This window comes from Glutamicibacter arilaitensis, assembly GCF_044793945.1.
In the GTDB taxonomy this organism is placed as follows: Bacteria; Actinomycetota; Actinomycetes; order Actinomycetales; family Micrococcaceae; genus Glutamicibacter; species Glutamicibacter arilaitensis_B.
Map to the genome: position 1 here is coordinate 2,353,332 of NZ_CP084994.1, position 57,671 is coordinate 2,411,002.

Annotated in this window: 49 protein-coding genes (2 of these 49 cut by a window edge); 11 read left to right on the forward strand and 38 right to left on the reverse strand. The window is 56.1% G+C overall.

Features of this window, described 5'->3' with window-relative positions:
• Nucleotides 1-461: the 5' portion of a serine/threonine protein kinase gene (locus LG294_RS11085; RefSeq protein WP_404285673.1), read on the reverse strand. 1,054 nt of this gene lie to the left of the window's left edge; 461 of the gene's 1,515 nt are visible here — the first part of the coding sequence; its start codon is at nucleotides 459-461; the stop codon falls past the left edge of the window.
• A 105-nt stretch (nucleotides 462-566) separates the two neighbouring features.
• On the opposite strand from LG294_RS11085, the gene lipB reads away from it, so the two are divergent.
• The 3 genes from lipB to LG294_RS11100 all read left to right on the forward strand — a co-directional run bounded on the left by lipB (nucleotide 567) and on the right by LG294_RS11100 (nucleotide 3,149).
• Nucleotides 567-1,214, forward strand: coding sequence for a lipoyl(octanoyl) transferase LipB (gene lipB / locus LG294_RS11090; RefSeq protein WP_404291730.1), 648 nt, complete (start codon nucleotides 567-569; stop codon nucleotides 1,212-1,214).
• A 31-nt stretch (nucleotides 1,215-1,245) separates the two neighbouring features.
• The gene (gene lipA / locus LG294_RS11095; RefSeq protein WP_404285675.1) at nucleotides 1,246-2,247 is read left to right on the forward strand and encodes a lipoyl synthase; all 1,002 of its coding nucleotides are present in this window, start codon (nucleotides 1,246-1,248) and stop codon (nucleotides 2,245-2,247) included.
• A gap of 158 nt (nucleotides 2,248-2,405) precedes the next feature.
• The gene (locus LG294_RS11100; RefSeq protein WP_404285677.1) at nucleotides 2,406-3,149 is read left to right on the forward strand and encodes a DUF4191 domain-containing protein; all 744 of its coding nucleotides are present in this window, start codon (nucleotides 2,406-2,408) and stop codon (nucleotides 3,147-3,149) included.
• Nucleotides 3,150-3,213: 64 nt separating this feature from the next.
• Here LG294_RS11100 and LG294_RS11105 read toward each other — a convergent pair whose 3' ends face one another.
• Nucleotides 3,214-3,651, reverse strand: a complete 438-nt coding sequence (locus LG294_RS11105) for an RDD family protein (protein WP_404285679.1) — start codon at nucleotides 3,649-3,651, stop codon at nucleotides 3,214-3,216.
• Between the two features lie 240 nt (nucleotides 3,652-3,891).
• On the opposite strand from LG294_RS11105, the gene glnA (LG294_RS11110) reads away from it, so the two are divergent.
• A complete protein-coding gene (glnA, locus tag LG294_RS11110; RefSeq protein ID WP_404285681.1) occupies nucleotides 3,892-5,316 on the forward strand; it encodes a type I glutamate--ammonia ligase in 1,425 nt (474 codons plus the stop codon).
• Between the two features lie 140 nt (nucleotides 5,317-5,456).
• Complete coding sequence (locus LG294_RS11115) at nucleotides 5,457-5,825, forward strand: hypothetical protein (RefSeq protein ID WP_404285683.1); 369 nt, start codon at nucleotides 5,457-5,459, stop codon at nucleotides 5,823-5,825.
• Here LG294_RS11115 and LG294_RS11120 read toward each other — a convergent pair.
• The 4 genes from LG294_RS11120 to glnA (LG294_RS11135) all read right to left on the reverse strand — a co-directional run bounded on the left by LG294_RS11120 (nucleotide 5,822) and on the right by glnA (LG294_RS11135) (nucleotide 11,356).
• Complete coding sequence (locus tag LG294_RS11120; protein WP_404285685.1) at nucleotides 5,822-6,289, reverse strand: nucleoside deaminase; 468 nt, start codon at nucleotides 6,287-6,289, stop codon at nucleotides 5,822-5,824. The genes LG294_RS11115 and LG294_RS11120 overlap by 4 nt on opposite strands.
• Before the next feature lie 85 nt (nucleotides 6,290-6,374).
• Nucleotides 6,375-6,938: a DUF1990 family protein gene (locus LG294_RS11125; protein ID WP_404285687.1), complete on the reverse strand. Its 564-nt coding sequence runs from the start codon at nucleotides 6,936-6,938 to the stop codon at nucleotides 6,375-6,377.
• Complete coding sequence (locus tag LG294_RS11130) at nucleotides 6,938-9,964, reverse strand: bifunctional [glutamine synthetase] adenylyltransferase/[glutamine synthetase]-adenylyl-L-tyrosine phosphorylase (protein ID WP_404285689.1); 3,027 nt, start codon at nucleotides 9,962-9,964, stop codon at nucleotides 6,938-6,940. Before LG294_RS11130 ends, LG294_RS11125 begins: the two co-directional genes overlap by 1 nt.
• A 51-nt stretch (nucleotides 9,965-10,015) precedes the next feature.
• Complete coding sequence (gene glnA / locus LG294_RS11135; RefSeq protein ID WP_404285691.1) at nucleotides 10,016-11,356, reverse strand: type I glutamate--ammonia ligase; 1,341 nt, start codon at nucleotides 11,354-11,356, stop codon at nucleotides 10,016-10,018.
• Between the two features lie 133 nt (nucleotides 11,357-11,489).
• On the opposite strand from glnA (LG294_RS11135), the gene panB reads away from it, so the two are divergent.
• The gene (panB, locus tag LG294_RS11140; RefSeq protein ID WP_404285693.1) at nucleotides 11,490-12,326 is read left to right on the forward strand and encodes a 3-methyl-2-oxobutanoate hydroxymethyltransferase; all 837 of its coding nucleotides are present in this window, start codon (nucleotides 11,490-11,492) and stop codon (nucleotides 12,324-12,326) included.
• 68 nt (nucleotides 12,327-12,394) lie between these two features.
• On the opposite strand, the gene LG294_RS11145 is transcribed toward panB, so the two are convergent.
• On the reverse strand, nucleotides 12,395-12,589 hold the full coding sequence (locus LG294_RS11145; RefSeq protein ID WP_404285695.1) for an SPOR domain-containing protein: 195 nt from the start codon (nucleotides 12,587-12,589) through the stop codon (nucleotides 12,395-12,397).
• Between the two features lie 112 nt (nucleotides 12,590-12,701).
• On the opposite strand from LG294_RS11145, the gene map reads away from it, so the two are divergent.
• Complete coding sequence (gene map, locus LG294_RS11150; protein WP_404285697.1) at nucleotides 12,702-13,577, forward strand: type I methionyl aminopeptidase; 876 nt, start codon at nucleotides 12,702-12,704, stop codon at nucleotides 13,575-13,577.
• 103 nt (nucleotides 13,578-13,680) lie between these two features.
• On the opposite strand, the gene nrdR is transcribed toward map, so the two are convergent.
• The 24 genes from nrdR to dinB form a co-directional block, all read right to left on the reverse strand.
• Complete coding sequence (gene nrdR, locus LG294_RS11155; protein WP_404285699.1) at nucleotides 13,681-14,169, reverse strand: transcriptional regulator NrdR; 489 nt, start codon at nucleotides 14,167-14,169, stop codon at nucleotides 13,681-13,683.
• A gap of 85 nt (nucleotides 14,170-14,254) precedes the next feature.
• Complete coding sequence (gene hisD, locus LG294_RS11160) at nucleotides 14,255-15,607, reverse strand: histidinol dehydrogenase (RefSeq protein WP_404285701.1); 1,353 nt, start codon at nucleotides 15,605-15,607, stop codon at nucleotides 14,255-14,257.
• 73 nt (nucleotides 15,608-15,680) lie between these two features.
• On the reverse strand, nucleotides 15,681-19,190 hold the full coding sequence (gene dnaE / locus LG294_RS11165; protein WP_404291732.1) for a DNA polymerase III subunit alpha: 3,510 nt from the start codon (nucleotides 19,188-19,190) through the stop codon (nucleotides 15,681-15,683).
• A gap of 137 nt (nucleotides 19,191-19,327) precedes the next feature.
• A complete protein-coding gene (locus LG294_RS11170; RefSeq protein ID WP_404285703.1) occupies nucleotides 19,328-20,275 on the reverse strand; it encodes an RluA family pseudouridine synthase in 948 nt (315 codons plus the stop codon).
• A complete protein-coding gene (gene lspA / locus LG294_RS11175; protein WP_404285705.1) occupies nucleotides 20,272-20,844 on the reverse strand; it encodes a signal peptidase II in 573 nt (190 codons plus the stop codon). Before lspA ends, LG294_RS11170 begins: the two co-directional genes overlap by 4 nt.
• 107 nt (nucleotides 20,845-20,951) lie before the next feature.
• Nucleotides 20,952-21,689: a DivIVA domain-containing protein gene (locus tag LG294_RS11180; protein WP_404285707.1), complete on the reverse strand. Its 738-nt coding sequence runs from the start codon at nucleotides 21,687-21,689 to the stop codon at nucleotides 20,952-20,954.
• Nucleotides 21,690-21,914: 225 nt separating this feature from the next.
• The gene (locus tag LG294_RS11185) at nucleotides 21,915-22,211 is read right to left on the reverse strand and encodes a YggT family protein (protein WP_404285709.1); all 297 of its coding nucleotides are present in this window, start codon (nucleotides 22,209-22,211) and stop codon (nucleotides 21,915-21,917) included.
• A gap of 24 nt (nucleotides 22,212-22,235) precedes the next feature.
• Nucleotides 22,236-22,787 (reverse strand): cell division protein SepF, encoded by a 552-nt coding sequence (locus LG294_RS11190; RefSeq protein WP_404285711.1) that lies wholly within the window; start codon nucleotides 22,785-22,787, stop codon nucleotides 22,236-22,238.
• 126 nt (nucleotides 22,788-22,913) lie between these two features.
• The gene (locus LG294_RS11195; RefSeq protein WP_404285712.1) at nucleotides 22,914-23,636 is read right to left on the reverse strand and encodes a polyphenol oxidase family protein; all 723 of its coding nucleotides are present in this window, start codon (nucleotides 23,634-23,636) and stop codon (nucleotides 22,914-22,916) included.
• A 20-nt stretch (nucleotides 23,637-23,656) separates the two neighbouring features.
• Nucleotides 23,657-24,847: a cell division protein FtsZ gene (ftsZ, locus tag LG294_RS11200; RefSeq protein ID WP_404285714.1), complete on the reverse strand. Its 1,191-nt coding sequence runs from the start codon at nucleotides 24,845-24,847 to the stop codon at nucleotides 23,657-23,659.
• Nucleotides 24,848-25,065: 218 nt separating this feature from the next.
• On the reverse strand, nucleotides 25,066-25,713 hold the full coding sequence (locus tag LG294_RS11205) for a cell division protein FtsQ/DivIB (protein ID WP_404285716.1): 648 nt from the start codon (nucleotides 25,711-25,713) through the stop codon (nucleotides 25,066-25,068).
• 101 nt (nucleotides 25,714-25,814) lie between these two features.
• Nucleotides 25,815-27,218, reverse strand: coding sequence for a UDP-N-acetylmuramate--L-alanine ligase (gene murC / locus LG294_RS11210; protein ID WP_404285718.1), 1,404 nt, complete (start codon nucleotides 27,216-27,218; stop codon nucleotides 25,815-25,817).
• Between the two features lie 2 nt (nucleotides 27,219-27,220).
• Complete coding sequence (murG, locus tag LG294_RS11215; protein WP_404285720.1) at nucleotides 27,221-28,345, reverse strand: undecaprenyldiphospho-muramoylpentapeptide beta-N-acetylglucosaminyltransferase; 1,125 nt, start codon at nucleotides 28,343-28,345, stop codon at nucleotides 27,221-27,223.
• 56 nt (nucleotides 28,346-28,401) lie between these two features.
• Nucleotides 28,402-29,643: an FtsW/RodA/SpoVE family cell cycle protein gene (locus LG294_RS11220; protein WP_404285722.1), complete on the reverse strand. Its 1,242-nt coding sequence runs from the start codon at nucleotides 29,641-29,643 to the stop codon at nucleotides 28,402-28,404.
• Nucleotides 29,644-29,669: 26 nt separating this feature from the next.
• Nucleotides 29,670-31,205: a UDP-N-acetylmuramoyl-L-alanine--D-glutamate ligase gene (gene murD, locus LG294_RS11225; RefSeq protein WP_404285724.1), complete on the reverse strand. Its 1,536-nt coding sequence runs from the start codon at nucleotides 31,203-31,205 to the stop codon at nucleotides 29,670-29,672.
• Nucleotides 31,187-32,290, reverse strand: coding sequence for a phospho-N-acetylmuramoyl-pentapeptide-transferase (gene mraY / locus LG294_RS11230; RefSeq protein WP_404285726.1), 1,104 nt, complete (start codon nucleotides 32,288-32,290; stop codon nucleotides 31,187-31,189). Before mraY ends, murD begins: the two co-directional genes overlap by 19 nt.
• Nucleotides 32,287-33,744 carry a UDP-N-acetylmuramoyl-tripeptide--D-alanyl-D-alanine ligase gene (murF, locus tag LG294_RS11235; RefSeq protein WP_404285728.1) on the reverse strand — a complete coding sequence of 486 codons (1,458 nt, stop codon included), beginning with the start codon at nucleotides 33,742-33,744 and terminating at the stop codon, nucleotides 32,287-32,289. Before murF ends, mraY begins: the two co-directional genes overlap by 4 nt.
• A 50-nt stretch (nucleotides 33,745-33,794) precedes the next feature.
• Nucleotides 33,795-35,387 carry a UDP-N-acetylmuramoyl-L-alanyl-D-glutamate--2,6-diaminopimelate ligase gene (locus tag LG294_RS11240; RefSeq protein WP_404285730.1) on the reverse strand — a complete coding sequence of 531 codons (1,593 nt, stop codon included), beginning with the start codon at nucleotides 35,385-35,387 and terminating at the stop codon, nucleotides 33,795-33,797.
• Nucleotides 35,381-37,195, reverse strand: a complete 1,815-nt coding sequence (locus tag LG294_RS11245; protein ID WP_404285732.1) for a peptidoglycan D,D-transpeptidase FtsI family protein — start codon at nucleotides 37,193-37,195, stop codon at nucleotides 35,381-35,383. The genes LG294_RS11240 and LG294_RS11245 overlap by 7 nt, the downstream gene beginning before the upstream one ends.
• 76 nt (nucleotides 37,196-37,271) lie before the next feature.
• Nucleotides 37,272-38,048 carry a hypothetical protein gene (locus tag LG294_RS11250; RefSeq protein ID WP_404285734.1) on the reverse strand — a complete coding sequence of 259 codons (777 nt, stop codon included), beginning with the start codon at nucleotides 38,046-38,048 and terminating at the stop codon, nucleotides 37,272-37,274.
• A gap of 2 nt (nucleotides 38,049-38,050) precedes the next feature.
• Entirely contained in the window at nucleotides 38,051-39,043 is a 993-nt protein-coding gene (rsmH, locus tag LG294_RS11255; protein ID WP_404285736.1) for a 16S rRNA (cytosine(1402)-N(4))-methyltransferase RsmH, read from the reverse strand.
• Between the two features lie 179 nt (nucleotides 39,044-39,222).
• Complete coding sequence (gene mraZ, locus LG294_RS11260) at nucleotides 39,223-39,636, reverse strand: division/cell wall cluster transcriptional repressor MraZ (protein WP_404285738.1); 414 nt, start codon at nucleotides 39,634-39,636, stop codon at nucleotides 39,223-39,225.
• Between the two features lie 422 nt (nucleotides 39,637-40,058).
• Nucleotides 40,059-40,484 (reverse strand): DUF3040 domain-containing protein, encoded by a 426-nt coding sequence (locus LG294_RS11265; RefSeq protein WP_404285740.1) that lies wholly within the window; start codon nucleotides 40,482-40,484, stop codon nucleotides 40,059-40,061.
• Nucleotides 40,485-40,626: 142 nt separating this feature from the next.
• Nucleotides 40,627-41,805, reverse strand: coding sequence for a DNA polymerase IV (gene dinB, locus LG294_RS11270; RefSeq protein ID WP_404285742.1), 1,179 nt, complete (start codon nucleotides 41,803-41,805; stop codon nucleotides 40,627-40,629).
• A gap of 197 nt (nucleotides 41,806-42,002) precedes the next feature.
• Between dinB and LG294_RS11275 the strand changes: the two genes are divergently transcribed.
• Nucleotides 42,003-43,061, forward strand: coding sequence for a polyprenyl synthetase family protein (locus LG294_RS11275; RefSeq protein WP_404285744.1), 1,059 nt, complete (start codon nucleotides 42,003-42,005; stop codon nucleotides 43,059-43,061).
• A 232-nt stretch (nucleotides 43,062-43,293) separates the two neighbouring features.
• Here LG294_RS11275 and LG294_RS11280 read toward each other — a convergent pair whose 3' ends face one another.
• Nucleotides 43,294-43,647: an Rv2175c family DNA-binding protein gene (locus tag LG294_RS11280; protein WP_404285746.1), complete on the reverse strand. Its 354-nt coding sequence runs from the start codon at nucleotides 43,645-43,647 to the stop codon at nucleotides 43,294-43,296.
• 202 nt (nucleotides 43,648-43,849) lie between these two features.
• On the opposite strand from LG294_RS11280, the gene LG294_RS11285 reads away from it, so the two are divergent.
• Nucleotides 43,850-45,568 (forward strand): LysM peptidoglycan-binding domain-containing protein, encoded by a 1,719-nt coding sequence (locus tag LG294_RS11285; protein WP_404285748.1) that lies wholly within the window; start codon nucleotides 43,850-43,852, stop codon nucleotides 45,566-45,568.
• A gap of 68 nt (nucleotides 45,569-45,636) precedes the next feature.
• Here LG294_RS11285 and LG294_RS11290 read toward each other — a convergent pair whose 3' ends face one another.
• From LG294_RS11290 to LG294_RS11310, 5 genes are all read right to left on the reverse strand, one after another.
• Entirely contained in the window at nucleotides 45,637-47,133 is a 1,497-nt protein-coding gene (locus tag LG294_RS11290) for a sensor histidine kinase (protein ID WP_404285750.1), read from the reverse strand.
• 9 nt (nucleotides 47,134-47,142) lie between these two features.
• Nucleotides 47,143-51,948 (reverse strand): NAD-glutamate dehydrogenase, encoded by a 4,806-nt coding sequence (locus LG294_RS11295; RefSeq protein WP_404285752.1) that lies wholly within the window; start codon nucleotides 51,946-51,948, stop codon nucleotides 47,143-47,145.
• 120 nt (nucleotides 51,949-52,068) lie between these two features.
• Nucleotides 52,069-53,307 carry a CpaE family protein gene (locus LG294_RS11300; RefSeq protein ID WP_404285754.1) on the reverse strand — a complete coding sequence of 413 codons (1,239 nt, stop codon included), beginning with the start codon at nucleotides 53,305-53,307 and terminating at the stop codon, nucleotides 52,069-52,071.
• Nucleotides 53,304-53,969: a hypothetical protein gene (locus tag LG294_RS11305; RefSeq protein ID WP_404285756.1), complete on the reverse strand. Its 666-nt coding sequence runs from the start codon at nucleotides 53,967-53,969 to the stop codon at nucleotides 53,304-53,306. The genes LG294_RS11300 and LG294_RS11305 overlap by 4 nt, the downstream gene beginning before the upstream one ends.
• 88 nt (nucleotides 53,970-54,057) lie before the next feature.
• Nucleotides 54,058-54,609 carry a hypothetical protein gene (locus LG294_RS11310; protein ID WP_404285758.1) on the reverse strand — a complete coding sequence of 184 codons (552 nt, stop codon included), beginning with the start codon at nucleotides 54,607-54,609 and terminating at the stop codon, nucleotides 54,058-54,060.
• A 122-nt stretch (nucleotides 54,610-54,731) separates the two neighbouring features.
• Between LG294_RS11310 and LG294_RS11315 the strand changes: the two genes are divergently transcribed.
• Both LG294_RS11315 and LG294_RS11320 read left to right on the forward strand, forming a co-directional pair.
• Nucleotides 54,732-55,460, forward strand: a complete 729-nt coding sequence (locus LG294_RS11315) for a hypothetical protein (RefSeq protein ID WP_404285760.1) — start codon at nucleotides 54,732-54,734, stop codon at nucleotides 55,458-55,460.
• A gap of 13 nt (nucleotides 55,461-55,473) precedes the next feature.
• The gene (locus tag LG294_RS11320) at nucleotides 55,474-55,989 is read left to right on the forward strand and encodes an Rv3235 family protein (RefSeq protein ID WP_404285762.1); all 516 of its coding nucleotides are present in this window, start codon (nucleotides 55,474-55,476) and stop codon (nucleotides 55,987-55,989) included.
• On the opposite strand, the gene secA is transcribed toward LG294_RS11320, so the two are convergent.
• Nucleotides 55,986-57,671, reverse strand: the 3' portion of a protein-coding gene (gene secA / locus LG294_RS11325) for a preprotein translocase subunit SecA (RefSeq protein WP_404285764.1). It continues 978 nt past the right edge of the window; the window shows 1,686 of its 2,664 coding nt (coding positions 979-2,664); its start codon lies beyond the right edge, outside the window — the gene reads right to left on this strand; it ends in the stop codon at nucleotides 55,986-55,988. The genes LG294_RS11320 and secA overlap by 4 nt on opposite strands.

Sequence of the window (57,671 nt, forward strand, 5' to 3'; positions counted from 1 at the left end):
CGGGCCTCTTGAAAATCCCCTAGTTTCGGCATGCCATCGGCTGTCAACAGTACATTGCTGGCGGAGACATCACCGTGAATTTGCCCGCTGGAGTGAAGGACCGCCAACGTTTGAGCTATCGGTGCCAAGGCCGTGATGCATTCGCCGAGTGAAAATGCAGATCGTTCTTCGAGAAGTTGAGCCAAGCTACCGCCGGGACAGTACTCCATCAGGATCCCCTCGCCCAACTGTGTCGAGAGTGTGCCGTAAAAATCGATGACATATTTCCTTGCAGATTCGACCTGTTTCTGACGTAGCGAACAGATACTTTCGGCATTCGAGGAAAGCTTCAGCACCATGTAACTCTGATCTGAGTCACGACGCATTAACCAAACTTTGCGTGGTGACTTGGCCGTTAATGGACGAACCGTCACATACCCGGTGCAAGTTGGCCAGGCCAACAAATTGTTTGAATCACTCATGTTTCAGTTCTAACGCAAAGAACAGTTTCTTGCCGCCGTTATCCACAGCTCAGCGCATTTCAGCCAATTAGCGGCGCTTGTCGCAAAAGGCGTATGGTAACCACTATGGCGATCGAATTCGAACGAGTCGGACTCGGCACGGAGCTAATTCCATATATGCAAGCGTGGGATTACCAGCAAATTTTGCACGATGCTGTAGCGGCCGATGAACAAACCCCACGAGTCCTATTTCTTGAACATGAAGCGGTTTATACCGCCGGCAAGAGGACCGAACCTGAAGACTTACCCCTAGATGGAACCCCCGTTGTTGACGTTGACCGTGGAGGGAAGCTGACCTGGCACGGACCCGGACAGCTCATCGGCTATCCAATCGTGAAGCTGAAGAAGATCAGTGCGATCCGTTTATACGTGGAGACCCTCGAAGAAGCGTTGATTAACGTGATCGATGAAATGGGCATCCCCACCGTTCAGGTGAAGGGACGTTCAGGCGTTTGGGTCCCCGGTAAAGACGGTGAAGAAGATCGAAAGATCGCGGCTATTGGCATTCGCATTAACCGTGGCGTCACCATGCACGGCTTTGCACTCAATTGCTCAAACGACCTTTCCGCATACGATCAGATCATCCCCTGCGGAATCACCGATGCCGGCGTAACCACGATCACCCAAGAACTAGGCCAGACGATCTCCCCCAACGATGTCGTTGAGCGGGTGCAAGAGGAACTTGATCGTCTCCTCTCGCCGCAAGTCGTCTAAGCAAAAAATTACTAACGTAGAAGGACCTCAAATGAGCGTTGAACCTGAAGGCCGTCGAATGCTGCGCGTCGAAAAGCGCAACTCCCAGACCCCAGTTGAGCGAAAGCCCGAATGGATACGAGCCGAACTCAAGATCGGTCCCGAATATGTGGGTCTGAAAAACTTGGTGCAGTCCGAAGGGCTCCACACGGTATGTGAAGAAGCTGGCTGCCCAAATATTTTCGAATGCTGGGAAGATCGCGAAGCATCTTTCCTAATCGGCGGTTCCGAATGCACCCGTCGTTGCGACTTCTGCCAGATTGACACCGGAAAGCCTGCTGCGCTGGATCGCTCAGAGCCGTTCAAGGTAGCCATGAGCGTGAAGAAGATGGATTTGCGTTACGCAACCGTCACCGGCGTGGCCCGCGATGACCTCGAGGATGAAGGTGTCTGGCTCTACGCAGAGACGGTACGCCAGATCCATAAAATGAACCCGACCACCGGTGTCGAGTTGCTCATCCCTGACTTCTCCGGAAAGCCCGATAACCTCGACGCCATTTGCGATTCGAACCCTGAGGTCTACGCGCACAATGTGGAAACCGTCCCACGCATTTTCAAGCGCATCCGTCCGGCTTTCCGCTACGAACGCTCCATGGATGTCATCACCCACGGTCGCAACCGTGGCCTAATCACCAAGTCGAACCTGATCTTGGGAATGGGCGAAACTCGTGAGGAAATTTCCGAAGCCATGCGTGACCTACATGAGGCCGGCTGCGATCTGCTGACGATCACTCAGTACCTGCGTCCAACCGAACGTCACCTTCCGGTTGATCGCTGGGTGAAGCCACAGGAATTCTTGGAACTGCAGCAAGAAGCCGAGGAGCTAGGTTTCGCCGGTGTCATGTCCGGCCCATTGGTACGTTCCTCGTACCGAGCAGGACGGCTCTGGGCTGGTGCGATGCGCAAAAAGGGACGCGAGATCCCGGAGCCCCTCTCCCACATCGAATCCTCGGGTACCACCCGTCAGGAAGCTGCTTCGCTGCTAAACCGCTAAGCCCAACGATATATACAAGCGTTCGGATCCAATAGCCGTAAAATACGGTGGTTGGATCCGAATTCTTGTTGTGCGGCGCTCCGTGTGAAACGTTAGGTTTCGCCCGGAATTCCTCCGAAGATAAATTAGCCAGTCAGATCGCGTAGAATTGAAGCACTATGGCCAAAAACTCCGATAACGATGCGGCCGCGCAACAGAAGCGTGGCCTGTTTTCGCGTAAACCAAAAGCTGAAAAACAAAACAAAGAGCCCGGGCGCCTAAAACAAATGGTGCAGGTCTTCCAGATGACCCGCCGCAACGATCCTATGGTCGTTTGGTGGATGATCTTGGCATTCCTGGGCGTCGTCGCCGTTGGACTGATCATCGGTATCCTGATCCAGAACTGGATCACGCTGCTGATTATCGCGATCCCGCTTGGCTTGCTTGCTGCCCTGTTCATCATGTCCCGTCGAGCCGAGAAAGCTGCGTTCGCGCAGCTTGAGGGCCGACCAGGCGCAGCGGGCGCGGCGATGAGCGTGCTGCGTCGCGGCTGGATTTTGAAAGATGAGCCAGTTGCGTTCAACCGCCACCAGGATCTGGTGTTCTTGGCGGTTGGCCGTCCAGGCGTTGTTCTGGTCACCGAAGGCCCAACAAGCCGCGTGCGTGATCTGGTGGCGTCCGAGCGCAAGCGTATTGCTCGCGTTCTGCCGAACGTTCCGATCCACGTGATCAACGCCGGCCAGGACGAGGACCAGACCGATCTGGTAGATGTCAGTAAGAAGATGAAGAAGCTTCCGAAGGCGATCACCAAGCTGGAGATCAGCGCAGTGGACAAGCGACTAACCACGCTTACCGCAAACCGCCTGCCGATTCCCAAGGGCATCGATCCAAATCGAGCACGCCCTAACCGCCGGGCTCGCTAAGAGGCTAGAAAACCGCACTAGTTCGCTAGTGCGGTTTTTTTATACCTAAATTCTCGAACGCTTGCTACCTGATGTTCACCAACACGCTTTTTCCTGCCCGGTCATGGAAGCCACGCTGGTCGGCATCCGAGAACAGAACGGGAATCACCAAGCACAGCAGCACCGAACGGATGACACCGGTGAGCGGCTTGATCGCAGTTCCATCCATGGATTGAACTTGCAGCCCAAAGGTCCGATGCCCGATGCTGTGACCGGTGAAGCCAACTGCAATCATTTGGCCGACACAGAACAACGCAAGAGTGGCTAGGTCATTCAGATTAAACAGCCACCAACTCAGCAGCATGGATAGTGCCCAGTCCACGCATAGGGCGCCGAGCCGGCGCGGGAACCGGGCGATCGAACCTGGCCCTTTTTCCGGGCGCCCCAAGCGCTGGCCCGGCCATTCTTGCGAGTTTAATTGCGGGGGGCCTTCAAGCCACGAGCTAAAGTCTTTACGTTCCACATAACCAGTGTATCGGGGCGATCTGTGTGAATCTCATCAGTTTGTTACGCATCACAATGACCCCTCTGACCCGGCACGACGCGCCCGAACTTCCGCTTTGTAACGTAGTCGAAACAATCGAGACACCATTCAGAAACGGATTCTAGGTAGGATTACTTGGTAAGCAAGAGAACTGATCAGATCAATTCGTATGATCGTTCCGTTTACCAAACCAATAACTCAACAGGGAGTCACCTGCACATGTTTACCAGCCCAGAAGAAGTCTTGGCATATATTGCCGAAGAGGACATCAAATTCGTTGACATCCGCTTCACCGATCTACCAGGCGTCCAGCAGCACTTCAACGTTCCGGCGAAGTCCGTGGATGCAGACTTCTTCGTCAACGGCCAGCTCTTCGATGGTTCATCCATTCGCGGTTTCGCTGGCATCTCTGATTCCGACATGCAACTGATCCCTGATGTCACCACCGGTTTCGTCGATCCTTTCCGTATCGAAAAGACACTGGCGTTCAACTTCTCGATCATCAACCCACGCACCGGTGAGCCTTACCACCGCGATCCGCGTGGCGTAGCCGAGCGTGCCGAAGCTTACCTGGAGTCAACCGGCATCGCCGACACTGCATTCTTCGCCCCAGAAGCGGAATTCTTCATCTTCGAAGACGTCCGCTACGAGTCCACCCCACAGGGTGCCTTCTACAAGGTCGACTCGGACGAAGCGCCTTGGAACACCGGCCGTAAGGAAGAGGGCGGCAATCAGGGTTACAAGACCCCTTACAAGGGTGGCTACTTCCCAGTGTCGCCTACCGACAAGCAAGCCGACCTGCGTGACGCCATCTGCGTCGAACTGGACAACGTCGGCCTTGAAGTTGAACGCAGCCACCACGAGGTGGGCGCCGCCGGACAGGCCGAAATCAACTACAAGTTCAACACCATGGTTCACGCAGCCGACGAACTGATGCTCTTCAAGTACGTCGTGAAGAACGTTGCCGATGCTTGGGGCAAATCCGCTACCTTCATGCCAAAGCCGGTCTTTGGCGATAACGGCTCGGGTATGCACGTGCACCAGTCGCTGTGGGCCAACGGCGATCCGCTGTTCTACGATGAAAAGGGCTACGCCGGCTTGTCGGATACCGCTCGTTGGTACATCGGTGGTCTGCTGAAGCACGCTTCTGCCGTATTGGCGTTCACCAACCCGACCGTCAATTCCTACCGTCGCCTGGTCAAGGGCTATGAAGCACCGGTCAACATGGTTTACTCGCAGGGCAACCGCTCCGCAGGTATCCGTATCCCAATCACCGGCTCGAATCCCAAGGCAAAGCGCATCGAGTTCCGTGCACCGGATGCTTCCTCGAACCCTTACCTGGCCTTCGCGGCTCAGCTGATGGCTGGCCTGGATGGCATCAAGAACCGTATCGAGCCTACGGACCCAATCGACAAGGACCTCTACGAGCTTCCTGCCGAGGAAGCCAAGGACATCCAGCGCGCTCCAGAAAGCCTAGAAGAGGCTCTGAAGGCATTGGAAGCCGACTACGAGTTCTTGCTCGAAGGTGGAGTGTTCACCGAGGACCTGATCCGCACCTGGGTCGAGTACAAGCGTGAATACGAAATCAAGCCTCTAAGCCTGCGCCCGAACCCATATGAGTTCGAGCTCTACTACGGCTGCTAATTCCGTAACGGTTCTACGGAACTGCTAAGAATTCGAAACCTGTCTCGCGGACCTTTTGGCCCGCGGGACAGGTTTTTTCGTTTCGTCATTGCCATAACATTTCAATAGCGGAGAGCGCAGATTGGGACTAGCCTTGGCTCATGGACATTTCGACTTGGCTCCCCGTCAAACGCGCCGATGGAGAAACCGTAGGATACCTAGAACCGCTTGTTCCGTCCTACGATCGGGTCTGCCCGAGAACCGTTTTGGGCCACCCTGTGCTGGATTCGTGCGACTTTTTCCAAGGCGAAGAGTTGCTAGCGGCACGTGGCCTTAGCGAACTCATGAACCCATGGATGCTTCGCGATGCCCCACCAGATAAACACAGCCCGCTGTCTATCCTTGAAGTCTCACCACAAGGCATCGTCCTGGCCGACGCGCTGCTGACCAAGGCGCTTGCCCCCACCGAACGAATTCACCTGGCGTGGCCCGATATCGATGCCAGTCTGGTGCCCTACGTTCTGCACTAGTAACGAGTCTTATCTTCTTTGGCAGCCCAATCGGCGAAGACCGATGCTGCCTCATCCGAGGGAACATGAGTGAACGGGATCAATCTCTGACCCATTGGTTTATCCAGCTCCGTGTAAATGAGCTCGTCATCAAATCCGATACGAGCGGCATCCTGACGGGTGTTCGCGTAGTACACATGTTTAAACCGTGACCAGTAAATGGCCCCAAGACACATGGGGCAGGGTTCGCAACTGGTGTAGAGCTCACAGGCCGACAGATCGAAGCTGCCAAGCTTCGTCCCGGCATTGCGGATGGCAATCACTTCGGCATGCGCCGTCGGATCGTTCGACCCGAGCACCATATTATTGCCCGTTGCAATCACCTCACCGTTGAGAACGACCACCGCTCCAAAAGGTCCCCCTTGGTTAGCCTGCATGCCATGACGTGACATGGCGATAGCCTCGTCGAAAAATCGCTTTTCCATAGCTGCACCGCTTCCTGCTCACCTTAAATGCGTCATTTGTTGGATGCTGCATCCAACGGCGATCCAAATGCCAGTCTAAGGAGGTTCACTGGCTATTGGTAGAGCTGGAATATCTATTGCCGCCAACCCGAGAGATGCCGGGTTTGACGAGCGCTTTGAAGTATCGGCGACGAGCGAACACTTGAACAACTCTGAGCAGGGGAAACAACACCCGCCAGGGCTGAATGTCGGAGGGTTTAGTCAATGACCTGATCGTGAGGAAGTTGCCGCCGGCACGTTGCTCGATGACAAAGCACTCTTCACCACTGACCGGGTGCCCCGCTAAGGTCCGATAAGCGAAGCCCACGCGATCAGGTGCCACAACAACGAAGATCACTTCCACGGGTTCAAGGATCTTGATCCCTGGGACTTTGACCTTTATGATCGGGCGCTGTCCGACGGCGACCGGCGCCGCCGGGATTACGCTAAAACCGCTGCGGGTTTTGATCCCCCAGCGCAGCACCTGCTCGGAGGCCCAACGCCAATGCCGCTCCCCCGAACCGATCCGCACCGTCTTCTCCCAGCGTCGATAGCCAAAACCACTGGCTTCCCAGATCTGGTTTCCTGGAGTCGTTAAGGATGTGGGAATGGGCACGTTTTCACGCACCATTAGTCTTCGAAACCGTAGAAGAGCTGTTCAAAGATTGCGCGTGAATGCCGGGTGGCACGTAGGTAGTCTTCTTCCAACGCCGGGCCTTGATTGGCCTCGTAGCCACACCAGCGCGCCACAGCCTCCATATCCCTGGCCGAGCGTGGTAGCACATCGCTAGAACGGCCGGAGGTAATGATTTCCGCGCTTCGAATCCGCGTAGCCAAGGACCAGGTGAAGTCCAAGAGCTCGGCTTCTTCTTCGCTAATGAGCTCCAATCCGGCCATGGCATCCAAGGCCTTGCGCGTGGCAGGTGTACGCAACGACGGATGTTTCCACGCATAGCGCAGCTGGTAAAACTGTACTAGCCATTCAATGTCGGATAAGGAGCCCCTGCCAAGTTTCAGATGACGGTTTGGATCGGCGCCTCGTGGCAGTCGTTCGGACTCTACACGAGCCTTGATCTTGCGAATATCCTTCATCTCGGCCTCGTCGAGGCCCTTGCCGTAACGTACGGGTTCGATCAGCTGGATGAAGTCCGCCGCCAGTTGCGTGTCGCCAGCAAATGGGCGAGCACGTTGCAGGGCTTGGCGTTCCCAGACTTCCACCCAACGCTCGTAATACTGGGCATAGGCGTCAAGCGAGCGAACCAGCATCCCGGCGCGCCCTTCAGGGCGAAGATCGGAATCAACCTTTAGTTTCACTTCGGCCGGAATGGCGGGCTTCAGCGGCTTATTGCTCCAAGAAATCAACTCGGTCACCACGCGCAGGGCCTGTTCTTGAGATTGCTGGGCAGTGGCGCCTTCAACGGGACGCTGCACGAAGAGCACGTCGGCATCCGAGCCGTAGCCGATCTCCTCTCCACCCTGCCTTCCCATGGCGATGACGGTGATGATCGCATGCCGTCCATGCTTCAGCTGATCTGCAGTGAGCAGAATCTTCAAAATCCCATCGACCATGTTGCCATCGATATTCGACAACGCCTCGCCGACCTGCGAGACATTTAATAGGCCTGCCCCATCCGCCAGAGCAACACGCAAGAACTCCCGACGACGCACCAAACGGATTTGCCGGATTGCTGCCTCTGGTTGTTTGGTTCGTTGGATGATGGAGGCGTTCTGCTGCTGCAAGCTCTGGTAGGTCTGCGGTACCAGCGCCGTGTTGGAACCCAGCCATGCGGCTGCTGCTGGCTCATTGGCCAGCAAATCGGTCAAGAACCGGGTGTTCGACAGCAGGTGGCTCAACCGCTCGGCCGCGGCATTGGTATCTCGCAACATGCCCAAGAACCAAGGAGACTTCCCTAAGGCCTCGCTGAGCCTGCGGAATCCCAGCAGACCGGCATCTGGGTCCACCCCTCGCGCGAACCAGTCCAAAAGCACCGGCAGTAGTTGCCGCTGCAATGAGGAACGGCGCGAGACTCCCCCGGTCAGCGCTTCGATGTGGCGCATAGCAGCCTTTGGATCCAGATAACCCAGTGCGCGCAAACGAGCCTGAGCCGACTCTGGGGTCAAACGCACCTGGTCCGCGGAGAGATTCGAGCTGGTGACCAGCAGCGGCCGATAGAAGATGCGTTCGTGCAGTGACCGCACCAGCCGTTTGGTCTCATTCCACCGGCGCAACAGCTTTTCTGGGTTCGCGACCTGCAGGTCGCCGGCTCCACGCACCGCCCGGGCCAGTACTCGTTGTGCACCCTCAACCCGTGGCATCAGGTGCGTGCGGCGCAACTGGCTAAGCTGGATTCGGTGTTCCAGCAGGCGCAGATAACGGTAGGACTCGTCAAAGTTTCTCGCGTCTTCGCGGCTAATGTACCCGATTTCGCTCATCGCCCGGATCGCCAGCGTAGTAGTTGGCACCTGAATCTCGGGATCCACTCGACCATGGACCAATTGCAAAAGCTGCACGGTGAATTCCACATCACGCAGCCCGCCGGGTCCCAGCTTGATTTGCCAAGGAACTTCTTCTTTAGCGATATGGTCACTCACCCGCCGGCGCATGGCCTGAACGGATTCAACGAAACCTTCGCGCTCCGAGCTGGACCAGATCATCGGGGAGATCATCCGCTCATAGGAATGTCCGAGGTCCGAGTCACCTGCAATGGCTCGTGCCTTGAGCAACGCTTGGAATTCCCAAGAATGTGCCCACCGGTTGTAATAGGCCTCGTGCGAGGACAAAGTCCGAGTCAGGGCACCGTCTTTGCCTTCGGGACGTAAATTCGCGTCGACTTCCCAGAGCATCGGTTCGGGGCCGGGGACCATAATTGCACGAGCGGTATTGCCACATAGAACGGTGGCAATTGCCGATGCGAGGTCTTCATCCAGGTTCGGAGTGCTGCCGTGCACATAAATCACGTCTACGTCTGAAATGTAGTTCAATTCCCGAGCACCGCATTTACCCATGCCAATGATGGAAAGCTTGACGCTATCCACGTCCTCTGGGGTGTATTGCTCGGAGGCTTCGGCGCGCGCGATGGCCAGCGCGCCTTCGAGCACCGCACCTGCCATGTCTGCAAGTTCCGCGGCAACGAACGGAAGAATTTCCTGCGGGTCCGCGGCTCCAAGGTCCCGATGCGCCAAGGACAACAGGGCTTTGCGGTAACTAGCACGTAATTTCTGGCGCGCTTCGGCCCCAGTGCACGAAGAAATCCAGTGCTCGTTGGAAGTAAGCGTTGCCCCGACCGAATCCAGCATAGCGCCACGCAGGGTTTCGAGACCGACCTGCTGAAAGCTTTTGCTCGGTGCCTGGCTGACCACGGCTAAAGCCTCAGGACAGCGGATCAGGAACTCTCCCAAGGCCGAGGAGCCGCCGAGTAGTCGCACCAAAGCCAAGCAGGAATCCGGCTCCCGAAAAATCTTCGCAGCCTCGGGATGACGATCCACAAGCCTAAGAGCCAGCAGGAGCGCTTGGTCAGGATCTGGCGCGTGCGCCATCATCCTCACGATGAGACCCGAATCAATATCCGCCAGTTCGTCTGCTTCAAGGAACTTCTTGGCGCGTTCGGTATCACTGAAGCCAGCGTTGATTAATGCCCGTGAGGATACTTCTGCCATATTCTTCGTGTGTCTCCCACTTGCCACCACGTCGTGGACGTGGCGTACTCCTTAGAGGATTCCCAGATATTTGTTGAGCTCATATGGGGTGATGACCTGACGGTACTCTTCCCATTCGGCACGCTTATTTGCCAGGAAGGAGTTGAATACCTGCTCACCAAGAACCTCTGCCATGAACTCGGATTCTTCCATTGCCTTCAGCGCGTCATGCAACGTGCCAGGCAGCGGAACATGGCCCGAGGCGCGTCGTTCTGCCGTGGACAATGCCCACACATCATCCTCAGTTGGCTCTTCGAGCTCGTATCCTTCACGGATGCCCTTCAGCCCGGCCCCAAGCAGGGTTGCATAGGCCAGATAAGGGTTCGCGGCAGAATCGATGCCACGGTATTCCACGCGGGCGCTTTGGCCCTTGCCTGGCTTGTACAGCGGCACACGGACCAATGCAGAACGGTTGTTGTGTCCCCACGAGCGGTAGCTTGGAGCTTCACCACCACCCCAGAGACGCTTGTAGGAGTTCACGTACTGGTTGGTGATCGCGGTCATCTCGGGGGCATGGTGCAAAACACCGGCAATGAAGGAACGAGCCACGTCAGAGAGCTGGTACTCGCGGCCAGCCTCGAAAAATGCGTTGGCGTCGCCCTCGAACAACGAGAAGTGAGTGTGCATCCCGCTACCCGGCTGGTCAGCAAATGGCTTGGGCATGAAGGTGGCATGAATGCCCTTCTGCATGGCCATTTCCTTGATGACCGTACGGAAGGTCATGATGTTGTCAGCGGTCTGCAGTGCATCTGCATAGCGAAGATCGATTTCGTTCTGCCCTGGCCCGGTCTCGTGGTGCGAGAATTCGACCGAAATTCCCAATGCTTCCAAGGTGGTCACCGAGGCACGACGGAAATCCTGGCCCACGCCGTCGGGCACGTGGTCGAAGTAGCCGCCGTTGTCTATTGGCTGCGGGCGACCTTGCGCATCGAGCTTGCTGTTCTCCAGCAGATAGAACTCGATTTCCGGGTGCGTGTAGCAGGTGAATCCCATGTCGGCCGCTTCGGTCAGCTGACGCTTAAGCACCTGTCGGGGGTCCGCGTTCGAAGGCTGGCCTTCGGGGGTGAGGATGTCGCAGAACATGCGGCTGGTGGGTTCGACTTCACCGCGCCACGGCAAAATCTGGAAGGTCGCCGGATCTGGCTGTAGGAGCATATCCGATTCGGAAATGCGCGACAGTCCGTCGATCGACGAGCCGTCAAAGCCTAGGCCCTCTTCGAAGGCGTCTTCAACTTCGGCCGGGGCCAATGCAACAGACTTCAAGGAACCGACCACGTCGGTAAACCACATACGCACGAACCGAACGTCACGTTCTTCAATGGTGCGCAGCACGAATTCCTGCTGACGATCCATAATTCACCGCCTCAAAATCTTTGAATCCCGCACTGATCACAGCCGGGAGTTAAACAACCTGATGCAAGACTATACGTTTTGGGTCTCATTCTCGCCCACGCACCGCTGGGCCCAAGTGCGATAAGGTTTTTCTATGCCGCAACCTTATCTTTCTGACCCTGACAAAGGCCCTTCCCGCATTCGGGTTCACCATTTACAGCAGGCAAAAGAGCGTGGCGAAAAATTTGCCATGTTAACCGCATATGACGTCATGATGGCTGAAATCTTCGACCAAGCAGGCATCGAGCTGCTTCTCGTAGGTGACTCAGCGGCCAACACCGTCATTGGCTACGACTCGACCTTGCCTATTACCGTGGACGAAATGATCGTCTTCATCAAGGCTGTTGCCAATGGAACCAAGCGCGCTCTAGTCGTAGCCGATCTGCCTTTTGGTTCCTACGAGCAATCCCCTCAGCAAGCGGTAGCCACCGCGGTTCGGCTCATGAAGGAGGGTGGCGCTCAAGCAGTGAAGATCGAAGGTGGCCATCAGTTCGCCGAACATGTGCAAGCCATGGTTCTCGCCGGCGTTCCTGTCATCGGGCATATCGGTTTCACCCCGCAATCCGAACATGCTTTGGGAGGCTATCGAGTCCAGGGACGCGGAGACGCTGCCGAGGAGATGATCGCGGACGCCCAAGCGCTGGAGCGCGCCGGGGCCTTTACGATCCTCATGGAAATGGTGCCAAGCCCCGTCGCGGCCAAGGTCGACGCGGCGTTGCGGGTGCCTACCATTGGCATCGGCGCAGGAAATGCTACTACCGGTCAGGTTCTGGTCTGGCAGGACCTCCTCGGATTGGGCGCTCACCGCACGCCGCGATTCGTGAGAAAATACGCGGATCTGCGTTCGGTGATTTCCGCGGCAGTGAGCGAATACCATCAGGATGTCGTAAGCGGTGCATTCCCCTCGGCCGAGTACGAATTCAAGGAATAGCAAACTCCACAGCTTTAAAATGAACCTGAGTGCAAGGAATCAAATTCCTTGCACCCAGGTTCATTTCGTTATTCCTCTTCTTCGTCTTCAGCATCCCAGGCCTCATTGCGGGCCTGCACCTTGGACATCGCATTGCGTGCCTCGTCCTCGGTATCGTAGGGGCCGAGAAGTTGAGTCCAGTCGGACTGTGGTCCCTTCTCAATGCCGCCCGTCGATACGTTGTACCAATATTTACCTTCACCGGGTGTGGCAGTCTCGCTCACGGTCAGCTCCTTGGTTCGTTTGGTGTTGATGATTCCACGCTAGCTCAATCTCACGCATATCGGTGGCTTCAGAAAGACGATGTTGACCTTGCCCCGTAGTTAGAATGTTTATATGGCTACTGTTGCAACTGCTCCACTTGGAACCCTGACACCTGGCACGATCTCACCGGAGCTCTTCGTCCCAGCTCATATTGAGCGACCCGAATATGTGGGCAAGAAAGCTCCGGCAAAAAGCACTGCCTCGGAAGTTAAAAGTCCCGAAGTTATCGAACGAATCCGCATTGCCTCGCGTATCGCGGCCCAAGCGCTGGCCGAAGTGGGCAAAGCCTGCCAGCCAGGCGTGACTACCGATGCCCTTGATCGTCTGGGACACGAGTTCTTGATGGATCACAACGCATACCCATCCACTCTTGGCTATCGGGAATTTCCGAAGTCGCTGTGCTCTTCGCTCAACGAAGTCATCTGCCACGGCATCCCGGACAGCACTGTGCTTCAAGATGGCGACATCATCAATATCGACATCACCGCGTACATCGGCGGGGTGCACGGAGATAACAACGCAACGTTCCTCGTGGGCGACGTTGATGAAGAATCTCGGCTCTTGGTGGAACGCACCGAAATGTCGTTGAAGCGTGCGATCAAGGCAGTGATGCCAGGGCGCGAGATCAACGTCATCGGGCGAATTATTGAAAGCTACGCCAAGCGTTTTGGTTATGGCGTGGTCCGCGATTTCACCGGCCACGGCGTAGGCGAAGCTTTTCATACCGGACTGATCATTCCGCACTACGATGCGGCGCCGGCTTACGATACCTTGATCGAGCCGGGCATGGTCTTCACCATTGAGCCCATGCTTACCTTGGGCACCATTGAGTGGGACATGTGGGCCGATGACTGGACAGTGACTACCCGCGACAAGAAGCGCACGGCACAGTTCGAGCACACCCTGCTGGTCACCAACGATGGCGCCGAGATCCTCACCCTCCCGTAGCAGACCCAATACTCGGTTTTCGGCAAGCAAAAAGGCCGGGATTCGGACCACTGGTTCGAAGCCCGGCCTCAATAATATCTGCCTACCGCGCAAGCACCGACTGCTACTCAGCGGTCAGCGGACGCTGCTTGCCCTGCGGGGTCTTGTCGCGACGATCTCGCAGCTTCGCGATTGCGGTTTCGAAATCCGTGAGCGACTGGAAATTGTGATAAACGCTAGCGAAACGCAAGTAAGCGACTTCGTCCAAGCGCGATAGCGGCTCGAGAATGGCCAGGCCAACCTGGTGGGCAGGGATTTCTGCAGCACCTGAAGTTCGCACCGCTTCCTCAACCTCTTGAGCCAAGATGGCCAGATCGTGATCGGTCACCGGGCGGCCCTGGCATGCCTTGCGGACACCGTTGATGACCTTGTGACGCGAGAATGGCTCCACTGCACCTGACTGCTTCAAAACACTCAACGAAGCGGTTTCTGTGGTGGTAAAGCGGCGCGAGCACTCGGTGCACTGACGACGGCGTCGAATGGACACGCCATCATCGGCGACTCGACTATCGACCACACGCGAATCTGCGTTGCGACAATAAGGGCAATTCATGGCACCTCCAACTTTTTGCGACCGTGGTGTCTACCGAGGCCTACGGCGTACGGAAATCCACACACGTCACCTAATAGTTTAGCTTCTAATGCGCCTGTCGTACCGCGACTGCATCACCGTGTGCTGGTAGGTCCTCTGCGTTGGCAAGATTGATTACATGAGACGCCACCTCACCGAGCGCGCTCTTGTCGTAATTGATTACCTGAATGGCCTTCAAGAAGGTATTCACATTCAGGCCCGAGGCGTGCAGTGCGGTGCCGCTGGTCGGGAGCACGTGGTTTGATCCCGCGCAGTAATCTCCCAAGGACACCGGAGCGTATTCACCCACGAAGATCGCCCCGGCGGCGTTTATCCGCGAGGCAACCTCGACTGCGTCTTGCGTCAGCACCTCGAGGTGTTCGGCGGCATACGCATTGCATACTTCGATCCCCTGCGCTAAGTCGTCGACCAGGATGATGGCCGATTGCGTGCCTGACAGTGCTTCGCGTACGCGGTCGGTGTGTTTTGTCGCGGCCACCTGCGTGGCAAGTTCCGCGCGCACGGCGAGGGCCAACGCAGGAGAATCGGTGACCAGCACTGCCGCCGCATTCGCGTCGTGCTCTGCCTGAGAAATCATGTCCGCGGCGATAAAGGCCGCGTTGGCCCCTTGATCGGCGAGGATCGCAATCTCGGTCGGACCGGCTTCCGCATCGATTCCCACCACGCCCTTGACCAGACGCTTAGCGGTCGCGACGAAGACATTGCCTGGACCCGAAATGACATCGACCGGTTCGATATCTCCGCGCTGGTCTCCGGGAACTTCTACTCCGTAGGCGAAGGCAGCGACGGCTTGTGCGCCACCCATGGCGTGTACCTCGGTAATGCCCAACAGCTTCGCAGCGGCAAGGATGGTCGGGTGCGGCAGTCCACCGAAGTCGCGCTGCGGGGGGCTGGCCAATGCCAGGGAGGAGACTCCTGCCGCCTGCGCTGGAACGGTGTTCATAATGACCGAGGACGGGTAGACGGCTAGTCCTCCGGGAACATAGAGTCCAACGCGACGGACCGGAACCCAGCGCTGGGTAACGGTCCCGCCGTGGCCATAAACCACACTCGCATCCTGCGGCACCTGAGCCTGAGCGAAGACACGCGCGCGGCTGATCGATTCTTCCAGGGCCAGACGGACCTGAGGATCTAGCTCTTCCAGGGCACGATCAAGTTCGCCCTGAGGCACCCGGGTATGCTCCAGATCAACCTTGTCGAATCGCTTCGCGAGGTCCTTCAACGTCTCCATGCCATGTTCACGCACGTCGTCAATGATCTGCTGGACCACCTCGGCCGCGGTCTGCGAGTTCATTTCAGGTCGTGGCAATTTGGCCTTGAGCTGAGCACGGTTGAGTTTCTCTCCACGCCAATCGATGGTCGCGAGTTCGGAAAAGGTTGTATCTAGGTTTGAAGTCACAACCCTAGTTTAACGCGTATGACCGGATTAGGTTCCCTTTGATTACCCAACCCGGTCATACGCCCACAAGTTCCTACACGTCTAAACAGGCAGGGCCGAGCAGCACCTTGAGATCTCCGAACAGCGCAGGGTTCGGATTAACCCTGAAATTCATCCCAAGTCGCATCAGCGAGGTCCCGCGGCTACCGCTGAGCTTAACCCTTACCTCGGTATTGCCGTTGTGGGTCCGCAGTACGTCACCCAGCTGTTGGATTAGAGTCTCGGTGGCCTTATGAGTCGGAATTCCAATGACCACCGGTCCTGTTCCGGAGGTGTCCGAGAGTTCCGGGATCATCATTTCTTGGGCATTGAGCGTAATTGAACCATCGTCGCGGCGCTGCACGCGTCCCTTGATTACCACAATCAGGTCATCTGCCAGGATCTCGGCGATCGGCTGATAGGCCTGACCGAAGAACATGACTTCCATGGAGCCTGAGAGATCCTCGATCTCGCACCGGGCGTAAGGGTTGCCGGATTTCTTGGCAATGCGCCGCTGCAGAGCGCTGATCATGCCAGCAATCGAAATGACGTGCCCATCGGAGGGGCCTTCGTCAGAAAGCACGCTGGTGACCGGCATATCCGCGTATTGATCAAGAGCGGAGCCCAGTCCCTGCAGCGGGTGATCCGAGACATAGAGGCCGAGCATATCTCGCTCGTAAGCCAGCTTTTCCTTCTTTTCCCAGTCTGGAAGGTCAGGAACGGCCACCGTCATCGCGTCGGAGACCTCGGAGGTGTCCAGCGCGCTGAACAGGTCGAACTGGTTTGCGGCCTCGTTGCGTTTAAGCTGAATGACCGAGTCCACGGCTTCTTCATGGATAGCCACCAGCGCACGTCGCGGGTGCTTCATTGAGTCGAAGGCACCGGCCTTGATCAACGATTCAATGGTGCGCTTGTTGCACACCACTGCCGGAACCTTACTCAGGAAATCGCTGAAGTCCCGGTAGGCTCCCTTCTCGGTACGTGCTTCGACCATTCCTGCCACGGCGTTGGCACCGACGTTTCGGATGGCTCCCATACCGAAGCGAATGTCCTTGCCCACAGGGGTAAAGTTCAAGGCTGATTCGTTGACATCTGGTGGCAGCACGGTGATGCCGATGTGGCGGCATTCGTTCAGGTAGAGCGCCAGCTTGTCCTTGTCGTCGCCGACGCTGGTGAGCAGAGCCGCCATGTATTCGGCCGGGTAGTGTGCTTTGAGGTAGGCGGTCCAGTAGGAGACCACACCGTATGCGGCGGAATGCGCCTTGTTAAACGCATAGTCGGAGAACGGCAACAGAATATCCCACAGGGTCTTCACCGCTGCATCGGAGTAGCCATTGTCATTCATGCCTTGCTTGAAGCCGGCGAACTGCTTATCCAGTTCCGACTTCTTCTTCTTGCCCATGGCACGACGCAGAATATCGGCTTGCCCCAGTGAATAGCCGGCAAGTTTCTGCGCGATGGCCATAACCTGCTCCTGATACACGATCAGGCCGTAGGTGCCGCCGAGGATATCGGCTAGTGGTTCCGCAAGCTCCGGGTGGATCGGGGTGACGTCCTGCAGCCCGGTTTTACGCAACGCATAGTTGGTGTGCGAGTTGGCACCCATGGGACCTGGACGGTACAGGGCGATCACGGCGGAAATATCTTCGAAGTTATCCGGGCGCATCATCTTCAGCAGCGAGCGCATCGGCCCGCCGTCGAGCTGGAACACGCCTAGGGTGTCGCCACGGGCGAGCAGGTTATAGGCCTCGGGGTCTTCTAGCGTCAGTACTTCCAGGTCGATCTCGTCGCCGGTGTTGTACGTGATGTTTTCCAGCGCATCGGAAATGATGGTGAGGTTGCGCAACCCCAAGAAGTCCATCTTGATCAGACCCAAACCTTCGCAAGTCGGGTAATCAAACTGCGTGATGACCTGACCGTCTTGGATACGACGCATGATCGGGATCACGTCAATAATCGGATCCGAGCTCATAATGACGCCGGCGGCATGGACGCCCCACTGGCGCTTCAGCCCCTCAATGCCCTTGGCGGTTTCAAAAACCCGTGCCGCTTCGGGGTCGTTGGCCACCAGGTTGCGGAAGTCTCCGGCTTCGGAATATCGCTTTGAGTCAGGATTATCAATGTCGTTCAACGGAATGTCCTTGGCCATTACCGCCGGCGGTAGTGCCTTGGTCAATGTTTCGCCCATGCTGAATGGGTATCCCAGCACGCGTGAGGAGTCTTTCAACGCCTGCTTGGTCTTGATCGAACCATAGGTCACGATCATGGAGACACGTTCATCGCCATACTTCTCGGTCACGTATTTAATGACCTCCGAGCGGCGGCGATCATCGAAGTCGACGTCGAAGTCGGGCATGGACACACGTTCCGGGTTCAAGAAGCGTTCGAAGATCAGTCCGTGCACCAGTGGGTCGAGGTCGGTGATGCGCATCGCGTAGGCGACCATGGAACCGGCACCGGAGCCACGCCCCGGACCGACGCGGATGCCGTTGTTCTTGGACCAGTTAATAAAGTCGGCGACGACTAGGAAGTAGCCGGGGAAACCCATCTTGATGATGACGTCCAGCTCATAGTCTGCCTGTTTGCGCGAAGCTTCCGGAACACCGTTGGGATACCGGTAGTGCATCCCCTTGTCGACTTCCTTGATCAGCCAGCTGGTCTCGTCCTCGCCCGGCGGGCAAGGGAACTTGGGCATGTAGTTGGCATTGGTGTCGAAGGAAACTTCCACGCGGTCCGCGATGGCCAGGGTGTTGTCGCAGGCTTCTGGATGTTCTTTGAACAGCTCGCGCATTTCGCGTGCGCTCTTCAGATAATAGCCAGAGCCCGAGAATGCGAAGCGGCTACCGCCCTGGTCATAGGTCGGTTCATCCAACGTGGAGCCCGAGTTGATGGCAAGTAGCGCCTCGTGCGCCTTCGAGTCGGCTTCATGGGTGTAGTGCAGGTCGTTGGTGGCCACCAACGGGATATTCAGCTCTCCGGCCAGGCGTAAGAGGTCCTTGGTGATCCTGCGTTCGATCTCAAGACCGTGGTCCATGATCTCGCAGTAATAATTCTCCTTGCCGAACAGGTCTTGGAGCTCCGCTGCGGCAGCCTTGGCCGCGTCGTACTGGCCGAGGCGCAGCTTGGTCTGCACCTCTCCTGATGGGCAACCGGTGGTCGCGATCAGGCCCTCGGAATGCTCGTTGAGCAGTTCCCGGTCCCAGCGCGGGTATTTGCCGAACACCGAGTCCAAGGAGGCTCGGGAGGAGCCCTTGAACAGGTTGTCCATGCCCTTGTTGTTATAGGACAGCAAGGTCATGTGGTTGTACAGGCCACCGCCGGAAACGTCATCGCCTTTTTGCGATTCATCGGTACGCCACTTCACACGGGTCTTGTCATTACGAGCCGTGCCCGGGGTGACATAGGCTTCAACTCCGATGATCGGCTTGACGCCAGCGTCGGTTGCCCGCTTCCAGAAATCAAAGGCACCGAAGAGGTATCCATGGTCGGTAATGGCCATGGCTTCCATGCCTTGCCGGTTAGCTTCTTCAAAAAGCTCACCTAGCCTGGCTGCTCCGTCCAGCATGGAGTATTCGGTATGGGTATGCAGATGGACAAATCCGTCACGTGTCGCGCTCACTGAACCAGTCTAGCGATTCACGCAACGAATTTCGTCCACTGCCCCACCCGCTGTGGGAGCTCTCATAGCAAGTGCCGAGGGAACTAGTATGTTCCTTCGCGCAGCAGTTCCAACGCACCTGCCAGATCGTGCGGATATTCGCTTTCGTACTCGACCCATTGATCAGTGACAGGATGGTTGAATCCCAGACGCTTGGCATGCAGCCATTGACGGGTCAGCCCCAGTGCGGCGCTGAGCTTCGGGTCGGCACCATAGGTTTGGTCCCCGACGCAGGCATGGCCGAAGGCGGAGAAGTGCACACGAATTTGGTGGGTCCGGCCGGTTTCCAATTGGATTTCGACCAGGCTCGCCCGGCCGAAGGCTTCGAGCATTTCGTAGTGGGTGACCGAATCGCGTCCACCTTCAAGAACCGCGAACTTCCAGTCGTGCCCTGGGTGGCGTCCGATGGGCGCGTCAATGGTTCCTTCAAGCGGATCCGGCAGCCCCTGAACCACTGCGTGGTAGGTCTTTTTCGGCGTACGTTCCTTGAAAGCCCGCTTGAGCGCGGTGTAGGCGCGTTCGGACTTGGCCACTACCATCAGACCGCTGGTTCCAACGTCCAGCCGGTGCACGATGCCCTGGCGTTCTGGAGCCCCGGAAGTTGAGATGTTATAGCCCTCGGCCATCAGCGCACCAACAACAGTCGGGCCGACCCAACCTGGCGAAGGGTGAGCCGCGACGCCTACCGGTTTGTCGATGACAACATAGTCATCTTCGTCGGCAATGATCTTCAGATCTTCCACGGCAATAACTCTAATTTCTAATGGATCGGCCTGGGGTGGGATAGTCACTCGAAGCTTGTCTCCCGCTTGGAGCTTGAGCGGCTTAGTGACGATTCTGCCGTTGACCTCTACCATCGAATCTTTGCACAAGGATTTGGCCAATGTGCGCTGAATTTCGAGGGCCTTGGAGATATGGACGTCCAAACGCTGTCCGGCCTCATCTGGTGCAACTGATAGTTCGTGAATCTCGGTGGTGTCAGTACCGCTCATGCTGTGGGCTCCGTGCTTTCGTCATCCCCGTGGTTCGTTTTCTTGGCTGGTGCATCGCCGATGGTTCCATCCAAATTTCTTCCGCGGATGAGCATCAGCGCAACCACGATCATCGAGCAGACAATAAACGAGTCCGCGACGTTGAAAATGGCAAAGTTTTGGACGGAGAACATATCAACTACATGTCCAAAGCCGAAGGCCGGTTCGCGGAAGATTCGGTCCGTCAGGTTTCCAGCAACTCCACCGAGCAAACATCCCAGGATAATTGCCCAAGTTCGTACCGCGACCTTGCGCAACAGCAAGAAGATCACGTAGACCACGACCGCCGCCTGCAGGATTGCAAAGATGATGGTGAAGTCCTCCCCCATGGAGAAAGCGGCACCAGGGTTGAGAATGTAATGGATATCCAAGAAATTCGGGATCACCTCGAAGGATTCACCGAGTTCCATATTTCTCTCCACGAGAATCTTGACCGCTTGGTCTAATACCAACGCGATCAAGGCGATGACCAGCCCAAGGCCGGTGAAGCGCTTAGCCGCAGCAGCACTTCTCGGTTCTGAAGCACTCACACTATTACCCATTAATTCCCTTAAACATCAACGGTGGCGCCGGACAAACCCGAGCGCCACCGTCAACTGTACTGATATTTAGTTCAAGCCATCAAACCCGTAAGGGACTAGTTGGCCTTGGTTGCGTTATCGATGGATCCCTGCGACTCAAGGTCGCGGAGCTGTCCTTCGATGTAAGTCTTCAGACGTGCACGGTAGTCACGCTCGAAGCCACGCAGCTGCTCAAGCTTGCGCTCAAGTACGGACTTCTGCTGTTCCAGTGCGGAGAGAGTCTTGCGGCTCTTCTCTTCAGCGGAGGTAACGAGCGAGTTTGCCTCAGTTTTAGCTTCCGAGATGATCTTGTCACGCTGCTCAACACCGGAGGCAACGTATTCATCGTGCAGACGCTGTGCCATCGAAAGCACGTTAGCTGCAGATTCTGCGGACTCGGAGCGAGGAACGGCAGCAGGAACAGCGTTGGCTCCAGGAGCCGCGTCCTTCTTTTCCTCGACCTTGGCTGCAGCAACCGGAGCTTCAGTCTTCTTGACTTCGGCTACTGGTGCAGCTGCTGGAGTCTCGACCTTCTTTGGCTCTTCAGGCTTAGTTTCAGCCTTCTTCTCTTCAGCTGGTTTCGCAGCTGGAGCGGCGGCCACTGGAGCTGGAACGGACTGTTCCTTAGCTGAGACGCTAGTGTCCCCGCCTTGCGCTGCCAAGCGGCGGCGCAGCTCTTCGTTCTCACCGGTCAGGCGACGCAGCTCCACAACGATCTCGTCGAGGAAGTCATCTACCTCGTCTTGGTCGTAGCCTTCACGGAACTTGGTCGGCTGAAACCGCTTATTGACTACGTCTTCTGGCGTCAAAGCCATTGGGTCACCTCAATACTGGGATCATTTTCGCTCGACCGTTGTTGTCTAGCGAAACACTTACCGTTCATTCAGTGTCGCGACCGGTGAAGTCGGAGCACTATTTCCTAAAGGATATAACGATTCGGACACTAATTACGAAACCGAACTGCCGGGACAGCTCTTTTTTATTGAATTTTACAGTTTAGGGTTCTTCCAGATCCTCGTATTCCTCTACGAAATACCTGCTCAGATCCCTGTACTGTAACCTACGCCACTAACGATCGATTTGACAATCATTACGACGATAAACAGGATCAAAAATGACAAGTCAAGCCGGATTCCACCGATATCCAATGGCTTAATCTTGCTCCTCAACCAACGCAATGGCGGGTCGGTAATTGTGACGATTGCTGTTGCGGCCAATAAGGCGATCCCCTTGGGGCGCCAATGCCGAGCAAAACTTTCAGTAATATCCAGCACAATTCGCATTATCAGCAGAATTTGCAGGACAGCTAGCAGGAAATAAATAATCCCGAACACCATATTTACGCGCTCGCTCCTGGCAGCTTAGCTCTGGTTGAAGAAGGTAGCCTGAGCTTCGGACTGTTTACGGTCTTCACCCAGTACTTCTACAGTGGCCGGGGAGAGCAGGAATACTTTGTTAGTGACTCGCTCGATGGAGCCGTGGAGAGCGAAAACTAGGCCAGCCGAGAAGTCGACCAAACGCTTAGCATCGGTTTCTCCCATATCGGTGACATTCATAATCACCGGGATTCCGTCACGGAAGTTCTCACCGATGATCTTGGCATCGTTGTAAGAACGCGGGTGAACGGTAGTAATTTGACGCAATTCGGAATCCTCATCCCGTACTGAAGGTGCACGCTTAATCGGTGTGACCGGAGCACGGTACTCGTTCTCTGGTTCTTTGGCTACTGAATGCGGAGCAACTGGCTTGACTACCGGCTGCGGGCGCGGGGCCTCTGAAGGCCGCTGCGGGGCAGCGTCTTCTACGGCCCGTATCTGGGTCCTAGGTTCTGAGTTGTCCATTTCGGCCTCGCTCTGCTCAACAGCATCTGCTAAGCCGAGATAGACCATTGCCTTACGTAGTCCGTCAGCCACGATATTTCTCCTCAGTTGTCCCGTGCATGCAACCCCAGGTGCATGATTCCGCTACTCTGACGCTACCGCACGGCAATCGACAGGCATCGCACATTCTAATTTTTTTGCGCGGTGTGTCGCGCAAGCCTAGATTTTCGGCCAAATCAGGCCAGCCAGCCGGCCCGCAAGCGGAGTTCTTCGGTAAGAGAAGAATCTCTCATCTTCAAGTGTGCAGATTTTACTTTGTTGCACCAGAACGCCTAAAGCTGAGAGTTCTTGTTCGGCCGAAGCCGGGAGATCCAGGGATGCTGTCCCCCAGCTGGTATTTGTCCGTATGCCAGGTCGTTCGAACTCGGATTCGGCGGCCATTGCTTCAGGGACTTCGTAGCAGCGCCCGCAAATAGCTGGGCCAATAATAGCCTCAACCTTGTCTGCACCCAATTGCTGCAGCTCGCCGACGGTACGCGCCAAAATCCCACCAAGAAGCCCGCGCCGACCGGCATGGGCCGCGGCTGTGAAAGTCCGGTCATTGCGGGTGTCACGGGCAACAAAGAGAACCGGCAGGCAATCGGCCACCATGACGGCGAGGGGCTCGCGACCGCTAGGATCGATGAGCGCATCGCAGGTCGGAGCTTCTGGTTCATTCCAAGCGGTTCGCAGCCCGGGGGCAACGTGCACCACCTCGGTGGAATGGATTTGGTTCATGAAGTGCAAAGAAAAACGTCGACCCCCGATCGAGTCTTCCAGCTTGGCCCGATGCTCCCCTACTAAGAGGGGGTCATCGTTTACATGCAAGGCGAGGTTCCCCTCGGCTTGCGTAGTAAATGCCAGTTGGATACTCGAATCGAGGTTCGACGCGAAATGTAGCACTGCTCAGCTTGTCGCTGTTATTACTTTAGGAAGTCCGGAACGTCCAGATCATCGTTCGAACCGTTAAGGTCCGCGTCAACAACGTCTGGAAGATCCTGGAAGGAGTTGTTCTGCTCTGCTGCCGCTGGCCTTGCTTCTGGAGCAGCGGCCGCTGGAGCTGGCGTTGCTTCTGGAGCCATCGCGGCTGGAACAGGCTGCTGTTCCTGTGCCTGACGGCTAGACGCTGGCTTCGACGCCAACGGTGCCATTGGCTTGCTGGTTACGTCTGGCTCGTCAAAGCCGGCAGCAATCACAGTGACACGAGCTTCGTCACCAAGGGCGTCGTCGATTACGGCGCCGAAGATGATGTTGGCTTCTGGGTGCGCGACTTCCTGGACCAGACGAGCTGCCTCGTTGATCTCAAACAATCCGAGATCCGAGCCACCCTGAATGGAGAGCAGGACGCCGTGCGCACCGTCGATGGATGCTTCCAGCAACGGCGAAGCGATTGCCAGTTCCGCGGCCTTGACCGCGCGATCCTCGCCGCGTGCAGAACCGATACCCATGAGTGCCGAACCGGCACCCTGCATAACGGACTTCACATCGGCGAAGTCGAGGTTAATCAGACCTGAGGTGGTAATCAAGTCGGTGATGCCCTGAACACCGGAAAGCAGCACCTGGTCTGCTTGGCGGAATGCATCTAGAACGGAGACGTTGCGGTCCGAGATGGACAGCAGTCGGTCGTTCGGGATGACGATCAGAGTATCGACTTCGTCGCGCAATGCCTCGATGCCGTTTTCGGCTGAGTTGGCGCGGCGGCGACCTTCGAAGGTGAATGGACGGGTGACGACACCGATGGTCAGTGCACCCAGTCCGCGGGCGATACGTGCCACGACGGGTGCGCCACCGGTACCGGTGCCGCCGCCTTCGCCGGCGGTCACGAAGACCATGTCGGCGCCGCGTAGGACGTCTTCGATCTCTTCGACGTGATCCTCGGCTGCCTGGCGTCCCACATCAGGGTTCGCGCCAGCGCCTAGGCCGCGAGTAAGTTCGCGTCCTACGTCGAGCTTAACGTCGGCATCACTCATGAGTAGAGCCTGCGCGTCGGTATTGATGGCGATGAATTCAACGCCCTTGAGACCGACTTCGATCATTCGATTGACTGCGTTTACACCGCCACCGCCGATTCCGACGACTTTAATGACCGCGAGGTAATTCTGTGGAGCTGCCACGTCCCGCTTCCCTTGTTAGATGTGCTACATATTTCACGATTCATGCGCGAAACCTTGACCTTTTGCCTTAAGGTTAAGTTTCTGTCAAGCTATCGCTATTAAGAACGCTATGAGCCATGCTGGCTTTGTGCAACGACCGCCGTGGCGTGTCGCCTATTGAAACCTATCTTTCCAGAATTTCCCTTGAGAATGTTCATCCCTCGCCCGTGGCGAGCGACTTAATACGTCACCGGGTTCTCTGGATTGGTCACGTCAATGACCTTGGCCATGTCTGAATTTTCTTTTAGTTCATCAAGGAAAATCTTCGCAACTTCATTTTTGAGTGCGACCTTTCCTCCGTCGCCCCAGATCAGAGTTCGCTTCTTTGGCAGGGCGAGCTCCATGAAACCAGCCTGGGTCAATGTCGCAGTGGAGACTTGTTCGAGAACATTGGGCTCCACCGTGCTCAGAATCCCGGTAAGCAGTTGAAACTGCTCCGGGTCATTGGTTTGATCTGAGGCCTTCACCCGAGGAAGTTTTGTTTTATCTTTCTCGCCGACCTTTTTCAGCTTCTCACCGGTAGAGGAGACGATATAGGAATTTTTCCCGTCCACTAGGATCGCGACAGGCTCGGCTTCAACCACTTCCACGACCAGCGTGTCGGGCATTTTGGCGCGAACCACAATTTCGTCCACTGCAGGTTGGTCGCCGATGAGCTCGACAACTCGCGATTCTGAGATCCGCGGCAGCGGCACTCCTTTGAGCGGGGCCAATGCTTCAAGCAGCTTTTTCTCGCTTACCAGCTTGCTTCCGGTCACTTCAATTTTCTTAGCTGCAAGAAGCGGCGAAAAGCTGAGAACCAATACGGCCGTGATGCTTAGTGCCACGATACTCGCTGCAATGATAATGAGCAGCTTGCGTCGTTTCTTCTCCGGGCTGGCAGGCAGCTCGACAACCTTGGTGTTTTCCCCCATGGTGGCTCCCAGCTTTATTCGCAGGACAGTGCTGCAACGATTTGCGAACCGAGTTCGGTAACATCGCCGGCACCAATGGTCATCACAACATCTCCAGGTTCGGCATACTCCACCACATGGGCCACCGCCGCCGCCGGGCTGAGCACTTCGCTTGCTACTTCGATACGCTCGGCGATCAGCGCGCTAGTGACCCCCTGAATCGGCTCTTCCCGTGCTGGGTAGATCTCCAGAACGCGGACGCTGTCAGCAAGGGACAAGGCTTGGGCGAACTGACGGTAGAACTCCTGGGTACGGCTGAAGAGATGCGGTTGGAACACCACATGCAGCTTTCCGTCCCCTGCCACCGCGCGTCCTGCCTTCAAAGCGGCATTAACTTCGGTTGGATGGTGAGCGTAGTCGTCATAGACTCGCACCCCTTCGGCCTCGCCCTTGAACTCAAAACGGCGGGCTGCACCTGCAAAACTTGCTAGTGCATCAAGCGCATCATTGATTTCGAGCCCAGCATCCATGCCTACCGCCAGGGCGGCTGCGGCGTTGAGCAGATTATGCTGACCGGGTACCGCAAGATTCAGCGTATGGCTTTCACCGCTTCCCCACTCGATTGTGGATACGAAACGGCCGTCTTCCAGCGCACGAGCATCACTGAGTCGGCGGTCAGCGTGATCGGCGAAGCCGTAAGTCTGGATCCGCAATTCGGGACGCTCATGGCGCATCTTGCGAGCCAGAGCATTGGAGCCTTCATCATCTGCACAACAAATGAGCAGACCGTCCTCGGGTAGCAACCGGGCGAAATGGACAAAGGCCTGGTGGACGGCTTCGGCCGTACCGTAGTGGTCGAGGTGATCGGCTTCGATGTTGGTGACCACAATGACATTTGGCCGATAATTCAAGAACGAAGAATCGGACTCATCGGCCTCGGCGACGAAGATCTCTCCTTCACCGAGTTCAGCGTTGGTCCCCAGACTTGGAATGTTCGCGCCCACGGCAAAGGAGGGGGCGGCCGCAGCAGTTTTGAGCATATGGGCGGTCAGCGACGTGGTGGTGGTCTTGCCGTGGGTACCGGCGATGGTCACCACTTGCTTATGGCCGCGCATGGTCGCTTCGAGCCCCTCGGAGCGGTGCAAGATTCGCAGTCCACGGCGGAGCGCCTCATCATATTCGGCGTTGCCGGGCTTAATGATCGAGGAAATCACCACGGTGTCTGCATCGCCCAAATTCTGTGGGTCATAGCCGACATGAATGCGTGCGCCCCGCGCGCGCAGGCCGTCGAGTACTGGCAGGTCCTTGGCGTCGGAGCCGGAAACCGGAACCCCGTAGTCCAGAAGCAAACGGGCAACGGCAGAGACGCCAACACCGCCAACACCCATCAGATGTACCTTGCCAAGTTCGGCGATGTGTTCGCCTGGCTGCTGTACCATTTTTAGCCTTTCTGACCCGACGTTAAACGGCGGGATGAAACTTCATCGATAATCAGGGCCGCCATCTGCTCGGCGGCGTCTCGCTGACCTTGGGAGGAGGCAGCCTGCGACATCTGTTCAAGTTTATGCGGATCGGTGACCAACTTCAGGACTGTGTCGGTGACGAAGCCGGTGGTGAATTCATCGTCGGTCACCAGCACTGCTCCCCCGGCCGCGACGAGTTCACGCGCGTTGAGCCGCTGCTCTCCGTTGCCGATAGGCAATGGCACCAACACCGAAGGGGTACCTGCCACGGCCAGTTCACAGACGGTCCCGGCACCAGAACGGCAGATCATCAAGTCGGCGGCCGCATAGGCGTAGTCCATGCGCTCCACATATTCACGCTGGGTATATCCCGCACGCACCAACAGATTTCCCTGCTCATCAGTGGCCTGCTTACCGCGGCCGGTAATATGCACCACGTGAATTCCGGCGGCTGCCAGCTTATCCAGCGCAGCGACGATCGTGGTGTTGATGCTTTGTGCCCCGGAGGACCCGCCGGTGACCAAAAGAACTGGAGATTGATCGGTGAGGCCGAAATGCGCGCGGGCTTCCTCGCGCAACGCGTTGCGATCCATCATCGCAATATTCGAACGCATCGGCATGCCGACCTTGCGTTCCTTAGGTAAGCCCGTATTCGCGAAGGTCGTTCCTACGGCTACCGCGTTTTTGGCTCCCAATTTATTCGCCATGCCGGCTACCGAGTTCGCCTCATGGACAAAGGTCGGCACACCGAGCTTCTTGGCTGCCAAATATGCTGGGGTGCATACATAGCCGCCAACGCCGAGCAGCGCTTCGGCACCGGATTCGCGCAAGGTTTTCTTCGCCTGGCTTAGCGCTTTCAGGAAACGAAATGGAAACTTGACCAAATCCAGCGAAATGCTGCGAGGCATCGGGGCCTTGGGGATGAGCTCGAGGCGATATCCAGCTTCCGGAACCAGCTTCGTTTCGAGCCCACCCGGGGATCCCAACGCGACGATTTCTGCTTGCGGGTGCACTTTGCGGACCGCATCAGCGATGGCCAGCATCGGCGAAATATGGCCGGCGGTTCCGCCCCCGGCAACAACCAGACGGATCGGATCACTCATGGCTTTTCTACTCCTTGGGTCCAGGACCGGCTGTTAGTCAATAACGTAAGCGAATACTACTTTTTAGGCTTCTTGGCACCCTCGACAAGGGTAGCCAATGCGGCGACCTTTTGCGCGCGAGCCGAGCAGAGGACGAACCCCATGGCAAGCATGACCGCAAGCATGGCCGAACCACCTGAGGAAATGAAAGGCAAGGGCACACCGATGACCGGCAATACTCCACTGACGGTGCCGAGGTTGATGAAAGTCTGGCCAATAATCCACGAAGAAATGCAACCCATGAGGACCTTGGTGTACAGATCGTTTGCACGCATTGAAATGCGGTACATGGCCAGGGCCAAGAGCGCGAACATGCACAGCACGAAGAGCACTCCAACGAAACCGAATTCTTCACCGAGAATGGAGAAGATAAAGTCGTTTTGAGCTTCCGGGACATAGGACCATTTCAGCCGTGATTGCCCAGCACCGACGCCGAACCAGCCACCGGACGCGAAGGCGTGCAGGCCCATGCTCGACTGGTAGCAGATCCTGTCATCCGGACCGCAGTCGATGTTCAGCCAGGCGAGCACACGTGCACGGCGGTTACTAGAAGCTAGGACCAAAACTGAGAGCACGATAAAACCCGCGGCACTTGTCAGGGCCAGCCACTTGATTTTGAGCCCGCCGAGGAACAGCGCGGTGGCGATGATCAGGATCAGGACCAGCGCGGTACCCACATCCTTGCCCCATAGCACCAGCAACAGGATCGCGCCGCCTACCGGGGCGACGATTGGAATGAACAGGTGCTTGTAGTCATGAAGCATGCCCTGTTTCTTTTCCAGCATGAATGCGGCAAAAACCGCCAATGCCAGCTTGGCAAATTCACTGGGCTGCAGACCCACTGTGCTGGTGATGCGAATCCAGTTTCGGTTGCCCAAAACCTCATGGCCCAGTGGGGTGAAGGCAACCAGAAAGAGCAGCACGAACGCGATGATTGCCGCTGGCCAGGCGAGCCTCTTCAAGGACTCGGGTTTGAAAAACTGCATAACGATCATGCAGGCGATCCCCAATACAGCAAACATTGCCTGGGATATCGCTACCGTAAAGCCGTCGTTTCCGCGCGCGATCGCCTCGACCGATGCAGAGGATTGCACCATCAGCACACCGAAAACGGCTAAAGCGATGGAGGTAACGAATACCAGCATGTAGTCAATGGACGCAGTGCGCGCACTGCCGGATTCGATATTGCCGATGAGCCGAGAAAGCGGGGAGATTTTAGGCTTTCCGTTCTTGGCTTTTTTGCCACGCGTTGACGCCATATCTGCCTCCCGTCCCGTCCGATTGCTTACTTGGTTCCTTCGGTTCCCTCATCCATCAGATCACTGACCGCACTGATAAATGCGTTGCCACGCTGGGCGTAGGAACTGAATTGATCCATCGAGGCCGCAGCCGGAGCCATCAGCACCGTGTCACCGGCTTGAGCTAGATCTGTTGCTTTGCGCACGGCCTGTGTCATCACCTGAGTTCCGGAAGGAGCGACGCCGTCCGATGCTAGCCCCTGAGCGGTAATGTCGATCAGTTCAACCTCAGGCGCTTGTTCGGCCAGCGCCGACCGTAGCGAATCGTTATCCGTCCCGATCAGCAGCACGGCCCTGAGCCTTTGGGCATGTTCCTTGATCAAATCCGTATAGTCCACGCCCTTGGACAAACCGCCAGCGATCCATACCACCGAACTAAAGGCTGCGAGGGAAGCGTTCGCCGCGTGCGGGTTGGTTGCCTTTGAATCGTTGATCCACAAGATCTCATCGCGGCGCGCTACCGCTTGAATCCGGTGCGCTCCGGAATCGAACCCGCTGAGCCCCTTGGCGATCGCTTCGGCGTCTACTCCGTAGGCGCGGGCCAGCGTGGCCGCGGCCGCAGCGTTGGCCGCGGTATGCCGCGGAACGATTTCGCCGATATCCTTCAGCGCCACCAGTTCAAGTGCGTTGGTTTGGCGATCTTCGATGAATGCGCGGTCCACCAGCAATCCTTCAACGATGCCTACGGTTGAAATCGCTGGGCTGTCGGTGGAGAAGCCGATAGCCCTGCAGCCTTCGATAACATCCGCGTTCTCGACCATTGCCAGGGTCTGCGCATCTGCAGTATTGAAGATCGCGGCGACTTCGGTGCGTTCGTAGATCTTGGCTTTGTCAGCTTTGTAGCCTTCGAACCCTCCGTGCCAATCGACATGGTCTTCGGCAATATTCAGCACCACCGAGGCAAGCGGAGAAATGCTGTGGGTGTAGTGCAGCTGGAAGCTGGAGAGCTCAACGACGAACACCTGGTACTCGACAGGTTCGCGGACCGCGTCGAGGATCGGTGTGCCGACGTTGCCCACTGCGATCGCCCGCAGGCCGGCGGCCTGCAGAATCGCCTCGGTCATTCCCACCGTGGTGGTCTTGCCATTGGTGCCGGTCACTGCCAGCCACTTCGGCGCGGTTCGCCCGGCGCGGTTCTGCACCCGCCAAGCGAGTTCGACGTCGCCCCAAATTTCGATGCCGGCATCCGTAGCCTGGACCAATACCGGGTGCCGCGGATTCCACCCTGGCGAGACGACCACCAGATCCGGTGCGGCGCCATCGACCTGTGGCAGCGCGGCGACGTGCTGCTCGCCGAGCAGCACCTCGTGGGCGCCGACGAGCTTCAATGTTTCGGCGCGCTGGGCGTTGATTTTATCGTCGCGGCCGTCAATGACGCTGACGATCGCACCGAGCTCAATCAGGGTATCTGCGGCGGAGAAACCGGAAAGTCCTAGACCTGCAACGAGCACGCGCAGGCCCTTCCAATTTGCATCCCAGCTGGTCAGATCGGCCAGTTTTTCACTCACAGTGCGACAACCCATTCGGAGTAGAACAGACCCAGACCGGCTGCTACGAACAGGCCAGCAAGAATCCAGAAACGAATAACAACATTTTCTTCGGACCATCCGGAGAGCTCAAAGTGGTGCTGCAGCGGGGCCATTTTGAACACGCGCTTACCGCCGGAGAGCTTGAAGTAACCCACCTGGATGATCACCGACAAAGCGATGATCACGAAGAGGCCGGCAATAACTACCAGGAGCAGCTGCGTGCGCGAGAGAATGGCCATGGCTGCCACGGCGCCGCCGATGGCCAGCGAACCGGTATCGCCCATGAAGATCTTTGCAGGCTTTGCGTTCCACCAGAGGAATGCGATCAGTGCACCGGAGATGGTCGCGCCCAGCAACGCCAGGTCCTGCGGATCACGCACGGTGTAGCAGACTTCCAAAGCGTTGGCATTGCCACAGGCCTGGTTCTGCTGCCAGATCCCGATCAACGTGTAAGCGCCGAACACCATGATCGAGGCACCGGTCGCCAAACCGTCCAGGCCGTCTGTGAGGTTCACGCCATTGGTGGTGCCGGTGACGATGAAGTTTGCCCAGAGCACGAACAGGATCAAGCCGAGCATTGGTCCGGCAAATGCCAGGTCGATGTTCGAGTCGCGCAAGAACGAGATAGCAGTAGACGCCGGGGTCAGTCCCTGGCTGTTGGGGAACTGCAATGCGAGAATGCCGAAGCTGACGCCCACGATCGCCTGAAGGACGATCTTCTGGTAGGCGCGTAACCCCAGGGAACGCTTTTTGGCGATCTTGATGAAGTCATCGAGGAAGCCGACAAGACCCATACCGCCGAAGAGCAGCAGCACCAGCAAACCGCTGGCGGTGATTCCCGAAGAGGTGCGGCCCATTAGACCGAGGATCAGGTGCGTGGCGAAGTACGCGACGAATACCGCAAGCACGAATACCACCCCGCCCATGGTGGGGGTGCCGGACTTCACCGCATGCGAATTCGGGCCATCGTCGCGCACGACTTGTCCGTACTGCTTTTTGGTGAGCAACCGAATGTACAACGGAAGGGCCACCATGGTCAGCACCAGGGCAATACCTGCGCCTAAAATCAATGCGATCACGCGTCTTCGCCTTCTTTCACAAGTGCTGCGATGTCGTCGCCCAGGTGCCGCAGTCCGGCCCCATTCGAGGATTTAAACAGGACAATATCTCCGGGTAATAGCTGCTCACGAAGCAGGGTACGTGCTTCGTCTAGATTTTCCACAAAATAAGCTTCGTCTCCCCAGCTGCCTTCAAGCACCGCTGAGTTATAGGCAAGTTTCGCGCCCCATCCGATGACCAGCAATTTCTTGATGTTCATGCGAACCGCGATCCGGCCCAGCACGTCATGCTCATGCCGGGAGTCCTCACCGAGTTCAAGCATTTCGCCCAGCACCGCCCAGGTGCGCCGGGCACTGCCCTGCTCATCGGGCAGACCGAGCTCGGCCAAGGTGCGTAAAGCGGCACGCATGGATTCCGGGTTGGCGTTGTAGGCGTCGTTGATGATGGTGACGCCGTCGGCTCGTTCTATGCGCTCCATCCGCCAGCGGCTTCCGGCGGTCAATCCGTCGAGGGTTTCGGCGATCAGCGAGGCCGCGATGCCAAGCTCAAAGGCCGCGCTCGCGGCTGCAAGAAGGTTGCTCACGTGGTGACGGCCCAGCAGACCGGAAGTGATCCGCCGGCTGAAACCGTCAGCGAATTCGAGGGTGAGCTCGGGCTGGCCTTGCCCGTTGACCACAACATCGCTGGCCCACACGCTGGCGTTCTGCGGCTTGCCCTGGATGCTGCCGAAGTACCGGACCGCTCCCCCGGAGCGTTCGGACATCCGCGCTACCCTGGGATCTTCGAAGTTCAGCAAGGCGGTACCGGAGGCATCCAAGGCCTCGACGAGTTCGCCCTTGGCTTTTTCAATGTTTTCCACTCCGCCGAATTCACCGGCATGAGCGGTCCCGACACAGAGCACTACGCCAATCTTCGGGCGGACCATGTCGGTCAGGTAGGTCAGGTGCCCCACGCCGGTAGCGCCCATCTCGATCACCAGATATTTGGTTTCCTCGGTGGCGGTGAACACAGTCAGCGGAACGCCGACTTCACCGTTATAGGAACCAATCGGGGAAACGGTCGGTGCGACCTTGGCCAGAATCGCTGCCAGCAGGTCTTTAGTGGTGGTCTTGCCTGCAGAACCGGTAATGCCAATCACGACGGCATCGTTCTTGGTCTTCAGGTATTCGACGATGTGCCCTGCAATCTGGCCCATGGCCTCGACCGCGTCTTCCACGATGATTGCCGGGTGCTCGACCCGCCGTTCATCTAGGGTGATGCGTTCGGCCAAGGCGAGCACGGCGCCGCCGGCAAGAGCCTTATCGATAAAGGCGTGCCCGTCGGAGAACTCACCGGGCTTGGCGACGAAGAGGGCTCCGGGAAGCACGTCACGCGAATCGGTGGTGACCGATGAGATGACGGTGGATGGGTCGACAGAAGCTGTCGCGCGACCCCCGGTGATCGCGAGCAGGTCGGAGAAGGACAAATCAATCATGGCAATTAGGACTTTACACTTGAGCGGCCGTGGTCGAGGACTTCTGTGAGCTAGTAAATGGTCACAAATCCATGAAGTTTTAGGGCATTGGCCAATTCGACGCGATCATCTAGCGCGAGGTCAATTCCCGCTACGTCTTGGCTGACTTCGTGTCCGCGACCGGCAACGAGGATCGCATCTTGGGCCCCAGCCAAACTCACAGCGAACTCTACGGCTTTAGCGCGTGGCGCGATGTTGTAGAGCTGCACCTGGCCGCGCTCTGCCTCGATAACCGCGCGCGCTCCGGCGGCGACTTGATCGCGAATCGGGGCGGGGTCTTCTCCGTGCGGGTCATCGTCGGTGACGATGACGATGTCGGCGTGGCGTGCGGCTACCGCACCCATATCCGGTCGCTTGGTCTTATCGCGTTCGCCGGTGGCGCCAAAGACGATGATTCGTCTTCCCTGCTCTCCGGTGCGTACCGATTCAAGGGCCTTGGCCAGGGCATCGGAATTGTGCGCGAAGTCCACAACTGCAACCGGGGATTCGCTGATGACCTGCATGCGGCCCGGGACCGATACGGACAGCGGCTCGTACTCCTCCAGCACCTGTTGCAGCGCATCGAAGTCGACTCCGCTGGAAAGCACCATGAGCGTAGCCAATGCAGCATTGGCGACGTTGAACAGTCCCGGTAGCCCAGTACGAGCACGCAGAGTTCGTCCGTCACGGTGCACTATGGCGAATTTATGCCCAAGCGCGCTTTGCTCCAAGTCGCAGACTCTCCAGTCAGCGGTTTCGTTGGAAGCGTCCAAGCTCAGCGATTCGGTGGGGATCAAGGCCTGCTCGGCCAAGCGCTGGCCGTACTGGTCGTCAACCATCACCACCGCGCGTTCGCTACGCTGCGCGTCGAACAGCTCGGCCTTGGTCTGGAAGTAATCTTCCATGGAACCGTGCAGGTCTAGGTGGTCTTGGGTGAGGTTGGTATATCCGGAGACAGCAAAACGAAGCCCGTCGACACGGCCATAGCTCAATGAATGGCTGGACACTTCCATGGCCACCGTGGAAACTTCTTGTTCCTGCATCCGAGCCAAGACACCGTGTAGTTGCGTCGCCTCCGGAGTGGTCAGCACGCTTGGGATGATCTGGCCGCGAGCAGACATTTCGATGGTGCCCACGAGACCCGAATGCTTCCCCAAGGCCTCGGTAATCGCGCGAATCATGAAGGTAGTCGTGGTTTTCCCATTGGTACCGGTCACTGCCAGCAACTGCGGGCAACGCATATCTGTGCCGTATACGCTGCTAGCGGCTCGGGCCGCGATCTGACGTACGCTCTTCACTACTGCTACGGGGATGCTCAAGCGCGCTGGCAAGAAGCCCAGTCCTGCTTGATCTGTAATCAGGGCCACTGCCCCATGTTCGAGTGCTGCCGCGAGGAACTCTGCCCCGTGCCGCTTGGCGCCCGAAATCGCTAGGAACACATCACCTGGCTGGACGATCTGAGGGTTCAGGCTCACCCCGGTAACGTGTGGGTTGAGCTCGGCACCGTCGGGTTGCGCAGTAGCGTCAACCGTCACGCACAGGCGGTCAAAGCTAATTCCTTTGACCGTTTGGGGCCGCAAATATCGTTCCAGCTCGCGTGGCGTGCCTGATTCCTGAACTACCAAGGTTTCTTTTGTTCCTTACCAACGAAGACGTCGTACGACTCAGATTTAGTGGAGCTTGGTGCCACGTTGTAGGTGTTGAGCACGTGGCTCATCACCTCGGTGAACGTGTCGGCGACCGAAAAGTTCTTCCAGCTACCTTGTGGGCGGTACATGGTTGCCACCACAACGTACTGCGGGTCATCCAATGGCGCTACGCCGGCAAACGAATAGCTGTACCCGTCGTAGCCTTTGTCGCTTGCGGCCTGGCCGGTACCGGTCTTTCCGCCTACACGGTAGCCCGGTATCTTCATTTTAGTACCGGTCCCAGATTCCACGACACCTTCCATGAGTTTGAGCATCTCTGCAGATGTCGCCTTTTTCACAACTCGTGTCGTTTTGGGGGTTTCAGGTTTGGTGATACTACCGTCTTCGTTCTTGTACCCCTCGATGAGGCTCGGAGCAATTAGCTCGCCGCCGTTCGCCAAGGCTTGGAAAATCGATGCAGTATGCAACACCGTCTGGGAATAACCCTGGCCGAACATCGTGGTGTACTGCTGACGTCGATCCCAGGTTTCAGGTTTTGCCAGCTGACCGGCGCTAGCGCCATTTAGACCAAGGTAGATCGGGCTTCCCAACCCGAATTTACGCATGTAGTCATAGCGTTCCTTGTTGGTCAGCTTGTTGCCCACCATCACCGTGCCGGTGTTGTACGATCTGGCGAAGATGCCGGCTACCGTCATGTCGTAGGTTGCGTGCGGCAAGGAGTCGTGGATTGTCTCCTTAGTGACCGTATATTTATTCGGCACTCGCATTTCGGTCTCGGCAGTTACTGCGCCTTTGTCAATCGCTGCGGCGAAGATAGCAGCCTTGCCGGTGGAGCCTGGTTCAAAGGCTCGTGTGATGGCCACCGAACGCCGGAATTCTGGATCTGTGGCGCCTGGGTCATTCGGATCCAGCTGCGCCGAGTCGCCGATAGCAAGAATCTTGCCGGTCTTCACCTCTTGGACGACTACCGAGACCCATTCGGCGTTGAATTCTTTCTGCTTCTTTTCTGCTTCTCGCTGAGCAACATAGTTCACGTCGGAATCGATGGTGAGCATCACGTCCTGGCCATTGACGGCAGGGGTTTCTTCAACTTCGGTGACCGGGATACGCACTCCGTCGGCGCTCACCTCGATCTTACGGCTGCCGTTGGTTCCCTTGAGATGCTCTTCCTGGCTCAGTTCAAGCCCTTCGGCACCGACCACAGAGGTCTGGTCCTCGGAATTGCGAACGAAGCCAAGTAATGGTCCGGCAATTACGCCTTGTGGATATTGCCGTTCGCTGCGCAGCAATGGCGACAGGCGAGGGATCCCAACTTCCATGACTTCGTTTTTGACTTCTGGGGTGACCCCTTTCGCAAGAACCACGTACCCCTTGGGTTTGGCGTCATTCTGCGGCTGAACCGACTTGGCAAGATCCTCGGGGTTCTGCTCAAGAATTTCTGCAAGTTCCTTGATCGCTTGATCCCAATCGATAAACTCGCTGCCGTTGGTTCCATCGCGCTTAGCGCGCCGGATTTGATCTCGTTGATCGCGCTGATCGATCACCAGATCGTAGCGATCCACGCTAACTGATAATAGGGTTCCGTTGCGATCAACAATTGAACCGCGAGTCGGAGCGATGACTTCTTCGCGTTGACGGTCGGCTTGGGCGGCGTCGGCTACGGTGGATGCGTTTATGCCTTGCACCCAGAAGAGTCGACCAGCAATCGCTAAGAGCGCTGCCAAAGATAGGATCAGCAAAAAGCGCATACGCTTTTTTGCGGTTTCCAGTACGGTCGAGTTCACGGTGATACTCAGTCCCCTCAACGTGGTTTCTTGACAGCGAGAATTACCGCCGCATTCCTAGCTTAGAAAGCGAAAGCTAGTTCGTCGGGGATTTGATCATTGGTGCCGGGATCGTGCCGCCATTGAGCTCGCTGTCATTGAATACGGGACGTCCGTCTTCAGCAACCTTGCGAGATGCCTTTTCGTCCTTCACTTCGGTCTTCGTGGAGTTATTAGAATCCGAGGCTTCGTCAGAAGTCTTGGATTCGTCCTTGGAGTTTTTCCCCACAGTAGGCTCAGGTGCCTTCGACTCGACCTTTTTGGCTTCAGCCTTCTCGCGGATATTCTGGCCTGGCAACGGGAGTGTCGCATAGTTTGCGGCATTTCCCTCTGCCTTGACTGCCTTATCCGCTGACTTCGTGATGCTGTTGTCCGTCAGGTCAACAAGGCCTGGAGCTCCCGGAGCCACTAGACCTATCTCCTTGGCCTTCTTTGCGAGCGCCTGTGGCGCAGAAAGGGACTGCGCCTCTTTCAGCAACGCCTGGTTCTCCTGAGAGAGTGCGCGTTCCTGATTTCGCAAAGAGACGATGTCGTACTGGCGCTGTGCGACCGAGGTGTTCATGAGGACGAGCGTGACCATAACGGAGAAGGCCACAAGAACTAGGGCGATCACCATGACGAGCATAGAGCGCTTGTTAGTCTCGTTCATTCGCGGAACGAGCGAGAGCGTGACTCGCTGCCGAGGATCGTTCCCCGCCAGTTCGCTTGCTGCCACTGGCTCCGGGCGAACATCGCGAGCAGCACTACCTTCTACAACCGGCTGGGCGGTCATAGCGACAGACTTCTGTACTCGACGTTGGGCTCGTTGGCTCATGGCTAGCTCCTTTTCAGAACTCTTTCGACCGCCCGTAGGCGGGCCGATGCAGCGCGTGGGTTTTCTGCAATTTCAGCTTCGTTCGGCTTCTCGGTGCCCTTAGTCAGAACCTTGAATTCAGCTTTGTGCTCATCTAGCTCGACCGGGAAGCCCGGAGGTGCGGAGGAAGTTGAGCCCTTCACGAAGTGGCGTTTGGTGATCTTGTCTTCAAGAGAGTGATAGCTCATGACGACCACTCGGCCCCCAACATTCAACGAGGACATAGAAGCAGGAATAGCCCGCTCCAAAACATCGAGCTCTTCATTGACCGCAATACGCAACGCTTGGAAGGTCCGCTTGGCAGGGTGTCCCGAGGTACGAGCGGCAGCAGCTGGAACGACCGTCCGGATCACTTCCACCAGTTGAGCGGTTGTGGTGATTCGTGCTTTATCCCTAGCTTCGACGATTGCGGTGGAAATTCGTCCCGCGAACTTCTCTTCGCCCCACTGTCTGATAATGCGCAGTAGCTTTTCGCGATCCAAGTCGTTGACTAGATCTTCGGCAGTTGGTCCTACCGAAGTGTCCATGCGCATATCCAACGGTGCGTCGTAGGAGTAGGCGAATCCGCGTTCTCGCTCATCGAGTTGGAGCGAAGACACGCCGAGATCAAAGAGAACACCGTCGATTCCCGGGAATCCCAGGTCTTCGACAACATCCGAGATTTCGTCGTACACCGCATGAACCAAGTCAATGCGAGAAGCAAAGGGCTTCAGCCGCGCACCTGCAAGCTCATGGGCCTGCTCATCACGGTCGAGACCGATTAAGTGGAGGTTGTCGAAACGCTGGAGAATGGCTTCGGAGTGCCCGCCCATCCCCAAGGTGCAGTCCACGACTATTGCTTTGCGTCCAGCGGCGTTCGCGCGCTCGATGCCCGGTGCCAAGAGATTGACGCATCGATCCAGTAATACCGGAACGTGTCGTTCCGATGCGGGTCGTTGAGAATCTTGATTCGGCACTGCGCCCCCTTTCGCTTTCGTCGTGTTCGCTGCATTCAGATCCCCCTCCAACCTTGCAGCGGCGAGCGTCGATCTGGCTCCGGGGAAGTGGAGCCAGAGCAAGTCCCCCTGAAGGTGGCTGGAGATCTCAACCCAGCGCTGTTACTTGTTGTGGATGTCAACCGGATCCTGATGGATCTTTAATCTTCATCCGTTTCGGAAAATACGTCTTCCTGTTCCTGCAAGTACTGCTGCCATGCGGTGGTGTCCCAGATTTCAATGCGGTTGCCCGCACCGATGACCGTCACTTCGCGGTCAAGGCCACCATAGTTTCGCAATACTTGAGGAATCGTGACTCGTCCTTGCTTATCTGGCAATTCGTCTGAAGCTCCAGATAGGAAGACACGTGCATAATCACGAGCCTTACGCGAGGTAAGCGATGCCTGAGCTAATTGCTCATGCTGTTTCTCGAACTCCCGCTGACTGAAAACATAGATGCAGCGCTCCTGCCCTCGAGTCAGCACGAGTCCAAAAGACAGGTCGTCACGATATTTAGCAGGGAGAATCAGCCGACCCTTTTCATCGAGACGAGGCGTGTAAGTTCCAAGGAACATACACACCGCCTTTCCCGCGAAGTGGTCGGAAACTATAATTCCCTCTACTGCACTCCACTTTACTCCACAACCCTCCACTGTCAACGCAAACTAACCGTTTTCGCGAGGAGTTGGATATAAAAAATGGCGTGTTTTGGCGGGTTTTTCCCAGCTTGTGTTGTGGAGGGATCGATGAGCGCGACTAAGCTCAGGTCGGAAATTGAACGCGAATATACCGAGATACCGCTATTTTCTGGGCTTTTGAGCGAGCAGGGAAGGCAGTGGAGGGAGATGGGGAGGAAAGTGGGGTGACGTTGAGATTCAGCGTTTATCTGTTTCCTAGGAATCTGCCGAGAATCGATATAGCGCGTGTCGATACAAAAATTGTTAAAAGAAAAAGAGGTGCAACCCCAGTAAAGGGTTACACCTCGTAAAAAAGGATTCTAGCCGTCAGATTGATCCCGCTTGCGCTGATTCCATTTTTCTTCCAGACCGCTCATGAAATGCGAATTTCCCGGACCGGATGTTTTTGAATCTACTGGCTTCTTGGCGCCACCAACTTTGCCCGCTGCGGATTTAGCTAGTCCGAGCAACACTCCGCCGAACATTGCCGCGAAACCAATAACGCCCACGATAATCAGCTGCTGCGAAATACCAAAAATTAGACCGGCAAGTCCAGCGATGACCAGAAGCGCGCCGAGCGCAATGTTGCGAGTTGAAAGGCGACCACTACTTGCTGGGGCTTTCATACTGGAGGCGAAGCGGCGGTCTTCGTGCAGCTGCTTTTCCAACTGCTCCAACAGACGTTGCTCGTGTTCTGATAGCGGCATCGTCTTCTCCTTCCAATAACTGCTGTAGCGGTCGTCCACCGCCTACAGGTATAACGCACAACCACTTGGAAACGTTCCAATCGGTATTTGCTACCTACTTATTAGGATAGTCTCTTTTACCGCTACCCTGCTAGTTGATGTTCACCTCTTTCAGGCAACTTCATAGTTGCGCTGATTAAAGCTATTTATCTTTGGGTCGAAGGAAGCGAGCCGGAGCTAATCCGGAATCTGGGAAACGTTGACTTATTTCGTCCGCAACCCTCTCCGCTTCGCGAGTTTTCCCCTCTATTGGATCCAAACTTAGCTGAATGCCCAAATCAGGGTCACTTAGCCTTTCCGCCTTTATGCCTACAAGCCGAACTGATTGAGCTAACGGAGTCATCCGACGCAATAGTTCGATGGCATTTTGGCTTATTGTGGAGGACGAGTCAGTCGGCATCGCCATAGTACGGGTTCGGGATATGCCAGTGAAATCTTGATACTTCAGTTTTAGGCCTACTGATGAAGCGGCTTTGTTTGCGGCACGAAGTCGCTGGCCAAGCCGGTGTCCGAGTCTGAGCAATTCCTCTTCCAGCAATTCGAGGTCCGAAATGTCGTTGGCGAAGGTATGTTCGGCAGAAATGCTTTTTTCTTCCCTGGTGGTTTGAACTGGTCGGTTATCTATGCCATGTGCCAGTAAATGCAAAGAACGACCATGCTCACCAAAGCGTTGGATCATACGCGCTTGGGGCTCCTCGGCTAATTGCTCAATAGTTTCAATCGCGAGTGCGTGAAGTTGTTCCTCAGTTTTTTTCCCGACGCCCCACATCGCCGAGACTGGCAACTGGTGCAGAAACTCCGTAGTTCGTTCTGGTGCGACGACAATCAGGCCATTGGGCTTGGCATGCGTAGAAGCTAACTTTGCAACGAATTTGTTTCGAGCAATGCCGATGCTGGAGGGAAGGTTTAATTTCTCGGCTAGGTGAGCGCGAATTTTGTGCGCGATGGCGACCGGGCCTCCAAGCAACCGCATACTTCCAGTGACGTCAAGGAATGCTTCGTCGATACTTACCTGTTCGACTAAAGGCGTAATGGTCTCGAAATAATTCATGATCTGGGCAGAAACTGCAGAGTACGCGCCATGTCGCGGTTCAATAATTGTTGCCTGCGGCATCAGCGCGATGGCTTGACTCATCGGCATGGCCGAACGCACCCCACGTGCCCGGCAATCATAGGATGCAGATAGAACTACGCTTCGGCCACTTGGAAATCCGACGATCACAGGTTCGTGCCTCAGCTCTGGACGTTCACGCAACTCTACTGACACGAAAAAGGCATCCATATCTACATGCAAGATCGCGCGGTTTTCCAGGGCTGACATATTTATAGTCTAGTGCGCTTCACCGACGGATCGCTGGCAAGCAATAGCGCTCCAATATGGTATCAACCTGCGCACTGTTAGCAACCCATAAAGATGACGGTAGAGTTGAAGTTATCCGTTAGCAGTTCACGCTTAGAAAATGGTTTTGCATGTCGCCGTCTGAATCTCTGTCAGCCCTCGTGTCAGAAGCTAGCGAGGTGAGTCGCACATACACCGATGCAGTGGCCAATCGTCTGGAAGACTTCTTGTCTTCGAAGAGCGAAGAAGTAGCGCAAATTACTTCAAGTGCCGCGGAGATTGTCAATAGCATCCAAGATCTAACTCGTGGCGGAAAGAGACTGCGTCCCCTGTTCGCCTATTGGGGTTTTCTCGGTGCTGGCGGACATCCCGAGGACGAAAATATTGTTCACTTGGGAGTAGCACTCGAGCTCTTCCAGGGTGCAGCGCTCATCCACGATGACATTATCGACAACTCAGATACTCGTCGAGGCAAACCCAGCGTACACAAGCGGTTTGAGGCTCAGCATTCTTCGCTCGGATTAGCTGGCGATGCAGCCCAATACGGGGTTGCCAGTGCGATCCTCACCGGCGACCTGTGCCTATCTCTAAGTGAAGAAGTGTTTGCAGACATAGACTGCTTAACACCCGGTACCCGAGCAATCTTCAACAAGATGCGACTACAAGTAATGGCCGGACAATATCTGGACGTTCTTGAAGAGTCCGCTGGCTCTGCCTACGATCCGGCCGAAGCCGTTAAACGCGCTCGCACCATCGTTCGATACAAATCCGCAAAGTACTCCACCGAGAATCCATTCTTACTTGGTGGAGCATTGGCCAATGCGAACGACGAACTTCTAGAAAGCTACAGTGCATTCGCTTTGCCGTTGGGAGAAGCTTTCCAATTGCGAGATGATGTCCTCGGCGTTTTTGGCGATCCATCGGTCACCGGAAAACCGGCTGGCGACGACTTACGCGAAGGTAAGCGCACGGAATTGATCGCTCATGCCTTGGCATTGACCGTCCCTGAGGATCGCGAGTTCATCCAGACGCGGCTTGGTGCCAATAGCCTAAGCGATATGGAAGTTGCCAAGATGAGCAAGATACTGCAGGAGTCCGGTGCGCTGAGTGAGACAGAGTCCAGCATCAGCGATCTGACTAAACAGTCACTGGCCGCACTTGCACGCATCGATGTCGCCCCGCTGCCTTTAGCCGGGATGCATTATCTCAGCGACGCAGTCACGAAGCGAAGCAAATAGAGCCTCCGGCCCTCCGCAAGCTCGATACATTATTGATCGCTAGCTGAGAAGGTCTTTGACGAGTTATTGTGGAATTCCAATGATTTTGAGCGAACATACTTTTCGGTGCAGATGGTGGAGTTCGCAACTCAGCCAGAGTCTCAGTCAGATAACAAAGGTCTCGACCACGTCCAATGAATTGGCGTGGTCGAGACCTTTCGTTTATGAAAACTTTATGTTCGAGTCCACCCGCCTACCAGGCGAGAGCCTGTGCACGACGACGAATCTCTGTTTTGCGTCCTGTGCGCAAGGCATTCATTGGGGTTCCTGGCAACGATTCATCTTCGGTGAATAGCCACTTGATGGCGTCTTCATCTGAATAGGCGGCGTCAAGAAGCACCGATAACGTTCCCTTGAGGCTCTCCACGACGGCACCGTCAAGTACGAAGTCGGCGGGGATTGACCTCACGTTTCGCTCACCAATCCGTACTGCGATGATCGCTCGCTCATCGAGCATGCGATGTACACGTCGAATATCGACGTCAAGAATTTCGGCTAAGTCCGGCAAGGTTAGCCACTGGCCAACGGTTTTTTGAAGTTCATTCACCTCTAAAGGTTCCCACATTTTGGTGAACGGCGCAGAAACTTTATTTCCGACGCGCCCCAATGGTTTCCATGCGTCACACTAGTAGTGTAAATTTTCATGTATCACTTTGATAACAATTGCCACACGAACAACACTGGTGCTGTTTCTTAGCACGGTTCGAGTGAAAGTTGTTACCTACACCACTGATTTGAGGATTAACTCCATGCCCAACGAATCGAGCTATGCAGCTAAGCATGCGCTAGGCATCGTAGCAGGCGCGGCTATACCCGCCGCAGTGATCGGCAGCCTGGCCTTAGCCCCCGCAGTTCAGGCGGCACCTGTCCAGTTGCCGCAGAACCTAAACTCTTTGTCGCCTAAAAGCGTTTCACCCGAAACCGTCAAGATCGCTGAAAACCAAATCAAAGCGCATCTGGTTGCTTCTCGTGTTTCGACCATGGGGCTGCCTGCGAAACGCAGCACCAAGGAAATCAAGGTCGAGCCAGGCTCATCGTTGTGGAGCATTGCCAAAGAATATGACACTTCAGTCTCCGAGCTGAAGAAGCTCAACAATCTGAAGAACGACGTTATTGTTGCCGGGAAGACTCTGAAAGTTCCGGGCAACGCTTCCTCGTCAAAGGTGAAGTCGAAGTCTGAGAGCACTCAAAGCTCGTCCTACACAGTCAAAAATGGCGATACTCTTGGAGCAATCGCCGTAAAGCACGACATGAGCCTGTCTTCGTTGCTAAGCAAAAACAATATCTCAGCTAGTACGCGGATCTTCCCCGGCGACAAGCTCACTGTTTCGGGCAACGGCAAGTCTTCTGAGACCAAGACCCAAAACAATAACCAAAATTCAGGTTCGGGCAAGTCTGCTTACACCGTCAAGAGCGGCGACACCCTTGGTGGCATCGCAGCCAAGCACAACATGAGCCTTTCGGACCTGTTGAGCAAGAACAATATTTCCGCTTCGAAGCCGATCTTCCCGGGCGACAAACTTGTAGTAAAGGGCCAGGCAAAGAGCGATAATTCGAAGTCTGAATCCCCAAGCCCTAAGTCGGACTCGGGCACGTCGACCTACACGGTCAAGAGCGGCGACACTCTTGGTGGCATTGCAGCCAAGCACAACATGAGCCTCTCAGCGTTGTTGGGCAAGAACGACATCGGCGCCGGTAAGCACATCTACCCGGGAGATAAACTCATCGTTTCTGGTGGTTCTTCGAGCTCCAACAATACCGAGAAGAAGAGCGAGCCGAAGCAGTCCGGTAACTCTACCTACACTGTGAAAAGCGGCGACACCCTCGGTGGTATCGCCGGCCAGCATAATATGAAGCTGTCGGCATTGCTTAATTTGAACCCTCAGGTAAGCACCCAATCTCCGCTGAAGATCGGTGAAAAGCTCAAGATCTCAGGCTCTTCGGTGAAGCCAAACGGCAATGTCGAGAAGAAGAAAGACCGCAAGATCGGCAATACCTTTGAAGGTCGCACCTACCCGGATGCCACCGTCAATGACGCCAATCAGAACAAGGACTATCTAGATTCCGTCTCGGTTCCAAGCCGTGATGAAATGAAAGCCATGATCCGCTCGACTGCCAACAGCATGGGTGTGGACCCGGCACTTGCCATGGCACATGCCATGCAGGAATCTGGCTTCAATATGCGTGCTGTCTCCCCTGCCAACGCTCTTGGCGTCATGCAGGTCATTCCGAGCACCGGCGAATGGATGTCATCCCGTCTGGGGCAAGATCTGAATCTGTTGAAGCCACAAGACAATGTCACTGCCGGTGTGGCCACGATACGTTTCAATCTGGACAATACCGACAGCTTGGACAATGCAATTGCCTCGTACTACCAGGGACTCGGCGGAGTTCGAAAGTACGGGATGTTCGAAGACACCAAACGTTATGTCGCGAGCGTCAAATCACTGATGAAGCAGTACAGCTAGAACCAAAGAGTGTGGGGCAAGTTCCAAAGGAACTTGCCCCACACTCATTTAACAAGCTATTTGTTGGTCTAGGCCGTATATTGTTCACGCCGATTGCGGTGTAGCGGCATTTCAATGACAACCTTTGTTCCCTGCGGTTCAGATTGCATCCACTGAATCTCGCCAGATAATTCGCTAGTGACCAATGTGCGTACGATCTGCAATCCCAGACCCTCGCGCCGTGGACCTTCTGGCAGGCCGTGGCCATCATCTTGAATCACTACGCGCAGCCAATCCTTTCCGTCATGGCCGCGGTACCGATTCGCGAGCAGTCCAACCTCTCCGTCCCTGTGTGCCAGTCCATGCTCCACCGCATTTGTCACCAGTTCATTGATAACCAACGACAACGGCGTGGCCAAATCGGCATCGAGCATTCCAAATTCGCCTTCTCGCCGCGTGGCTACCCGCTGGCCCGGTGAAGCAATTTCAACGATGAGCCGGAATTGGCGGTCCATCAGATCATCAAATTTTACGGTTTCGTTCAGACCTTTGGATAGAAAATCGTGAACCGACGCAATAGTTGAAACGCGGCGCATCGCCTGTTCAAGTCCTTGTTGGCCCTCAACGGAGCTCATCCGCCGAGATTGCATACGCAACAAGGCCGCAACAGTTTGGAGATTGTTCTTTACTCGATGGTGAATCTCGCGAATTGTGGCGTCTTTGGTGACCAGCTCCTTCTCTCGACGTCTAAGTTCCGAGACATCGCGGCAAAGCACTAGGGCTCCCCACCGCTTTGATTCATCTCGAAGCGGGATTGCACGCAGAGACAGCGTGACGCCTGAATATTCGACTTCAGTACGCCATGGCATCTTGCCCTGCAGTACCAGAGGTAGAGTCTCATCAACAACGCGACGGTCGCTAACCAGCGCCATGGTCAGATCCGCGAGCGGCTGGCCTTGAAGAACTTCAGCCGCCCCGAGACGGCGGAAAGCCGACACAGCATTCGGGCTGGCGTATTCGACCACGCCGTTGACGCTGAGCCTGATGAAGCCATCACCGACACGTGGCGCTCCACGACGTGAGCCGGTTGGGCTTGCGAAATCCGGCCATAGCCCACGAGTACCCATGGTCAGTAGGTCCTCGGCGCTCTGCCGGTAAACCAGTTCCAAGTTCGAGGGAGTACGCGCCTGATTTGGATCAAAGTGTGAGGTAATCACGGCCACTGGGCGGTGCTGACGTACCAAAGGAATTGCTTGGACCGAAGTTAAACCAGAAATCAGATCAGCGCTTGGTTGCTCAGCCGATTTTTGCACGAGTTGGCTGTCCCAGGCTTGATCAACCATCAGGCGCAGGTCCTTACGGATCCGTTCCCCCACAAAGTCGGTGTGAAACACGGTGTGGGAGGTAGAAGGCCTTACGTGCGCAAGCGCAATATAGGACCCATCGCCGGTGGGGAACCAAAGCACGAGATCTGCGAACGCCAGATCTGAGATTAGTTGCCAGTCCCCCACCAGCAGGTGGAGCCAGTCCTCATCACCGGGCCCGAGGTTTGCTTGTTGACGGAGTTGCTCGGTGATGAGGGCCATTAGGGGGTGTTACCTCCGGACGATGGAACGCAGAAGGCGAAGGGCTACAGACAGCGACGCCATGTCGTCGCGTCCAAGGCTGTTTACTTCAGCAAACATTGTCTTCGCACGATCAAGGTTAGCCGTGTTTGCTTCTTCCCAAGCTGCAACACGCTCTGTCGGGTCGGCAATCTCAGCTCCGTTGTCCAACACGTTCGTCGTCAGATCAATGAGCGTCGTGTAGAGATCGTCACGCATTGCTGCACGGGCCAACGCCTGCCAACGATCCGAACGCGGCAGCTTGGTGATCCGGTTGAGCAAGTCATCGGCACCGAATTGGTTGTACAACACGAAGTAGGTTTCGGCGACCTGCTGTGCCGAATACTCGGTACGACCAACCAACTCTGCGATATCCAACAATGTATAGGATTCGAACTGCGAAGCCCACATGCTTGCTCGATGCTCGTCGATCCCACTGCTGATCGCATCTTGTTGCCATGCGGTGTAGCGTTCGAGATCCGACCCACTCAACAGTGAAGGTAGGCTCTGGCGCAATTCACTGACGATCGGTTCATAGTTGCCAACAGTTTCATCAACCGGCTGTTGCTGGTTTGCACGGTTAATGAACCAGCGAGTTGTACGATCCAGAAGGCGACGCATGTCATGATGTTGCCTTCCCCAGTACTCAACGTCAGTCCCGGCAGGCTGGAGGTTGATCGCGGCGAACTGGCGGTCGAAACCATAGATTTCACGCAATGCAGTGAACATCTTGGCGATCTGCACTTCGTTGGCGCCGGTTTCTTCCATGGCTCGGAAGACATAGGTGACTCCGCCGATGTTGATCATGTCATTGGCGACAACTGTCGCAATGATTTCCCGGCGCAACGGGTGAGTTTCCAGCTGATCGCCAAAGCGATCGACTAGCTGCTGCGGGAAGTAGCGACGCAAGGTTGCAACAAAATACGGATCATCCGCGAGATCGGACTCAGCCAGAGCATGAGCGAGCTGAATCTTCGCGTAAGCGGCCAGCACCGAAATTTCCGGCGTTGTCATCACCTCGCCAGCACTTTTACGCTGGTCCAACTCGTCGCTGCTTGGCAGGAACTCCAACTCGCGATTCAGGTCAGCGTTCTTCTCCAACCACTGCATCAGTCGTTCGTAGGCCGGAGCCCAGACCTTGGCGGCATGCTTTTCGTTGAGCAGCAGCACGTTCTGATCAAAGTTGGCCTGTAGCACCAGGTCGCCCACGTTATCCGTCATCGACAATAGGAAGTCGGTGCGTTCTTCGGCGGTGAGATTACCTGCCTTGATCTGTCGGTCAACGAAGATCTTGATGTTTACTTCGCGGTCCGATGTATCTACACCCGCAGAGTTATCGATGGCGTCGGTATTGAGGATGATGCCACTGCGAGCTGCCTCGATGCGACCACGCTGCGTCATGCCCAGGTTTCCACCCTCGCCGATGACCTTGACCCGGATTGCGTCGCCATCGACTCGGATCGCGTCGTTAGCTCGATCGCCCACCTGGGCGTGAGTTTCAGCGCTGGATTTCACATAGGTTCCAATGCCGCCGTTGTAGAGCAGGTCTACTGGTGCGGACAGAATTGCCTTGAGCAATTCGTTAGGGCTCAGCTTGGTGACCGAAGCCTCCAAGCCCAGGATGCCACGTACCTGCGCACTGATTGGGATCGATTTGAGGCTGCGAGAGTAGACTCCGCCGCCTTCGGAGATCAGTTCCTTGCTGTAGTCTGCCCAGCTGGAGCGTGGAAGATCGTACAGGCGCTGGCGCTCGACAAATGCGGCTTCCGGCTCCGGTGTTGGATCAAGGAAAATATCGCGGTGGTCGAATGCGGCTACCAGCTTCACGGTTCGGGTGCGCAAAAGTCCATTGCCAAAGACATCGCCGGACATGTCACCTACGCCGACAGCGGTGAACTGTTCGCGCTGGGTATCCAGACCTAGCTCGAAGAAATGCCGCTTTACCGATTCCCAAGCGCCGCGGGCGGTAATGCCCATGCCCTTATGGTCATAGCCTACGGATCCACCCGAGGCGAAGGCGTCACCCAGCCAATGGCCTTTTTCCTGCGAGATCGAGTTCGCGATATCAGAGAAGCTTGCCGTGCCTTTGTCCGCGGCCACTACCAGATAGGTGTCATCCGCGTCGCGGCGCACCACATTTGCTGGTGATTCAACGTGCTCGCCGTTTTCATCAGTGACCAGGTTGTCGGTCAAATCCAGCAAGGTCCGGATAAAGATCCGGTAGGAAGCTTTGCCTTCCTCCATCCAGGCGGCCCGGTCAACCGCCGGGTTTGGCAGCTGCTTGGCGTAGAAACCACCCTTTGCGCCGGTCGGAACGATTACCGAGTTCTTGACCATCTGCGCCTTGACCAGACCCAACACCTCGGTGCGGAAGTCTTCTCGACGGTCGGACCAACGCAGACCACCGCGCGCAACTGCGCCGAAACGGAAATGCACACCTTCAACTCGTGGCGAATAGACCCACATTTCATGCCGCGGTCGAGGGAACGGAGCGAAATCGATCTCCTCGGGTGCCAGTTTGAATGCCAACGCGAGACGTTCGGTGTAGTAGTTTGTCCGCTTCGTTGCTTCAATGACCTTTACGAATCGGCGAAGCAGTGTATCAGCGTCCAAGGCAGGAACATTTTCCAATGCCTCGTCGATTTGTGCCAGGGCCTGATCCCGTGCCGAAGTTGAAGCCTCGGCGGAGAGCGAGGGGTTGAAAGTGGCATGGAACAACGCGACGATACCGTGTGTTACCGCGGCATTATTGACCAGCGTAGATGCGATAAATCCGGTGGAATTCGAAACGCCAAGCTGCAACAGGTAGTGAGCGTAGGCCCGAAGCATGGCTACTTCCTGCCAATCTAGCCCTTCACGCAGCACCAGAGCATTGAGCTTGTCCGATTCGGCGGCGTTGCGAACCACCGCAGAGTAGGCATCGGCAAGTTTGGTTTCGACCTTGCTGAAATCTACTTCTGGATCCACCTTCAGACCCATGTCGTAGATGTATCGTTCGCCGATGCCTTCAGGGTTCAGCTCGTAAGGGCGCTCATCGACTACGTCGAGACCCAAATCCTGCAATACCGGCAGGATTCGTGACAGTAGCAGCGGTCGGTCTACGAAGATTTTCATTCGCTTGGTCACGATGGAGTCTTCATCGCTAGCTGCGTCGTAGAAGGATACGACTGGTCCTTGGTGATCCGGCGCATCAAGCTCCGCGAGCAGGTCAATATCGGCCAGTGCGTCTTCAATCTCAAATTGCACCTTGTATGCTGCGGGGAAAGCTCCAGCCCACGAGTTAGCCAGGTGGTTGGCTTCGCCCGGTTCGAGACTATTCCGGGCGGTGTCGGTAATCGCATCGTTCCAGGAACGAACTGCCTTAGCAATCCGGTTTTCCAATGCCTTGCGATCCACCACGGGGGTCAGCCCATGGTGCTGAAGGCGCAGTCGATAGAACAACCGGACCAATGCGCCGGCTCCGAGCTGTGCCTCATATTCGGTGGACACCGGATTGAAGCTGGATTCCAATTCCTTTTCGATACGCTGACGCACGTCGGTGGAGAACCTGTCACGTGGCAGATACACCATTGCCGTCACAAATCGCCCATATGCATCGGTCCGAAGGAAGACCGAGGTACGGCGACGCTCCTGCAATCGAAGAATACCCAAGGCAATTTCGGTCAGGTCGGAGACCGAGATTTGGAACATCTCATCGCGCGGGTAAGACTCGAGGATCGTGACGATGTCCTTGCCGGAGTGCGAGTCTCGCGCGAATCCAGTACTCTTCAGGACCGCTTCGATCTTTTCGCGAACTACCGGTACGGTCTTCACACTTGAGGTGTACACCTTGGAAGCAAAGAGCCCAATGAATCGACGCTCGCCGTTGACGTCGCCATTGGCGTCAAAGCTCTTGACACCCACATAATCTAGGTAGACTCCGCGGTGCACCGTTGAACGCGAGTTCGCTTTGGTGATGATCAAAGCGCGCTTGTCGCGGGCTGTCGCACGACCACGTTTGGTCAGGTGCTGCGGGCCCTGGTGTTCCAAGGATCGCATGAGCCCCAGCCCGCTTCCTTCGCGGGCAACAAGAACGTCTTCTCCATGCTCCGTGGTCAGATCGTAGTCGCGGTAGCCCAAGAATGTGAAGCGTCCGTCGGACATCCAGTTCAGTAGCTCCACCGCCTGGTCCAGATCAGCGATCTCGCCTGCGTTAGCGGTCTGCGGCAGCGTCTGGGCAATGTCCTTTGCGCGGTCTAGCATGGCTGGCCAGTCCTGGACTGCAATTCTCACGTCGGCAAGGACCGTCTGTAAGTTTTCAACGATTGTTGCTGCTTCATCGTCGGAGAGATCTCGTGCGACTTCTACCGAAATCCAGGATTCAACCTTGGTGTGCGTGTCGGCTGAGGTCAGCATGCTTATATCGGACAAGGCAGCTGTATCGCCACTGGCAACGTGTTGCAGTCCCGTGTGCGACAGTTTTTTGATTAATCCAGTTTCTCGATCACGCGAGACTACAAAAGTCGGGTGAACAACGAGCTGGATCGGGGCTGAAAGGCGGACCAGTTCCGCGGTGACCGAGTCAACCAGGAACGGCATATCGTCGGTGACAATATATACCACCGAAACGCCATTGTTGCGGGTGATAGATACGTTGGCCGAATCAACGTCGCGGCCATATCCGATTTCCAAGTGTGCAGCTACTCGCGCTTCGAGCTCGTCGGGCGTAAACGCCGCAACATCTTCTCTAGCGATTTGGCCATAGTACTCGCTCACCAAATGCGAGGTGAGTGTCTCATCCATAAATGATTCTGACATGCTGGATTCCGACGAGTTCAAGTGAACGCCTCCAAGAACGAAGTTCTAATTAATCCGCTTCTTTGCGGATCTTCGATAGAAACCACACTACCGTGTTTTCGTGTGTCGAAGACCATGCTTTCAGCCGATTCGACGACTCAGACGCTTCAGTCTCTTTTCTGTGGATTTAATGCCCAGCAAACCCCTTATTTCAGTACGCAATGTACTTTTAGGGGCAATTTCTGCCAAGGGTGATCCTGCAAGTAATGCCGCGTTGCAGCTCACCACGTCTTGGGACAGATATCCAGCAATGGAATGACTCGGCCCGAATCGATCCCAGGTTTCCAAAAGACGTCGTTTAGGGCTATGCCCGGTATTCGCAGTCCCGAGTTTATTGAAAACAATCTGCAGATTAACTCCGGGGATATGATCGGCCAATTCATCGATTGCTCGAAGCGCACGGGGAATCCCCACACTATCTGCGGCTACGACCATGAATACTTCATCCGAGGAGCGGAGCATCTCCACTGTGACTGCATTGCGCTGTGGCGCTTGTGTGTCAAAGCTCAGTTGTTCGTCCAATTCCAGCGGAGACGCCACATCTAGCACCACCAAGTCATTGTGTTCACGCAGGACACTAGTCGCACGACGTAGCGCCGAGGCTCGAACCTCTGGCCATCTGCTCGCGCGAGGCAGCCCCGTGGCGACTTTTAGCACTGCAGTACCAACTTCGACGCTCAAGCAGGTTGCCTCTAGTCGCGCAGGTTCGCGTGACCCCGAGTCGATCACGCGGCAAAGCTGCGCAATGGATGCAGATTCATCGAGTAAACCCAACTGTATGGAGATGGACGCGGCAAAAGTATCGGCGTCCAGTATCACCACGGATTTTCCTACCAGGGCGGCTTCGACGGCGTAGTTCAGCGCCACCGTGCTTCGGCCTGGTGAGCCCGCCGCGCCCCAGAAACACACAATTTTTCCGGTCGACGAGTTGTCTTGCTCAACGGCTTCGGCGTTCTGCCCTTCGCCGAGTACATCCAGCTGCTTCAATTCACGAAGCGCCTGCACCACGAGCAATTCGAGTTCCAGCATGGGCATGCTCGCGTCGACTTCAAGCATTCCTTGGACAATGCCATCGGTTCGCGGTTTTTCGTCGAGCAGCACCAGCACCGTTTGCTGAGAAGTCACCGCGTCGATCTGCTCCTGCGGTGGCAGCAGGTCCCGCCCGGACACCAACAGCACGTTTGCCACCCCCACCGCGCAGGCAGCGATAGCTTCCGCAATATCCTCACACACGCGAGTGACCATCAGTTCGCCCCGATACCCCTCGATCTGGCGCACAACCTGTTCGTCATTGCCCACAACCACCACGGAGATACTCATTGCTGGGTACCGGCTGGATTGTAGATCACGATAATTCTCGATTCGTTGGCCAAGGCTTGAAGCAGTGGTTCGAGATGATCCGGCTCGACCAACAGCTCCAGGTTGGTACCGTTTTGATTCACTAGTCCGCCCGCCCGGGCGACACGTGCAGAGACTTCCACCATGCTCGCCAACTGTTCTGGGACTCCGTATGCCGAACCGCCCTTTTCGCGTTGGGCAATCCATACGTCGATGAAACTACCCGGAGTGATCGCCGGGGTGAGGTCTGCGGGAAGGTCAATGTTGATCGGTCTGCGGGAGCCCAAATCGTTGTGCGTAATTGAGTTATTCGGGATGAATTCTCCGGCTCCAATAAAGGTATTGGCTCGGGCATTTGCGATAAGTTCCGGTTTTGCTTCAAGATACTGAAGACCGGATTCGCCGAGTTTCACATTTTCAGTACGAAGATTTTGAGTTGAAAGTTCCTCACCCAGAGTGATATTGGATCCGGCCACATAAACCTCTGTAGTGTGGTTTAGTTCGCGCACGAGATAGACCGTGCCAACCACTGAAGCCACTACCAGGACCGCACCCAGAGCTAATCTCGGGTCTTTCCACGTCGGCCGTTTGACTCGCGGTGCGCTCGTGGGACGAGTTGTACCGGTTCTCTGTTCGCCGCTCATGCCCTGTCCTTTGCCGACTGACGCTACTTGTTTCGAGAGCCTACGACAACTTTCGGTCGGTGTGAAGAGTTACTCCGAGGCCTGTGGATCATGAAACATCGACGATTTGGACCCAGCCAACCGTTTCCAGTGGCAGCAGGTGATAGCCGTTAATGCTTCGATCGCGCGCGTATTCGTCTCTGGGATGAAGCGCAACGATGAGAAAGTCTCTACCTACCTGCGTCAAAGTTCCTTCGACTAATGGCTTCCCGCCAATGTCGTAAACCAAGATTCGATGGCGATCACGCAATACACCCCGGACCACCGCGGAGAACTTGACTTGCGACAGGTGACTTGCCAGGTTGGATCCGGTTTCCGACATCTCCAGCGAACGCAGCGCCAAGTTCTTTACAAGCCAACGCTTCCCTTCATTTTCAAGGCAGAAGTAATCCTTGCCGACGGGTCCTAGCCTTGCGGTAACTTCGATTTCTCCGACCAGCTTCAAGGTAACCACAGTTCCTTGGAGCCGAAGCATCCGTTCATGCATTTGCTCGCTAGCGCGTTCAATACGAATATTCTCCGCTACCTCTTCGCGGAACTGTGCCGCAATTTGGGCTTCGGCCTGCGCCTCAAGATCTTCGAAAAGTGATTCCCACCGCATGCGCCCACTTTACGAGAGAAGAGTTTCTCTGGAAACCCTCTTCCCTAAAAACAATTAAAGTGTCATCATCTATATTAAACAGCATCAAATGACATCAAATGCTACCTAAAGAGGCGACAAGGATGTTCCAGCAAAGAAGGACAATCATAATCGGCCTGCTAACCGGTGCTGCGTTGGTCATCCTGTTGGTTTTGATCGAATGGACCGTACGCACACGGCCTCGCTACGACCCGGCTGGCGCTCTCTCGCAGAACATGCTGGTGCTGTTCCTACTTGGAATTGGCACACTCTTTGGCATTTACCTGATCCTGCACGGGTCGCTCCGCATAGCGATTTACGCGGCACGCCACGGACATGCTGGTTTCTTGGAATTGTTGAGCCGACTGGCCCCGAACCTGACTCGCCGCGCAATGGGTTCGATCTTAGGAACAACATTGGCACTGTCCGGAACCACTCTTGCCCACGGCGCGACGACTCCGCACACCGAAATTTCGCACTACCAAACCGGGGATCTGGCATCCCTGCCGCACAACCCGAACGAAGTCTCTACGCAGCCAACAACCGAAGTCCCCACCCCGGGCTGGCTGTCCGGTTCGCTGAGCATTCCCATGAACCGGCTCATGGGTTCGGGGAATGAACGAAAAAATACTTCAGTTCAACCGAATTACGCAGTCGTCGCATCCGGACAAACCTTGTGGAGTATCGCCAACGAATTGCTCGACGGCCATGGGTCCCCCGCGGAAATTGCAGAGCTCTGGCCACAAATATACGAGTTGAATCGTGAAGTGATTGGCGAGAACCCAAATCTCTTGCGGCTTGGGATCGAACTTCAGTTACCCAAAATCAGCTAAGGAGGAAAATACGGTGAGCATCGAATCAGAGACGCGCATCAGCCCGTCACGAACTAGCAGGGCAGGCACCTGTCCCAATACGCCGTTCCGCTTCGTCTCGGAGCATCGCCGGCCCAGTGCCGACACGTCACCACAGCAAATTTCGCTGGCAATGGATCGCATATTTCACCGACCGGCGATTGCATCATCCGAGCGTAAGACAATCATCGAACTCTCACACTCGGTGTCCCGAGCTGTCTTCGAGATCGTCGCTGGATACCGTTCGGTGAGCCAACTAGCTTTTGTCATGGAACCTGAATGTGTGAAAAAACTTCGCGCCCAAGCAATGCTGCAGACCGGTGGTTACACGGTCCAGCCAATGCCGGGCACCAGCCACGGCGAAGTACGTTCGTTGCACTTATGGCCTACGATTTCCGGGGCCTACGAGTGCTCAGTCATCGTGGCCTTTAAACACCGCGTCCGTGCAGTGGCTCTCAGAATTGAGCCATGGCACGGACGGTGGCAAATCACTAGCGTCGAGATGCTTTAGCGACGCTTGTTCTGCTTGTTCTTTTTCGCTGCTTTAGCCGGGTTCGAAGCTTGCTTGGCCTGAGTGCTGGCCTCGCCATCCTCGTCAGGACCGGTGAACTGCAGGTTCTTCGGAGCTGCTGGTTCGGCAACTACACCGGATGATTCTTGGCTAGCTTCCGAGCCGGATGGCACATCGAGGTTGAACAGAGTTCCGATGCTTTCCTCACGGATGGATTCCATCATGGTCTGGAACATGGTGTAACCCTCGCGCTGGTATTCAACCAGCGGATCGCGCTGTGCCATGGCACGCAGTCCGATACCCTCCTTGAGGTAATCCATCTCGTACAGATGCTCTTGCCATTTACGACCGATCGTGGAAAGTACCACACGGCGTTCGAGATCTCGCAAAACTTCGGAGCCGATAGCCTTTTCACGCAGTTCGTACTGGTACTTAGCGTCCGAGAGGATCTCGGTTTCCAAGAACTTTGGAGTTAGGTGCCCAACGCCCTGAACTTCCTCGACAACTTCATCGATGGTGAGACCGACCGGGTAAATCTGCTTGAGATTTGTCCACAGCTGCTTCAGGTCCCAATCGTCCGGGTTACCGACCAAGGTGACCTCATTGACCATGGATGTAACGACGTCTTCGAGGAAGTGGCTAACCTTCTCATCGATGTTCGCACCTTCAAGAATCGCGCGACGGTCAGCATAGATTGCCTCGCGCTGCCGATTCATCACGTCATCGTATTTCAGGACATTCTTACGCTGTTCGGCGTTTACGCCCTCGACCTGCGCCTGAGCGGACTCGATGGCCTTGGAAACCATTTTGGATTCCAGAGCCACATCGTCTGGCATCGACGGATTATTCATGATGCGCTCGGCCATACCCGAGTTGAACCGACGCATCAGGTCATCGGTCATCGAAAGGTAGAAACGCGACTCGCCAGGGTCACCCTGACGGCCCGCGCGACCGCGTAGCTGGTTGTCAATACGACGCGATTCGTGACGTTCGGTGCCAAGCACGTACAGCCCACCAAGCGAGGTAACCTCATCGGCTTCGCTAGATACGGTGGCCTTGGCTTTCGCAAAGACTTCGTCCCAGAGCGTGTTGTATTCCTCCGGATGGTTCTCCGGGTCCAAACCGCGGCGTTCCATTTCGGCGACTGCCAAGAACTCGGCGTTGCCACCGAGCATAATGTCGGTACCACGACCGGCCATATTGGTGGAGACGGTGACCGCGTTTTTCCGACCCGCCATGGCAACGACGGCGGCTTCGCGTGCGTGCTGCTTAGCGTTCAGCACCTCGTGGCGGATCCCGCCCTTTGAGAGCAAGCGGGACAAGTATTCGCTTTTTTCTACGCTGGTGGTACCCACCAGTATGGGTTGTCCGCTACCGTGGCGTTCAGCGATATCCTCGACGACCGCAGCGAATTTGGCGACTTCGTTCTTGTAGATCAGATCTGCCTGATCATTTCGAATGGCCGGCCGGTTGGTTGGGATCTCGACAACACCAAGCTTGTAGGTGCTCATAAATTCGGCGGCTTCAGTCTGCGCCGTACCGGTCATGCCTGAGATCTTCCCGTACATACGGAAGTAGTTCTGCAAGGTGATAGTGGCCAAGGTCTGGTTCTCAGCCTTGATGCTGACGCCTTCTTTGGCTTCGATGGCTTGGTGCATGCCTTCGGAATAACGGCGTCCCTC

Bases quoted from the DNA above. Each gene is read 5' to 3' on its own strand.
- murG (WP_404285720.1), bottom strand. From the start codon at position 28,345: ATGAGTGATCCGATCCGTCTGGTTGTTGCCGGGGGCGGAACCGCCGGC.
- glnA (WP_404285681.1), top strand. From the start codon at position 3,892: ATGTTTACCAGCCCAGAAGAAGTCTTGGCATATATTGCCGAAGAGGAC.
- dnaE (WP_404291732.1), bottom strand. From the start codon at position 19,190: ATGCTGGACGGAGCAGCCAGGCTAGGTGAGCTTTTTGAAGAAGCTAAC.
- LG294_RS11310 (WP_404285758.1), bottom strand. From the start codon at position 54,609: ATGCGGTGGGAATCACTTTTCGAAGATCTTGAGGCGCAGGCCGAAGCC.
- LG294_RS11250 (WP_404285734.1), bottom strand. From the start codon at position 38,048: ATGAGCCAACGAGCCCAACGTCGAGTACAGAAGTCTGTCGCTATGACC.
- mraZ (WP_404285738.1), bottom strand. From the start codon at position 39,636: ATGTTCCTTGGAACTTACACGCCTCGTCTCGATGAAAAGGGTCGGCTG.
- lipB (WP_404291730.1), top strand. From the start codon at position 567: ATGGCGATCGAATTCGAACGAGTCGGACTCGGCACGGAGCTAATTCCA.
- murC (WP_404285718.1), bottom strand. From the start codon at position 27,218: ATGGTACAGCAGCCAGGCGAACACATCGCCGAACTTGGCAAGGTACAT.
- LG294_RS11300 (WP_404285754.1), bottom strand. From the start codon at position 53,307: ATGAGTATCTCCGTGGTGGTTGTGGGCAATGACGAACAGGTTGTGCGC.
- lipA (WP_404285675.1), top strand. From the start codon at position 1,246: ATGAGCGTTGAACCTGAAGGCCGTCGAATGCTGCGCGTCGAAAAGCGC.
- glnA (WP_404285691.1), bottom strand. From the start codon at position 11,356: ATGGATCGTCAGCAGGAATTCGTGCTGCGCACCATTGAAGAACGTGAC.
- LG294_RS11285 (WP_404285748.1), top strand. From the start codon at position 43,850: ATGCCCAACGAATCGAGCTATGCAGCTAAGCATGCGCTAGGCATCGTA.
- LG294_RS11185 (WP_404285709.1), bottom strand. From the start codon at position 22,211: ATGGTGTTCGGGATTATTTATTTCCTGCTAGCTGTCCTGCAAATTCTG.
- LG294_RS11290 (WP_404285750.1), bottom strand. From the start codon at position 47,133: ATGGCCCTCATCACCGAGCAACTCCGTCAACAAGCAAACCTCGGGCCC.
- nrdR (WP_404285699.1), bottom strand. From the start codon at position 14,169: ATGAATTGCCCTTATTGTCGCAACGCAGATTCGCGTGTGGTCGATAGT.
- map (WP_404285697.1), top strand. From the start codon at position 12,702: ATGGCTACTGTTGCAACTGCTCCACTTGGAACCCTGACACCTGGCACG.
- LG294_RS11100 (WP_404285677.1), top strand. From the start codon at position 2,406: ATGGCCAAAAACTCCGATAACGATGCGGCCGCGCAACAGAAGCGTGGC.
- murD (WP_404285724.1), bottom strand. From the start codon at position 31,205: ATGGGTTGTCGCACTGTGAGTGAAAAACTGGCCGATCTGACCAGCTGG.
- LG294_RS11170 (WP_404285703.1), bottom strand. From the start codon at position 20,275: ATGAGCGGTACTGACACCACCGAGATTCACGAACTATCAGTTGCACCA.
- LG294_RS11315 (WP_404285760.1), top strand. From the start codon at position 54,732: ATGTTCCAGCAAAGAAGGACAATCATAATCGGCCTGCTAACCGGTGCT.
- LG294_RS11130 (WP_404285689.1), bottom strand. From the start codon at position 9,964: ATGGCAGAAGTATCCTCACGGGCATTAATCAACGCTGGCTTCAGTGAT.
- LG294_RS11180 (WP_404285707.1), bottom strand. From the start codon at position 21,689: ATGGCTTTGACGCCAGAAGACGTAGTCAATAAGCGGTTTCAGCCGACC.
- LG294_RS11115 (WP_404285683.1), top strand. From the start codon at position 5,457: ATGGACATTTCGACTTGGCTCCCCGTCAAACGCGCCGATGGAGAAACC.
- LG294_RS11220 (WP_404285722.1), bottom strand. From the start codon at position 29,643: ATGGCGTCAACGCGTGGCAAAAAAGCCAAGAACGGAAAGCCTAAAATC.
- murF (WP_404285728.1), bottom strand. From the start codon at position 33,744: ATGATTGATTTGTCCTTCTCCGACCTGCTCGCGATCACCGGGGGTCGC.
- dinB (WP_404285742.1), bottom strand. From the start codon at position 41,805: ATGTCAGCCCTGGAAAACCGCGCGATCTTGCATGTAGATATGGATGCC.
- LG294_RS11305 (WP_404285756.1), bottom strand. From the start codon at position 53,969: ATGAGCGGCGAACAGAGAACCGGTACAACTCGTCCCACGAGCGCACCG.
- LG294_RS11120 (WP_404285685.1), bottom strand. From the start codon at position 6,289: ATGGAAAAGCGATTTTTCGACGAGGCTATCGCCATGTCACGTCATGGC.
- panB (WP_404285693.1), top strand. From the start codon at position 11,490: ATGCCGCAACCTTATCTTTCTGACCCTGACAAAGGCCCTTCCCGCATT.
- LG294_RS11295 (WP_404285752.1), bottom strand. From the start codon at position 51,948: ATGTCAGAATCATTTATGGATGAGACACTCACCTCGCATTTGGTGAGC.
- LG294_RS11125 (WP_404285687.1), bottom strand. From the start codon at position 6,938: ATGGTGCGTGAAAACGTGCCCATTCCCACATCCTTAACGACTCCAGGA.